General features: G+C 70.2%; 42 protein-coding genes and 4 pseudogenes (1 of these 46 running past the window's edge). 16 read left to right on the top strand and 30 right to left on the bottom strand.

The features are described 5' to 3' along the window. The 7 genes from A5700_RS20925 to pncA all read right to left on the bottom strand — a co-directional run. Window positions 1-486, bottom strand: partial view of a patatin-like phospholipase family protein gene (locus tag A5700_RS20925; protein ID WP_068068032.1) — the 5' portion only. 462 nt of this gene lie to the left of the window's left edge; only the first 486 of its 948 coding nucleotides appear in the window; its start codon is at window positions 484-486; the stop codon falls past the left edge of the window. A gap of 31 nt (window positions 487-517) precedes the next feature. Beyond that, window positions 518-1,597 carry an ABC transporter ATP-binding protein gene (locus A5700_RS20920; RefSeq protein WP_068068029.1) on the bottom strand — a complete coding sequence of 360 codons (1,080 nt, stop codon included), beginning with the start codon at window positions 1,595-1,597 and terminating at the stop codon, window positions 518-520. Between the two features lie 2 nt (window positions 1,598-1,599). Next, complete coding sequence (locus A5700_RS20915; RefSeq protein ID WP_231973742.1) at window positions 1,600-2,379, bottom strand: carbohydrate ABC transporter permease; 780 nt, start codon at window positions 2,377-2,379, stop codon at window positions 1,600-1,602. Between the two features lie 70 nt (window positions 2,380-2,449). Then, a complete protein-coding gene (locus A5700_RS20910; protein WP_231973741.1) occupies window positions 2,450-3,313 on the bottom strand; it encodes a carbohydrate ABC transporter permease in 864 nt (287 codons plus the stop codon). A 95-nt stretch (window positions 3,314-3,408) separates the two neighbouring features. Beyond that, window positions 3,409-4,734 (bottom strand): sugar ABC transporter substrate-binding protein, encoded by a 1,326-nt coding sequence (locus A5700_RS20905; protein ID WP_068068021.1) that lies wholly within the window; start codon window positions 4,732-4,734, stop codon window positions 3,409-3,411. Between the two features lie 224 nt (window positions 4,735-4,958). Further along, window positions 4,959-5,759, bottom strand: a complete 801-nt coding sequence (locus tag A5700_RS20900; RefSeq protein ID WP_068068124.1) for a ketosteroid isomerase family protein — start codon at window positions 5,757-5,759, stop codon at window positions 4,959-4,961. After that, window positions 5,759-6,319, bottom strand: a complete 561-nt coding sequence (gene pncA / locus A5700_RS20895; RefSeq protein WP_068068019.1) for a pyrazinamidase PncA — start codon at window positions 6,317-6,319, stop codon at window positions 5,759-5,761. The genes A5700_RS20900 and pncA overlap by 1 nt, the downstream gene beginning before the upstream one ends. 109 nt (window positions 6,320-6,428) lie before the next feature. On the opposite strand from pncA, the gene A5700_RS20890 reads away from it, so the two are divergent. Beyond that, a complete protein-coding gene (locus A5700_RS20890) occupies window positions 6,429-7,559 on the top strand; it encodes a DoxX family protein (protein WP_068068016.1) in 1,131 nt (376 codons plus the stop codon). Between the two features lies 1 nt (window position 7,560). Here A5700_RS20890 and A5700_RS20885 read toward each other — a convergent pair whose 3' ends face one another. From A5700_RS20885 to A5700_RS20865, 5 genes are all read right to left on the bottom strand, one after another. Beyond that, window positions 7,561-8,139 (bottom strand): AAA family ATPase, encoded by a 579-nt coding sequence (locus A5700_RS20885; protein ID WP_068068013.1) that lies wholly within the window; start codon window positions 8,137-8,139, stop codon window positions 7,561-7,563. Between the two features lie 26 nt (window positions 8,140-8,165). Continuing rightward, entirely contained in the window at window positions 8,166-8,591 is a 426-nt protein-coding gene (locus A5700_RS20880; protein WP_068068011.1) for a hypothetical protein, read from the bottom strand. Window positions 8,592-8,673: 82 nt separating this feature from the next. Then, entirely contained in the window at window positions 8,674-9,171 is a 498-nt protein-coding gene (locus A5700_RS20875) for a gluconokinase (protein WP_068068121.1), read from the bottom strand. Continuing rightward, complete coding sequence (locus tag A5700_RS20870) at window positions 9,168-11,180, bottom strand: phosphotransferase (protein WP_068068009.1); 2,013 nt, start codon at window positions 11,178-11,180, stop codon at window positions 9,168-9,170. Before A5700_RS20870 ends, A5700_RS20875 begins: the two co-directional genes overlap by 4 nt. An 18-nt stretch (window positions 11,181-11,198) precedes the next feature. Next, complete coding sequence (locus tag A5700_RS20865) at window positions 11,199-12,716, bottom strand: carboxylesterase/lipase family protein (protein WP_068068006.1); 1,518 nt, start codon at window positions 12,714-12,716, stop codon at window positions 11,199-11,201. A 78-nt stretch (window positions 12,717-12,794) separates the two neighbouring features. On the opposite strand from A5700_RS20865, the gene A5700_RS20860 reads away from it, so the two are divergent. Then, the gene (locus A5700_RS20860; RefSeq protein WP_068204983.1) at window positions 12,795-13,451 is read left to right on the top strand and encodes a hypothetical protein; all 657 of its coding nucleotides are present in this window, start codon (window positions 12,795-12,797) and stop codon (window positions 13,449-13,451) included. A 4-nt stretch (window positions 13,452-13,455) separates the two neighbouring features. Here the strand turns inward: A5700_RS20860 and A5700_RS20855 are convergent. From A5700_RS20855 to A5700_RS20845, 3 genes and pseudogenes are all read right to left on the bottom strand, one after another. Next, window positions 13,456-14,674, bottom strand: a pseudogene (locus A5700_RS20855) (cytochrome P450). A gap of 109 nt (window positions 14,675-14,783) precedes the next feature. Further along, a complete protein-coding gene (locus A5700_RS20850) occupies window positions 14,784-15,866 on the bottom strand; it encodes a dihydrodipicolinate reductase (RefSeq protein ID WP_068068002.1) in 1,083 nt (360 codons plus the stop codon). A 44-nt stretch (window positions 15,867-15,910) separates the two neighbouring features. Further along, entirely contained in the window at window positions 15,911-16,699 is a 789-nt protein-coding gene (locus A5700_RS20845) for an SDR family NAD(P)-dependent oxidoreductase (RefSeq protein ID WP_068068000.1), read from the bottom strand. Window positions 16,700-16,905: 206 nt separating this feature from the next. Between A5700_RS20845 and A5700_RS20840 the strand changes: the two genes are divergently transcribed. The 10 genes and pseudogenes from A5700_RS20840 (at window position 16,906) to A5700_RS26645 (ending at window position 23,254) form a co-directional block, all read left to right on the top strand. Further along, window positions 16,906-17,505, top strand: coding sequence for a TetR/AcrR family transcriptional regulator (locus A5700_RS20840; RefSeq protein WP_068067997.1), 600 nt, complete (start codon window positions 16,906-16,908; stop codon window positions 17,503-17,505). Window positions 17,506-17,566: 61 nt separating this feature from the next. Beyond that, window positions 17,567-17,780 (top strand): annotated as a pseudogene (locus tag A5700_RS26260) (dihydrodipicolinate reductase); the annotation flags it as partial. A gap of 390 nt (window positions 17,781-18,170) precedes the next feature. Continuing rightward, complete coding sequence (locus A5700_RS20835; RefSeq protein ID WP_068068119.1) at window positions 18,171-18,863, top strand: hypothetical protein; 693 nt, start codon at window positions 18,171-18,173, stop codon at window positions 18,861-18,863. 139 nt (window positions 18,864-19,002) lie between these two features. After that, the gene (locus A5700_RS20830; RefSeq protein WP_068067995.1) at window positions 19,003-20,532 is read left to right on the top strand and encodes a nitric oxide reductase activation protein NorD; all 1,530 of its coding nucleotides are present in this window, start codon (window positions 19,003-19,005) and stop codon (window positions 20,530-20,532) included. 34 nt (window positions 20,533-20,566) lie between these two features. Further along, window positions 20,567-21,355 (top strand): CbbQ/NirQ/NorQ/GpvN family protein, encoded by a 789-nt coding sequence (locus A5700_RS20825; protein WP_068067992.1) that lies wholly within the window; start codon window positions 20,567-20,569, stop codon window positions 21,353-21,355. A 15-nt stretch (window positions 21,356-21,370) separates the two neighbouring features. Continuing rightward, window positions 21,371-21,499, top strand: a complete 129-nt coding sequence (locus A5700_RS27235) for a hypothetical protein (RefSeq protein WP_255377969.1) — start codon at window positions 21,371-21,373, stop codon at window positions 21,497-21,499. A gap of 8 nt (window positions 21,500-21,507) precedes the next feature. After that, window positions 21,508-22,227 carry a hypothetical protein gene (locus tag A5700_RS20820; RefSeq protein WP_068068117.1) on the top strand — a complete coding sequence of 240 codons (720 nt, stop codon included), beginning with the start codon at window positions 21,508-21,510 and terminating at the stop codon, window positions 22,225-22,227. A 20-nt stretch (window positions 22,228-22,247) separates the two neighbouring features. After that, window positions 22,248-22,679, top strand: a complete 432-nt coding sequence (locus tag A5700_RS20815; protein ID WP_068067989.1) for a hypothetical protein — start codon at window positions 22,248-22,250, stop codon at window positions 22,677-22,679. Continuing rightward, window positions 22,676-22,867, top strand: a pseudogene (locus A5700_RS20810) (dihydrodipicolinate reductase); the annotation flags it as partial. The gene A5700_RS20815 and the pseudogene A5700_RS20810, both read left to right, overlap by 4 nt. A 60-nt stretch (window positions 22,868-22,927) precedes the next feature. Beyond that, window positions 22,928-23,254 (top strand): hypothetical protein, encoded by a 327-nt coding sequence (locus tag A5700_RS26645; protein ID WP_197502784.1) that lies wholly within the window; start codon window positions 22,928-22,930, stop codon window positions 23,252-23,254. 87 nt (window positions 23,255-23,341) lie between these two features. On the opposite strand, the gene A5700_RS20805 is transcribed toward A5700_RS26645, so the two are convergent. The 3 genes from A5700_RS20805 to A5700_RS20795 form a co-directional block, all read right to left on the bottom strand. Further along, on the bottom strand, window positions 23,342-25,966 hold the full coding sequence (locus A5700_RS20805; RefSeq protein WP_068204982.1) for a sugar epimerase family protein: 2,625 nt from the start codon (window positions 25,964-25,966) through the stop codon (window positions 23,342-23,344). Between the two features lie 12 nt (window positions 25,967-25,978). After that, entirely contained in the window at window positions 25,979-38,488 is a 12,510-nt protein-coding gene (locus tag A5700_RS20800; protein ID WP_068068114.1) for a type I polyketide synthase, read from the bottom strand. Window positions 38,489-38,844: 356 nt separating this feature from the next. Further along, window positions 38,845-39,195 (bottom strand): hypothetical protein, encoded by a 351-nt coding sequence (locus tag A5700_RS20795; protein WP_369828296.1) that lies wholly within the window; start codon window positions 39,193-39,195, stop codon window positions 38,845-38,847. Window positions 39,196-39,367: 172 nt separating this feature from the next. On the opposite strand from A5700_RS20795, the gene A5700_RS20790 reads away from it, so the two are divergent. Further along, complete coding sequence (locus A5700_RS20790) at window positions 39,368-39,703, top strand: RNA polymerase-binding protein RbpA (RefSeq protein ID WP_068067977.1); 336 nt, start codon at window positions 39,368-39,370, stop codon at window positions 39,701-39,703. 9 nt (window positions 39,704-39,712) lie between these two features. Here A5700_RS20790 and lnt read toward each other — a convergent pair. The 3 genes and pseudogenes from lnt to A5700_RS20770 form a co-directional block, all read right to left on the bottom strand. Next, a pseudogene (gene lnt, locus A5700_RS20780) lies at window positions 39,713-42,360 on the bottom strand (apolipoprotein N-acyltransferase). Between the two features lie 424 nt (window positions 42,361-42,784). Next, entirely contained in the window at window positions 42,785-44,398 is a 1,614-nt protein-coding gene (locus tag A5700_RS20775; protein WP_068204977.1) for an amidohydrolase, read from the bottom strand. A gap of 49 nt (window positions 44,399-44,447) precedes the next feature. Further along, window positions 44,448-44,987: an FxsA family protein gene (locus tag A5700_RS20770; protein WP_068067970.1), complete on the bottom strand. Its 540-nt coding sequence runs from the start codon at window positions 44,985-44,987 to the stop codon at window positions 44,448-44,450. 73 nt (window positions 44,988-45,060) lie between these two features. Between A5700_RS20770 and A5700_RS20765 the strand changes: the two genes are divergently transcribed. Further along, the gene (locus tag A5700_RS20765) at window positions 45,061-45,765 is read left to right on the top strand and encodes a dienelactone hydrolase family protein (RefSeq protein ID WP_068067967.1); all 705 of its coding nucleotides are present in this window, start codon (window positions 45,061-45,063) and stop codon (window positions 45,763-45,765) included. Between the two features lie 6 nt (window positions 45,766-45,771). On the opposite strand, the gene A5700_RS20760 is transcribed toward A5700_RS20765, so the two are convergent. The 9 genes from A5700_RS20760 to A5700_RS20720 all read right to left on the bottom strand — a co-directional run bounded on the left by A5700_RS20760 (window position 45,772) and on the right by A5700_RS20720 (window position 55,896). Further along, a complete protein-coding gene (locus A5700_RS20760) occupies window positions 45,772-46,755 on the bottom strand; it encodes an NADPH:quinone reductase (protein ID WP_068067964.1) in 984 nt (327 codons plus the stop codon). Between the two features lie 78 nt (window positions 46,756-46,833). Further along, window positions 46,834-47,268 carry a MarR family winged helix-turn-helix transcriptional regulator gene (locus tag A5700_RS20755; RefSeq protein ID WP_068068108.1) on the bottom strand — a complete coding sequence of 145 codons (435 nt, stop codon included), beginning with the start codon at window positions 47,266-47,268 and terminating at the stop codon, window positions 46,834-46,836. A 152-nt stretch (window positions 47,269-47,420) separates the two neighbouring features. Beyond that, window positions 47,421-47,801 carry a PPOX class F420-dependent oxidoreductase gene (locus tag A5700_RS20750; RefSeq protein ID WP_068067961.1) on the bottom strand — a complete coding sequence of 127 codons (381 nt, stop codon included), beginning with the start codon at window positions 47,799-47,801 and terminating at the stop codon, window positions 47,421-47,423. Between the two features lie 93 nt (window positions 47,802-47,894). After that, window positions 47,895-51,470, bottom strand: coding sequence for a cobaltochelatase subunit CobN (gene cobN / locus A5700_RS20745; protein WP_068204975.1), 3,576 nt, complete (start codon window positions 51,468-51,470; stop codon window positions 47,895-47,897). Between the two features lie 9 nt (window positions 51,471-51,479). Further along, the gene (locus tag A5700_RS20740) at window positions 51,480-52,148 is read right to left on the bottom strand and encodes an alpha/beta hydrolase (RefSeq protein WP_068067955.1); all 669 of its coding nucleotides are present in this window, start codon (window positions 52,146-52,148) and stop codon (window positions 51,480-51,482) included. A gap of 45 nt (window positions 52,149-52,193) precedes the next feature. Next, window positions 52,194-53,285 carry an LLM class flavin-dependent oxidoreductase gene (locus A5700_RS20735; protein WP_068067951.1) on the bottom strand — a complete coding sequence of 364 codons (1,092 nt, stop codon included), beginning with the start codon at window positions 53,283-53,285 and terminating at the stop codon, window positions 52,194-52,196. Window positions 53,286-53,297: 12 nt separating this feature from the next. Then, on the bottom strand, window positions 53,298-54,305 hold the full coding sequence (locus tag A5700_RS20730) for an ABC transporter substrate-binding protein (RefSeq protein ID WP_068067948.1): 1,008 nt from the start codon (window positions 54,303-54,305) through the stop codon (window positions 53,298-53,300). Then, complete coding sequence (locus A5700_RS20725) at window positions 54,302-55,057, bottom strand: ABC transporter ATP-binding protein (protein ID WP_068067946.1); 756 nt, start codon at window positions 55,055-55,057, stop codon at window positions 54,302-54,304. The genes A5700_RS20730 and A5700_RS20725 overlap by 4 nt, the downstream gene beginning before the upstream one ends. 11 nt (window positions 55,058-55,068) lie before the next feature. Continuing rightward, window positions 55,069-55,896 carry an ABC transporter permease gene (locus A5700_RS20720; protein ID WP_068067944.1) on the bottom strand — a complete coding sequence of 276 codons (828 nt, stop codon included), beginning with the start codon at window positions 55,894-55,896 and terminating at the stop codon, window positions 55,069-55,071. Window positions 55,897-55,988: 92 nt separating this feature from the next. Between A5700_RS20720 and cobG the strand changes: the two genes are divergently transcribed. Then, entirely contained in the window at window positions 55,989-57,083 is a 1,095-nt protein-coding gene (gene cobG / locus A5700_RS20715) for a precorrin-3B synthase (protein ID WP_068067941.1), read from the top strand. A gap of 17 nt (window positions 57,084-57,100) precedes the next feature. Continuing rightward, a partial coding sequence (locus A5700_RS20710) for a precorrin-8X methylmutase (RefSeq protein WP_068204973.1) occupies window positions 57,101-57,671 on the top strand: 571 nt, incomplete at its 3' end.

Below are 57,671 nucleotides of genomic sequence, written 5' to 3'. Positions count from 1 at the left end.
GATACCGTACGCGCCCAGGTCCCACGGGATGCGCACCAGCCGGCGTCGGGACAGATCGCTGGCCGTCACCACCAACGACCACGCGTACTGGTCGGTTTCCTCACCGGTGCGCAGGTCGCCGAAGGTGCGCACGCCGAGGTCGTCGAGGAGCCCGGCCAGGAGTCGTTCGATGTAGGCGCCGCGGTACACGCCGTCGGCCAGCAGCAGCGACAGTCCCCCGCCGACGAGCGGAAGCCGACCGATGAGGCTGCGGTCCAGAAACTTTCGGTAATCGATGCTGCGCATCACCTCGGCCAGCCGGCTCAGCGGCTCGCCGGCGACCTGCAGCGCCGCGACCAAGGCGGCAACGATAGCTCCCGCGCTGGTGCCCGCGGCCCGCGGGAAGCTGTAACCGCCCTCGGACAGCGCATCGACGGCGCCGACGAGACCGATGCCGCGGACGCCACCGCCCTCGCACACCAGGTCGGCGCGGGCCGGCGTGCTCACGGCCGCCGACCCGCGGGTGTCCGTGGAGCCCCTAACACAGTCGCTGTCCGTCCACGCCGAAGAAGTGCAGGTGCCCGGGTTCGGGATGCAGGCGCACGCGACTGCCTTTCTCCGGCGGATGGCGCCCGTCCGCCCGGGCGACGATCGGCCGGTCGATCACCTTGCCCGAACCGGTGATTCGCCCGTAAAGGTAGGCGTCGGCCCCCAGTTCTTCCACCACGTCGACTTCCATTTCGACGCCCAGGGTACCCAGCTCGAAGTGCTCGGGCCGGACCCCCACGACCACCTCGCCCGCGGCCGCCGTTGACGAGACGATGTCGCGCGACAGCGGGATCAGCCAATCCCCCAGCGCCACCGCCGAATCCACCACGGGCAGGGTGAACAAGTTCATCGCCGGGGATCCGATGAACCCCGCGACGAAAACGTTGCACGGATTTCGGTAGAGCTCCCGGGGCGGAGCGAACTGCTGCAGCAGACCGTCGCGCAGCACCGCGACCCGGTCGCCCATGGTCATGGCCTCGACTTGATCGTGGGTGACATAGACCGTGGTGGTCCCCAGCCTGCGCTGCAGCGCCGCGATCTGATTGCGCGTTTGCACCCGCAGCTTGGCATCCAGGTTGGACAGCGGCTCGTCCATCAGGAACACCTGCGGGCGGCGCACGATCGCGCGGCCCATGGCCACCCGCTGGCGCTGCCCCCCGGACAGATCCTTCGGTTTGCGCTCGAGATAAGGCTCCAGGTCGAGCAGCCTGGCGGCGGCCAACACCCGTTCGGCGATTTCGGCCTTCGGCGTCTTGGCGATCTTCATCGCGAAGCCCATGTTCTGCGCGACCGTCATGTGGGGATACAGCGCATAGTTCTGGAACACCATCGCGACGTCACGCGCCTTCGGGTCGACGTGGGTGACGTCGCGGTCGCCGATCCGGATGCTGCCGGAGTCGACGGTCTCCAGCCCCGCCACCATCCGCAGCGAGGTGGTCTTGCCGCAGCCGGACGGCCCGACCAGCACGACGAATTCCCCGTCGGCGACGACGAGGTTGAGGTTGTCCAGCGCCGGGCGCTCCGCGCCGTGGTAGCGCCGCGTCGCCTGGTCGAAAGTCACCGACGCCACGATTACCCGTTCAACCCGGTCACGGCGATGCCGCGCACGAACGAGCGTTGCGCGACCGCGTAGACGAGCACCAAGGGCAGCATGATCAGCATCGAGGTTGCCATCAGCACCGGCCACCGGGCAACGTACTCGCCCCGCATCCGGACCAGCCCGAGGGTCAGCGTCGCCAGGCTGTTGCGCTGAATCATCAGCAGCGGCCACAGGAAGTCATTCCAGACGTTGACCCAGGTGAGCACCGCCAGCACCATCACCGCCGGGCGGGCGTGCGGCAGCAGGATCCGCCAGTACACTTGCCACGGCGAACAGCCGTCGAGAATCGCCGCCTCCTCCAGATCCGTTGGTAGCGTGCGGAAGAATTGCCGCATCAGGTAGGTGCCGAACGCGCTGCCGAAGAATCCGGGCGCGATCATCGCCCACGGCGTGTCCACCCACCCCAGGGTCCGCATCACCAGAAACTGCGGGATCACCGTGACGGTCAGCGGCACCATCAACGTGGCCAGGTATAAGACGAACAACACGTCGCGGCCCCGGAAGTCCAGGCGCGCGAAGGCATATCCCGCCAACGAGCAGAAGAACACGTGCCCCGCGGTGACGCAGCCGGCGTAGACGACGGTGTTGAAGAACATTCGGCCGAACGGCATCAGCGCGAATACCTCGGAGTAGTTCGACCACCGGGGATGCGCCGGCAGCAGTTTGGGTTCGCTGATCTCGCCCTCGGTCTTGAGCGAACCCGACACCGCCCAGGCGATAGGAAACAGCGCGCACCAGGCGATGACGGTCAACGAGGCGTAGACGACGCCGGCGCGGACGACCGCGCGCGAAACGAGGCCCCGCCGCTGGGCTTGCGCGCTCCTAGGTGAGCCCACGCGAGTTCTCCCAGGATCGTCGGTGGCTCAGGCGCAACTGCAGCACGGTGAGGACCAGCAGCACGGCGAACATCACCCATGCCAGGGCCGAAGCGTAGCCGAATTCTAGGAACCCGAAGGCGTGCTGGAACAACATGATTCCGAGGACGTAGGTGCCTGATTCCGGCCCGCCGCTGGGACCGGTGAGGACGTACACCAGGTCGAAGGCCTGGAATGCGTGGATGATCGAGATGACGACGACGAACGAGATCGACCCGCGGATGAGCGGCATGGTGATGGAGACGAATTGGCGTATTTCGCCGGCCCCGTCGATCTTGGCCGCCTCGTACACGGTCTCCGGGACGCCCTGCATGGCGGCCAGCAAGATGACGGTGGTGAACGGCACGCTCCGCCAGATGCTGACCAGGCACAGCGACGCCATGGCCCACCGGGGTTCGACCAACCAGGGGATCGGCCCGATGCCCACCCAGCCGAGCATGATGTTGAGCAGCCCGTTGTCGGTGTTGAACACGAATTGCCACACCACCGCCATCACGACCGACGAGATGGCCAGCGGCAGAAAGACGATGGTGCGGAAGAACCCCATGCCCCTGACCTTTTGGTTCAGCACGGCGGCGACGACCAGGCTGATCGCGACCGTGGGAACCACGGTGCCCACGGTGAAGATCACCGTGTTGCGGATGGCGATCAGGAACAACGGGTCGGAGGTGAACAGGTCATGGAAGTTCTTCAAGCCCACGAACTTCGGGGGCCGGAACACGTCCCAGTTCTGCACGCTCATGTACAGCGAGAAGCCGAGGGGAAACACCATGAACACGGCCACCGCGAACAGGTTGGGCGCGACGAACATCCGTCCCGCCCGTGCGCGGCGCCGGGCGGCGACGGAGTCGTTGCGGCGCTGGGGGTGCGCCGCGTCGTGGGCCGGGTCGACCGCGTTGACCACACTCATGGGCTGCGCAACACCTCGTCGATGGGGCCGGGCAGTGCGGCCAGCGACGACGCGGGCCGGCTGCCCCGCAACACCGGCCCGAAGTTGCGGTCCATCAGGGCGTTGACCTTCTCCCAGGCCGGGGTGATGGGCAGGCCCTGCGAGACGGCCGGTCCCTGGGTGAGCACGCTGAGGTTACCCACCCGTTGGTGGGCCTTGGCGAACCCCGCCGAGTTCAGGGCGGACCGCAACACTGGCACGAACAGGCAGGTCTCACCGATCAACTCCTGCCCGACCGGACCGGTCGCGAACTTGACGAATTCCCAGGCTTGTTCGATGTGCCGGCTGCTCGACGCGATGGCCAAGCCGGTCGCGCCGATGTCCGAACACGCGGCGTGCCCGGCCGGCAGGGCCGGCCCCACCGGCAGCGGGGCAACGTCGAAGTCCAGCCCCTCGGCCCGGATGTAGGTCTGGTAACGCCAGTGACCGCCCAGCGCGATCGCGGCCCGGCCGAACGCGAACAGGTTGGGCGTGGACATCGACTGGGTTTCGGAGGCGTTGGGGGCCACTCGGTACCGGTTCGCCAGATCGGCGTAGAACTGCACCGCCTCGATGAACGCGTCGTTGTCGAAGTTGAAGTGCGTCGGGTTCAGGCGTGGCGTCGACCACGGCACACCGTTGTTGATGGCGAACAGCCCGGCGGAGTAGTACGAGCCCCAGGTGTTCACGAATCCGTATTGGGCGGCGCGCCCCGAGGCGTCCCGCTTGGTGAGCGCTCGGGTGGCGTCGAGGAATTCGCCGAACGTCCAGGGGCGTTCCCACGTCGTGGGCGGCGGCGCGACACCCGCCTCGGCGAAGAGGCGTTTGTTGTAGAACAGGTAGTTCCCCGACCACTGCTCGGGCAGCGCGTACTGCGCCCCGTTGAACGTGAAGGTTTCGTAGAGCGGCCCGATGCTGTCCGCCTTGAGTTGTTGAGCGAACGCCCGGTCGCGGGCCAGCAGCGTGTTGAGGTCCAGCAACACCCCGCGGGCGGCAAGTTCGGCGTACGACAGTTCCCAGGTCATCAGCACGTCGGGGCATTTGCCACCCGCGCAGAAGGTCGAAAGTTGTTGCATAACCCCGGGTCCGGAGAGGATCGCCCGAACCTTGATGTCGGGATGCTGGCGCTGGAAAGCCTCGACGACGCGCATCCTGGCGTCGCGCTCGTCGGGATTGGCCGCGAAGAAAAAGGTCAGCGCGTCGTCGTCGGGGGCGCAGCCCGCGGCCCACGGCGCCAGCGCGCTGACACCGAGCGCCCCGGCGCCGCGCAGCAAATCCCGCCGGCCCAACGGCTTATCGAGCATTGCACTCCCGACGGTGTTTCGGCGCCGTCCGGGCGGCCGGCGCCGTCTGCCCTCCTTGGTACCGCAAGACGTTGCGAAGGTCACGGCCGCGCGTCCGATCTCGAAGGGCGTGCCGCGACAGCGGCGTCTGACGGTGTCGATTGTGCGCCGACCCGCACCCGGGACGGGGATGACGCGCCGCCACAAAGCCGCTGCGCGACAGCGCAATGCCGGAGGCCACCACGTCAGGCGGGAAAATAGCGGATGCGGTCGATGGCGTTACCCCGCCATGCCGCCTCGGCGAACAGGATTCCGCGGCCGTGACTCGAGTTGACCGCGACGGCGACGGTGGGGCCGGCGCTGTTGATCTTGGTCGGACTGGCGTTGTCCAATTGCGTGGTCAGTTCGGGGAGGTCAAGGGGTTCGCGATCCCCCAAAGTGATTGCGGCGGAGGGCGACAACGCGCGCGCCGCGGCGGCCGTGTCGCCGCGGGCCGCGGCGCCCAGAAAAGCCCGGACCAGCGCCTTGTGCCGCGAGCCCGCCCGCCGGAACCCCGCCAGGAAACCAGCGGTGCCGCGCGGTCCCTGGTTAGCCCACAACGTCGCGGACAGGCGCAGCGCGGGCGCCGCCGCGCGCGTCCCGCTGCGCAGGAATTGCGCCATCATCGCCGGCAGCTCCCAGTAGGCCCGCAGTTCGCCAATGTGCCACTGGCCCTGCTCTTCTCGCAGGTCGTAGCGCAGGAACGCGGGGATGTACATCGTGACGCCCCGGCCCATCGCCACTTCCAGCTCGAGGTCACGCAGCACCACGGCCCCGAAGACGATGTCGAGGTCCCGATGGAAGGTGATGTCCCGGGGACCGATGAAGGTGTCGTAGAAGCGGCCGATCTGTTGGTGCCCGACATGCGGGCGCGAACCGACCGGATCCTCGATGCGACCGTCGGCGGTGAACAGCGACACCCACCCGGCCCGATCGTGCGCGGCCGCCGCCTGCGGGGAGCGCTCCACTGCGGCGAGCAGTTGTTCGCGGTCGGACGCTGTCGGCATCACATTCTCCCTACCAGCTCGATGCCTTCGGCATGCATCATTGCCAGCGCCTCGGCCGCCGACGCCGCCGCCACGGCGGCGGTCAGGTCCACCAACACCCGCGTGCGCAGGCCGGCCCGTGCCGCGTCCTGGGCGGTGCGGCGCACACAATGGTCGGTGGCGATGCCCGCGACGTCGACCTCGTCGATGCCGCGTCGGCGCAGCCAGTCCAGCAGCGGCGTGCCACGCTCGTCGGCACCCTCGAATCCGCTGTAGGCCGCACCGTAGGCGCCTTTGCGGAACACCGCGTCGATCCGCGCGGTGTCGAGGTCGGGCCGAAAGTCCGCACCGGGCGTCCCGGCGATGCAATGCGGCGGCCACGACGACGAAAAATCCGGTCGATCCGAGAAGTGATCTCCCGGATCGACGTGGAAGTCCTGGGTGGCCACTACACACCTGTATCCCGGCGCCGCGGCCAGGTGGGTGTTGATCGCGGGAGCCACGGCGGCTCCCCCTGGCACGGGCACCGAGCCGCCCTCGCAGAAATCGTTTTGCACGTCGACGATGATCAACGCTCGCACGGCTCCACCCTATCCGGTCCGGACCGCCCGATTGCGTTCGATACAGCGGTTAAGCTGCGCATATGGCCGGGGCGGTTTGCTCGTCAGACAGTCGGGTAATACAGCCGCCATGGTGATCCGGAGAATCGCGCGACCCCTGTTATCAGCAGCATTCATCGGCCAAGGCATCAACTCACTGCTCAACCCGAAGACGGCGGCGGCCGCGGCCGCGCCGGCGGTGGACGGTTTGCAGGCGTTGCCCGATTCGGTGAGCAGCAGCATCCCCAGCGACCCCGAAACCTTCGCGCAGATCAACGCGGCGGTGCAGATCGGCGGCGGCCTGCTGCTCGCCACCGGCAAGCTGCCCCGCGTCGCGTCGGCCGCGTTGGCCGTCACCGTGCTTCCGGCCAACCTCGGCGCGCACTCGTTCTGGAACGAGATCGACCCCCAGGCGAAGGCGCACAAGCGTCAGCAGTTCCTCACCGATCTGAGCCTGCTCGGCGGCCTGTTGATCGCGTCGGCGGACACGGCGGGTAAGCCCTCGCTCGGGTGGCGCGGCCGTCAGGCCGCCGAGCGGCTCTCGGAGCGGGTGTCGTCGGCGCTGCCGGGATCCGATGACTCGTTCGATCCCGACTTGTCCGAGCTCGGCGAGAAGATCGTGCACGGGCTGCAGATCGGCGCCGAGCGGGGCCGCGAGCTGGCCGCCACCGCCGCGGAACGCGGCGCGCCGTACGCCGAGGCCGCGCTGGAACGCGGGCGGGGGCTCGCCAACACCGCCGCGGAGCGCAGCGCCCCCTACGCCGAGGCCGCGCTCGAGCGTGGCCGCGACTTCGCCAGCACCGCCGCGGAACGCGGTAAGCCGCTGGCCAAAAAGGCCCGCAAGCGTGGCGAGGAGTGGGCCGACGACGCCGCCGACCAAGCCGCGTACCTGGCCAAGAAGGCGCGGCAGCGCAGCGAGGAGCTGGCCGACGAGGCGGCCGACTGGGCCGCGCCGTTGGCGAAGAAGGCGCGCAAGCGCAGCGAGAAGTTGGCCAAGAAGGCGCGCAAGCGCAGCGAAAAGCTCACCGAGCAGGCGCGCAAGCGCAGCGAAAAGCTCGCCGAGCAGGCGCGCAAGCGCAGCGAAAAGCTGGCCGAACAGGCGCGTGACCGCGGTGAGGAACTGGCCGAGACGGCCCGCCAACGGGGTAGTTACCTCGCCGACACTGCGCGCGAGCGGGTGGGGGCGCCGGCCAAGACCGGGCGCGCCAAGCTGCCTTGGTGAACTAGTCCGGCCAGCGGGACCGCAGTTCCTCGGGTGCCCAGGACGGCCAGTCCGGGGCGCCGACCGTGACGCCGCCGCTGAATTGGGCGACGATCCGGGGTCCGCGAAGGCGGCTGTTGTCGTAGGCCGTGACGCTGTCGCACCGGGTGATGGCGTCGGCCACCTGAGCCCAGAGGCGGCGGTGCCGTTGCCGGATTTTCACCTCCGGCACGTCGTGGCCGCCCGCCTGCACGCGGTGCCGGACCCGCTCGACCGCGAGGTCTTCCGGGATGAGCAGCGCGTGCAGGACGACGGTGAAGCCCGCGCGGCGCGCGGCGTCGACCAGGTCCAGCTTCGACGGGTGGGAGAACACCGTCTCGGCGATGAACGACCGACCCAGCTCGATCAGCTTCGCCCTGGTGTCGGCGGCGATCCGCGCCGCCTCGTAGGAGTGTCCGGCCGGGTCGGCCGGCCAACGCTGCCTGGCGATTTCGTCGGCGTTGACCACGAAGCTGCGCGGCAGCAGCGGCGCCAGGGTGAGCGCGATGAAGGTGGATTTGCCGGCGCCGTTGGGCCCGACGACCACGTCCAGCCGATCCATCGGGCCGCCGGGCTATCGCCGCGGGATCAGCGACGCCCCGCGAGCACCACCGCGGCACCGTCGGGGCGGTGCTCGACGATCTCCCCGGCGTCGTTGAGGGCCACGGTGGTGACGCCCTGCGCGGCCAACGTCGCCCCGTAGTGCGTGCGGGCCAGGCTTTCCTCGATGGCCGCGGAGATTTCGGCGTTGAACACGACGCCCTCCTCGACGGTCAGCTCGCCGGTGCCCAGCCGACCGGCCAGCGCGGATTCCACGCGGCGCCGCGACGCGGTCTGCTGGCTGGAGACGGCCCGGCCCACGCGGGCCCAGTGGTCGAGTTGCTGTTTGGCAGAGCGGCTTTGGCGGGCACCCTCGGCGGCCGCGCTGTCCATCAGGTCCGAGGCCACCCGCGTGACCCGGTCGAGGGACTTCTCACTCGACGTCGGGGCGGATTTGTTGGCGGATCTGGCCATGACAGACTCCCGAGGCGATGTGCAGCATTCCGTTACGGCTTGTAGCACAATGCTACACCGTGCACCGCCGCGCTGCGCTTTCCTAGCCAGTGTGCAGCGCCGCGACGGCGGCGTCGACGATGGCGTCGACGCCGGGGCCGACGTCGACGGTCGCGCCGGCCTCGTCGGCGCCCAGCGGCTCCAAGGTGTCGAGTTGCGAGCGGAGCAGGGCGGCGGGCATGAAGTGGTCGACGCGCGTCGACAGCCGGCGTGCCAGCAGCTCCGGAGAACCGGTCAGGTGCAAGAACGCGGCGCCCGGGCAGTGCGCACGCAGCTGGTCGCGGTAGCTGCGCTTGAGCGCCGAACAACTCGCGACGCCCCCCGGATGGCTCGCCAGCCACTCGCCGACCCGGGCCAGCCAGGGATACCTGTCGTGGTCGTCGAGCGGCTGACCGGCGGCCATCTTGGCGATGTTGGCCGCGGGGTGCAGGGCGTCGGCGTCCACGAACGGCGCCCCCAGGCGGTGCGCGAGCGCCGCCCCGACGGTCGACTTGCCGGAACCCGAGACGCCCATCACCACGATGGGTGCTGACCGGCTCACCCGGGCGGGCCGGCGAGGTTGCGGTTCCATTCGAGCCACCCGACGCCGCCGCGGCCGTCGGCCGTGCGGACGGTGGCCCACACCCGGGGGAACTGGCTGACCCGCCCGTCGGCCGCGGTGAGCAGCACGGGCGCCTGACCGCGCACCTCCGTTTCGGCGGTGACATTCACCGGCCGCAGAGTCAACGCCGCCTCCAGCGGTAACCCGTTGTCGCCGAATGACTCTCGGGACGTGACGGCCTGCAGCTCGGTGACGCGGGCACCGGGGCCCTGGTCATAACCGATGGTCAAGGCCGGCGCGCCGGGGATCCGAATGTTCACCGCGTGCAGATGGCTGCCGTCGTCGAGGTGCAGGGCGCTCCACATCCAATCCATGCCCCACCAGTCGCGCACCCCCCAGGAGTGGTCGCGCTGGCCCGCCACGGCGTCCAAGCGGTAGGTGGCGTCGTCGACGGTGACGGTGCCGGACACCGTGCACGGGATCTCGTAGCGCGTCGTCACCCGGTAGGCGTAGGGCGTGCCGTCGGTCGTCCACTCCAGGTTCATCGAGACCTTGACGGGCGTGCCCGCCTCCCCGCGCAGCAGCGCCGACGGGTCGGTGTAGGCCTGACCGCGACCGCGGACCTCGACCCGGTAGGTGTGCAGCGGCTCGACGACGCAGTGCCCGATCTCGACCGCGCCGGTGCGCACCGTCCACGGGTCCTCCGGCAGCGCGACGTTCGTGTCGACGAGGGCCACTGTCGGCAGATCGGGGCCGCACACCAACGCGTGTACCCATGCGGTGCGCTGGTTGGCTACCAGGCCGAGGCGGAACCAGCCGCCCAAACCCTGTGCGGGGTCCGCGAAGTCGGCGTACCAGCTCTCGCTCCATAGCGGTTCGGCGGTGGGCGGATGGGCCCGTTCGTCCTCGGGTGCCGGTTGCAACGGTTCGGGCGCGGCCGCGTCCGGCAGCGTGGCCAGCGCGTCGGTGTCGAGCACGTGATCGCAGTGTCGTCGCAGCAGGGTCATGAACATCAGGTCGCCGCGATCGGTGCGCTCGACCAGCATCGAGGACACGATCGCCATCATGACGCCGAAGAAGCTCTGCCGGCGCACCCCCTCGGCAATGTCGACCAGCGTGAGGGGCGCCTCGGGACCCAGCGCCTCGTGGTAGGCGCGCAGCAGCGCGTCATAGTGCTGCCGCCGCTGTGCAGTGGGCAGCGCGCAGCCCACGAAGTAGGCCAGGTCGGTCAGCGCCGGCCCCCACGACACGGTCTGCCAATCGACCACGGTCAGCGCGCGTTCGGCGCCGGCGCCGCCGAACAGCATGTTGTCGAGCCGGTAGTCGCCGTGCACCAGGCCGTGCATCCGCCGCGCCGCGTCGCCCTCTTGGGCCAGGTAGCCGTCGAACGCTCCGACCAGGCGCTCACACACCGCGCGGTGCTCGGGCGCGATCTGCGCGCCGTACCGGTCGAGGAAGGCCGCGTAGAGCGGGGCGATCATGGCCTGGTTCAGCGGGGATTCGCGGTTGAGCCACGGCGCGTCGGCCAACGACGGATCGCCGAGCAGTGGACCGTGCAGTCGTCCCAACTCGACCGCGCCCAGACGCGCCTGCTGCAGGGTCGCGCCGGCGATCTCGTCCCCGACGACGGCCGGGCCGGCGTCGCCGAGCAACAGGTCGAACGCGCCCGTCGAGGAGTCGACCGCGGCGTGGTAGCACGGCGCGATGGGGCCGCCCAGGCGTGGCGCGATGTCGCGGTAGAACCGGACCTCGCGCTCGTAGAGCCCCAGGGCCTGCCCGGTCTGCCGGCTGATCGGGTCGCTGGCCGCGACCTTGAGGACCACCGACGGGGGGCCGGCGGCCGTGCCGTCGGCGTAGCCCAGCGTGACGCGGTAACACTCGCTCATCTGGCCGGTGCCGATGCGCTCGACGGCGAAGTCCGCGACCGGTCCGGTGCCCAGCATCGCCGCCAGCCAGGAGGCGGTCAGGTCACTGGGTCGCTCGAGGACGGACTCGGGGTCGGCGCGCATGGGGCTCAGCGTGCCAGGTCACTGGGCCAGTGAGAAGCCGTCCCACGCCATGCGCCGCTCCGGGTGCGGGTCGAACTCGACCCGCGTCTTGTTGTCGAAGACCATGACGGCCCGCTCGTCAGCGGTGTAGGCGGGCCAGTCGTCGCCGGGAACGCCGGTGCGGCTGAACCACCGCCAGCGCCGTTGCACCTGATTGCTCACCCGCAGCGCGGCGCGCCGGTCCGCCGCGGCGGTGAGCAGCTGGCCGAACCGGCTCCGATAGACGTCGAACACCGCGAACAGCTCGGTCGCGTGCGTGGCCCCCAGCCCGGACCAGCGCAGGGTGCGCGGGGCGAAGTCGTACCGGTAGAGATAGGTGGGCGCGTGGGCGCCGTGCGCCTCGGCGATCTGCCAGGCCGCGGAGCTGAACGCGAAGTCGCCGCCGAGCTGGATGCACGCCGACGAGCCCGGGTAGCCCGGGTACGCCGCCGTAATGCGTTCCCGCGCCGCGGGTTCGGTGTCGGCCAGCAGCTCCTCGATCATCGAGCGATTGGTCGGCAGCAGTCTGAGGAACCGGGTGAACAGGCGGCCCTCCTCGGCGTTGGTGCCCACGATCAGCGGAACGCGATGCGCCCGGCCTCGTCGCATGGCGTCGACGGGATCGAGCGGCAGGACGTCGTCGCCGCAGACCGGCCCGATCGGAAAGGCGCCCAGCCTGCTCTCCATGCCCTGCTCGATGAGCCGGTGCTGCGCATCCACCAATTCCGCGGAGGGCACCCGCAACAGCGCCTCGGCGGCGTCGCGGGGCCGGACACCGAGCAGATCGGCGTAGCGGGTGGCGAATTGCGCCGCGGTCGCCTGCGAACGGACCATTCCCGACGCCGGGCTTTCCGCGATCGCCCGGGCGAACAACCCCTCGGCCTCCGGCACCGCCAGCAACGTGGCGGTCAGGTGCGCGCCCGCGCTTTCGCCGAAGATGGTGACGTTGTCGGGGTCTCCCCCGAACGCCGCGATGTTGTCGCGCACCCACCGCAGCGCCAGCACGCAGTCGCGCAGGAACAGGTTGCCGTCGATGGGAAATTCCGGCGTCGACAGCGACGACAGGTCCAGGCAGCCCAGCGCGCCGAGCCGATAGTTCACCGACACGTACACGCAGCCGCGGCGGGCCAGCGCCGCACCGTCGTAGAGCGGCGTGGCCGAGCTGCCCAGGATGTAGCCGCCGCCGTGGAAGAAGACCATGACCGGCAGCGGCTCGGCCGCCACGGTCTCGGGGGCGACGACGTTGAGCGTCAGGCAGTCCTCGCTCATCGGCTGGTAACGCCCCGCGAAACCGGAGACGCCGAGCAGGGTGTAACGCCGTTGCTGCGGGGCGCAGTTGGCGAAGCCGTGGCAGTGCCGCACTCCCGACCACGGCGCCGCGGGCCGTGGCGCCCGGAAGCGCAACCGTCCCACGGGCGGTTGGGCGTACGGGATGGACCGCCAGCGGTTGACCCCGTCGCGGGTGAAGCCTTCGACGATGCCGATGGTGGTGCGTGCGCGAATACTGCGCTGGTGCATGACCCGACGTTAGCCGACATAACCGCCACGACGCGCGCGCAGCGCCTCAAAGCACCCGCCTGCGGCTAGCCTGACGGGATGCGGATCGCCGCGTTACTCGCCGTGCCCTTGCTGGTCGGCGCGTGTTCGCACACGGTCAGCGGTCGGTCCGCGCAGCTGCCGCCCGGCCCGCCGACGAGCTCGACGCCGTCGGCGAGCACGGGCGCCGCGCCGGCCCCGGGTGCCCCGATCGCCCAGGTGATCGCCTGGATCGAGGCGGGGAAACCCGCCGATCCCGCGCGATATCACAGCGCCACCCGCGACGGCACCAGCACCGCTCTGGGTGCCGACACCGCCCTTTCGGCCGAGGCGGGCAAGGTGTCCTGCCTGACCGATGCCGCGCACACCGGCGGCGCCCTGCTCTGCCTGGTCAGCCTCACCGCTCCCCCGCCGCCGCCCACCACTGCCTACGGCGACTGGCAGGGCGGCTGGGTTGACTTCGACGGCAACACGCTGCAGGTGGGGGCGGCGCGCGCCGATCCAGGCCCCTTTCTCAACGGCAACGGCGCCGACCTGGCGGACGGCGCCTCGTTGTCCTTCGGTGACTACCGCTGCCGCGCCGACCAAGCCGGGCTGTTCTGCGTGAACTACGCGCACCAATCGGCGGCGCGGTTCAGCCCCGCCGGCGTCGAGCCGTTCGGTTGCCTGCGCCCGGCGCCGGCGCCCGACGGCGTAGGCGTGGCGTTCAGCTGCTGACGCCTCACCAGCTGACGGGAAGTTCTGTCATGCCGTAGATGTTGGCGTCCTTGAACCGCAACTCCTGCTGCGGCACCGCCAATCTCAGGCCCGGCAGCCGTCGCGCCAGCGTCGCGAACGCCACCTGCATCTCAACACGAGCCAGGTTGGCTCCGATGCACTGATGCACGCCATAGCCAAAACCCAGGTGACCGCGGGTGTTTCGGTCACCGTCGAATGATTCGGGATTGTCGACGAATTCGGCATCCCAGTTGCCCGACATCAGGCTCATCATGACAAACTCGCCCGCCCGAATCAGCTGACCACCGATCATCACATCTTCGGTTGCCACCCGGTCGACTTGACTGTGCACGATACTCAGGTAACGCATCAGCTCTTCGACGACGTTCGCGATGACCGCGAGGTCGTCGGTCTGACCGAGTCGCGCAAAGATTTCGGGATGTTCCAGCAGCGCAACAGTTCCCAGTGAGATCATGTTGGCGGTGGTTTCATGGCCGGCCTGCATCATGATGACACCGTTCATGGCGGTTGTGGCCCGGTCGAGCTCGCCCGTCGCCACGTATTTGGTGAGCAGGTGGCTGATCAGGTCATCGCCGGGTTCACGTGCTTTGCGCTTCACCAACTCCTGAATGTAGGCGTACATCGCACCGAACGCCTGACCCCTTTCTGCGTCTGTGGACTTCTGGTCGAGGCCCTTGGTGGTGTTGTGTTGGAAGATTTCGAGGTCTTCAGGTGGCACCCCCAATAACAGTGCGATCACCACAGACGGCACTGCAAGCGCGAAATCGCGCACCAGATCGGCCGGCGCGCAGTTGGTGATCATTCGGTCGAGATAATGGTCGACCGTCTCGGCGGATTTGCGGCCGCATTGCCTCGCAACGGCGGAAAGTGAAGTTGCTGGTCATCATTCGCCGCAGCCGGTGATGCTCGGGGTCATCGGTTCGCGCAAACATCACCACCACCTTGTTGTCGGCATCCGTCGGCATGATGGAATCCGGAATGGTTTTGGCGGACAGAAGCGGATTTACCAGCGCCGCCCTGATGTCTTGGTAGCGGCTGACAACCCAGACCGGGTTGCCTTGAAATATCGCCTTCGGCAACCCGGGAGCGGACCGCCAGGTCGCAAACTCAGGCGGTGGTGCCAGCGGGCAACCCTGTGGCCGCGGCAACGGCAAAACGGGAAGTTCCGTGTCGGAGCGGGATTCCTCGGAAGGGGTTGCCATGAAGCGCCTTCCCATTATTGTCGTTCTCCGCCAGTAAAAGGGCGTAGAGCCAGGCTGATTGGCGGCCACATCAGAACACGTTTGCCGAACGCGTTGCGTCCCGTGGGATTCAACGCTCGCTCCACATGACGCCGCGCATCGTCGCCGACAGCGGTATATCCTCCACTGTGATTAGTCCCTGAGGAGCGCGACAGACCCAGTCGATCGCATTGACGGCCCGGCCCGCTGTCGAGATGCAGCCCGCTTCGGTGGAATCCAACTTTGGGTGGGAGACGTGGGTGTTGATCTCGACGCGCGGGTCACCCTCCACGACGACGCGGTGCACGCCGGTGTGCCCATCGGGGGGGAACTCCCAGTCGGGCGCCGCGGCGCTGGTGAGTCTGGTGACGTGCTCGAGCGTGATCACCGGGCGCTCGTCGCGCACCCCCTCGGTGGCAAAGCGCACCGCGGCCATCTGTCCGGGCTCCACCGTCATCATCGTGCAGTCGATGCGTTCCGCGGTGTACCAAGGTTCGACCCGCTGGCGCACGTCATCGAGTTTGATGTCGAGATTGTCGGCCAGGCTGCGGACCTGACCACCCCACATCGACACGATGACCCCAGGCAGAAACATCATCGGTGGCGTTTCGTCCTCGGCCGACCCGAAACCCATTGCAGCGCCCGTGAACTCCGCATCGTCATAATTTCCGTAGTCGAAGATTTCCTGCACGGTAATTGAATCCACCCTGGTGGTCAGGCTCACCGCCGAATGCACGAGCGTATCGCCGGAGAAGCCGGGGTCGATGCCGTTGACGTAGAGCGACGTATCGCCGGCTTTGCACGCGGCTTCGAGGGGTGCTCGCAACCAGTCTTCCGCGTGACGAGGCGTGACCAACCACACCAGCGACGTGCCGACGACGTTCACACCGGCTGCCAGGAACCTCACCATCTGGTCGATGGCCTCCATAGGCCGCGTCTCACCCTGCGAGGTGTACACCACACAGTCGGCGCCGAGGTGGACGAGGGCGTCAACGTCGTCGGTGGCGACGATGCCGGTCGCCACGTCGAGTCCGCACAGCTGCGCCGCGTCCTTGCCCACCTTGTCGGCGCTGGCGGCGTGCACCCCGACCAGTTCGAGGTCTGGCCGGCCGATGATGGCTCGCAGCGAATGCCGGCCCACGTTCCCGGTCGAGAATTGAATGACCCTGCGCAACGTTACCTCGCTATTCCCATGACCATTCGATGTCGCATTCAGTCTCAGTAGTCGGGTATCGGCAGCGGCGAATTATTCGAGTCGATGCCGCCGTCGACGTGGAACGTTGCGTTGGTTGCGTAACAGTCGCGCGTGGACAGATACACCGCCAGGCGTCCGAGGTCCTCGACATCGCCCAGACGATGTAGTGGCGTGGCCTCTTGCATCTTTTCCAGCGATCCCGGCATCAAGTCCAGGCTCCCCTTCAACCCGTCGGTGGCGAATGATCCGAGTGCGATGGCGTTGACGCGAATCTTCGGCGCCAATTCCTGGGCCATGGCACGCGTGAGAGCCTCCAGACCGCCCTTGGCGACGCAATAGGCGGTCAAGGCGCGAATGCCGAACCGGGCCGAACCTGACGAAATGTTGATGATGGAACCGTGTCCGGCACTGAGCATGTGCGGGGCCGCGAGCTGGCTCATGATGAAAGCCGAAGTCACACACCAGTCGAACGTGTGCCGAAAGTCTTCGTCGGTGATATCCAAGAAGCGCGCGTAGGTGGAGCCACCGACATTGTTGACGAGAATGTCGATGCGACCGAATCGCTCCATCGCCGTATTCACGACGCGCTCCCCGTCGGGACGCCTCATCGCGTCAGCGACCAGCGCGAGTCCCTTGCCGCCGCTCTTCTCGATACCCGCAACCGTGCGAACGATATCCGCCTCGGTGCGCGCGGTTCCAACGATCGTGGCGCCGGCTTCCGCCAAGACCCGGGCGATGCCGGCGCCGACACCCTTCCCGGCGCCGGTGACGATGGCGACCTGTCCGTCCAGCCGGAACTGTTCCAACGCCATGCTTGGAGCTCCTTCGATGGTGTCTGACGCATTCAATCTACGAAATTTTTCTGACTTAAGTCAATGACTCTTGCTGACCCGAGTTTGGTCGCGCCGTGCAGCGATGATATCGACTAATCCGCGCAGGCCTTTCTGACGAAAATCCGTCATAATGTACGAGCTACTGGCTGAATCTTGGGTGAGTCAGGTCAACTGTGAGGAACAAAATGGCTGTGACTGAGAGGCCGTCTGCGCGAGAAACCAAGCGCTTGCAGACCCGTGAGCGATTGATGGGCGCCGCGATCGCGGAGTTCGCCAGAGCCGGGATGGCCGAGGCCGACGTTGGTGCCATCGTGGGCGCGGCAGGAGTCGCCCACGGTACTTTCTTCTTCCACTTCCCCACCAAGGAACACGTTCTCCTGGAACTCGAAAGGCGCGAAGAGGAGCGCATTGCCAAGCAGTTCGCACAGTTCTTGAAGTCGAAACACGATCTCGCTGCCGCGCTGGACGAGGCGGTCCGCCTGGTCGTCGGATTGGAGCGCCGGCTGGGTGATGTGCTCTTCAACGACTTTCTTGCGCTTCACTTTTCGCAGACACGCCCGCCCACCGAAGGCGGCCGGGATCACCCGCTGATCGTCTTGGTCGCCCAGGAGATCTCGCTGGCCCAAGAACGCGGCGAGACTGATCCCGACGTCAATGCGATGAACAGCGCGGTGTTTTTCCTGCTGGGCCTGTATGCCCTGTTGATCACCACGAACCACTGGCCGACCGGCCGCGATCTGCTCGACGACTATGTCGCGAGGACACTGCGCAGCATGCGGCCGTGAGCCGTAACGCTAAGGACGTGTGACGCCGCGCAGCGGCATCAACCCAAGCTCGTTGTGGGACATGGATCCCGGGTCCTCTAATCGTTCGGAGAAGATTGGCAAGGGCGCCGGCGAGTTTGTGCGGTATACCACAGATCGGTGTGCTGGCGACCAACGAGAAAGACGTCATCGAGGCGCTGGACGCCGACTGCGTGTTCTATGCGCCGCTGTGGTCCGACCCCGACGAGGTACGTCGACTGCTGCGCGCCGGCAAGAATGTCACCCCGAGAACTGGCCGCAGCACTATCACTGCCGGATTCTGATCGGGGGCCATTCACCCACCGAGCTTTCCCAAGGGGCGCGGGATCCGAACGGCGGATACGCGCTGCCAGCGCTACACCTGGGCGGCGATGGGTCCTGCGAACGCGACGACGTGCCAACGACCGTCAGCTGCCTTCAGTCAGCTAATGCCAGCTGATGTCGCTGTAGATGATCGAACCGGTGCTCAACCGCGGCGTCGTCAGCGGCAAGTCCAGCGATGTCCGGCTGGCTGCGCTTAATCAGAAGTGTTATCACTGACTGAAGTCAGTGCTATAGTCCTCCATGTCAACGGCCTCGACAACGCGGAGGAGCTCGTGAACCTGCCGAAGCTGCGCCAGCGTGAGGTGAACGCCACCACGGCCGCCATCGAAACGAGCTCTGTCCGAACAGGTCTGAATTTCGACGAGCATCTCGAGCAGTCGGAGCTGGCGCAGCGTGGAGCCGACAAATGGCTGATCTCCGGCAGCCTGCTGATCGGCACCGCGGCCTTGGGTGTCTTCGGCCTGCCGCTTTTCCTGCGGGGCGTGCAATTGCTGCGCCGCGCCCAGCGTGACGGACTCTCGGTGCGACCGATGCTGGTTACGTTGCTTGGCTACCTGGTCATCATCGACGCCGCGATCAACACCGTGGGATGGGCGCTCGACCTGGCAGCGAACCACACGATATGGGCCCGCGTGCTGCTCAACGGCTGGGGCAACATGTTCGACGCGGGCTACTTCTGGCACTACAACGAACTTTGGGTCGGCGGCGCGGCGGGCCCGGGCGAAAAGGCCATGGAGGTCGGGCTCATCCTGACCGTCTTCACGATGCGCATTGCCGCCGCGATCGGCTTTCTCCAGATGAAGAGGTGGGGCCATCAGTGGATGGTCGTCACGTGCTGGATGGGCGTGGTCATCTGGATCACCTACGTGTTCAACATGACAATGTTCGCCGACGTGCGCTTCGCCGGTGTCGTCCTGCCGGTGGTCGGTTGGTGGCTCTACGACATCTTCTACATCACGCCGTTCCTCGCCATCCCGTATCTGCACACCGTCAACCGCGAGCTCTTCTCCGACTGAAAGCTGGAGGTCAGGTCATGGGCTATCTCTGGGAGATCCTTCGCTATGTGGCCGCGTGGGGCGGCACCGGCCTGGTCATCTGGTTCTGGTACTGGCTCTTCTCCAACATCGGCACATTTTGAGCACTGATACGACACCGATGACTGACAGCCGCGACGCCCACGCCATGGCGCTGGAACGAAGTTGCGCCGTGACCGCCGTCGCGCTCAGTGAGCAACGCCGCGACGGAGTCCGGCTCGTGACGGGCAGCCGTCGCGGATTCGGGCTGAACACGGCGCTCACCTTCGTTCACATCCCCTATCCCGTGCCAACCGAATGGACCCGGCGATCACTGACATGCGGCGTCGCCCTGCAATGTTCGCCGTCAAAGGAGCGCGTCACCGAATATCGGCTGAACGAGCTGACCGCTCGGGAACTGCGGGCACTCACCCTGGTCGAGGCGGGCGTCGCACTCGGGTGGATCGCGGACCGGTGGCCGGGGCTGCTACCCGAACTGCGGCGGCTGCTCCCGGAACTGGCCGCCGAGGCCGCCGACATGGCGGCCGTCGAGATGCTCAATCGGGCGGTGGCATTGGCGGCCACGGGACAAGCATTGACCGTGGCTCCGTTGCTGGGCGAATTACCGCTGGCCTACACAGTGCCGCAGGGCGTGACGGACAAGTTGAGGCGCAGCTTCGGCCGGATGCCTTGGACTACAACGCAGAAGCGTCTGCCGCGGCCGTACTCGGTTGCGGTCGGCGGCGACGGCGGCGTCCGCAATCCGAACTTGCCGTCGCCGAGCCGTCCACAGGACAACGACCTCGACATCACGCCCGAGCACCGGCCGGGGATTCCGTACCCCGAGTGGAACGCGTGGACGAAGAGTTTTCTGCGAGATCACGTTGCGGTCCTGGAGCGCGCAGACGCCACCCGCGACCGCCAGCCCGTGGCCGTCTCCGCCGACCTTCGGAAATGGTTCGAGGAACGGACGCATCGCGCCATGAAGAATCGTCTCGAAGACGGCTCCGATCTGGATGTTGAGCAATACGTCAGGCACTACATCGACACCGCGACCGGCCAGGCGAGTCAGCCACGCATCTTCCGCGAACTGCTACCCAGCAGCCGAGACGTGACCACCGCGCTGCTCTTAGACGGTAGTTCATCATTGGGCGTGCACGGCGGCCGGATCTTTCAGCTGGAATTGGCTTGCGCCGACGCGCTTTCACGCGCCATGAACCGGGCCCGCGAACGTCACGGCATCTTCGTCTTCACCGGAAACACTCGACACCGAGTCGAGGTCCATTGTCTGAAAAATTTCGAGGACCCCCGGTTTGTGCCACCCAGCGCTCTCGGGCTGCAGACCGGTGGATACACCAGGCTCGGTGCCCCGCTGCGCCATTTGACCAACCGGCTGCTGACCCAACCGTCCGAGCGACGCCTGTTGATCGTCATCGGGGACGGGCTGATCTCCGATGAAGGGTATGAGGGTCGCTACGCCTGGGCGGACGCCGCGCATGCCGTTGAGGAGGCCAATGACGCGGGTGTGTCGATGTATTACGTCGGCGTCGGGCCCACCCGGGTGGATCCCCTTCCGGAGGTGTTCGGACCTCGCCGATCCCAGCGCATCCGGCGCATCGAGGAACTCCCGCGCGTGCTGGCCCACGTTCATCGTGAGCTGGTCGCCGCATGATCCGACGCAAGCCTCGCCAACCAAGGGGGCACCGATGAGCACCGACACGTATTTCGCGAACGGCAACGAAGTCCGGCTGTTTGAATTGGCTTATCAACGCCGCCTGCCGGTGATGCTGACCGGCCCGACGGGATGCGGCAAGACCCGGTTCGTCGAGCACATGGGGGTGCTGTTGCGACGGCCCGTCGTCACCATCAGTTGCCACGACGACCTCACCAGCTCGGATCTGGTCGGCCGCTTCATGGTGACGGGCGGCGACGTCGTCTGGACGGACGGGCCCCTCACCAGAGCGGTGAAGGTCGGCGCCATCTGTTACCTGGACGAGGTCGTGGAGGCCCGGCACGATTCGCTGGCGATCCTGCATTCGCTCACCGATCACCGCCGCGCCCTTTACCTCGACCGCGCCGACGAAGTGGTCAGCGCGCCAGAGACGTTCATGCTCGTATGCTCCTACAACCCGGCCTATCGCAGCTCACTTAAGGAACTCAAACCATCCTTCCGGCAGCGGTTCGTCACGTTGGGAATGAATTATCTGCCCTCGGACCGCGAGGCCGAGGTGATCGTCGCCGAGGCCGGGGTGGAGCCGGCCGCGGCGAAACGTCTCGTGCAGTGTGCGACCGCCATCCGCACCGCGGACAAGGCGTTTCACTTCGAACCGCCGTCCACCCGGGTGCTGGTGACCGCCGCACAGTTGATTGCCGCGGGCGCAAGCGAATTGGAAGCCGCACAAGCCTGCATCCTGGCCCCGCTCAGCAGCGACGGCGCGATCAACGACGGGCTGCGTGAAGTTGCGGCAGCACGGCTAGCCACCTCAAACACCTGAGAAGGGAATCCGCCAGTGAACCAGCAGGAGCAGAAGCGCAAGCGGGCGCTGATCGTCTTCCAGATTGTCATCTATGGCTACCTCCTGGCGATGTTCGGAATCCAGCTGTACATGTCCTTCGCGCGAGGATGGTGGGACCTGTGAACCTCCCGATGCGAAGCCATCTTTCGGGTAACGGCACCACGACCGCTGAGGCTGGCGGCTCGATCACCCTCGACGATCACCACGACACATCCCGCCTGGCTCAGCGCCGGGCTGACAAATGGATGATTGCTGGCGCCGCCTTGATGGGCATGTGGGCCCCCGGTCTGATCGGGTTCCCCATCTTTATGCGCGGCGTCTGGCTGCAGCGCCAAGCGCTGCGCGCCGGCCTCTCGGTCCGTCCGATGATTGTGACCCTGATCGGCTATCTGACCCTGATCGACGGGATGCTCAACAGCCTGGGGTGGGCCCTGGACCTGGTGGCCAACCACACGTTGATCAACCGGGTCTTGATGGTCGGGTGGGGCAACATGTTCGATGCCGGTTACTTCTGGCATTACAACGAGCTCTGGGTCGGCGGCGCGGCGGGGCCGGGCGAAAAGGCCTACGTGGCCGGGCTGATCCTCACCGTGTTCTCGATGCGGGTGGCCGCCGCGATCGGTTTCCTGCAGATGAAGCGGTGGGGCCATCAGTGGATGGTCGTCACGTGCTGGATGGGCGTGGTGATCTGGTCGGCCTACGTGTTCAACATGACCATGTTCGCCGACGTGCGCTACGCCGGTGTCGTGTTCCCGGTCATCGGCTGGTGGCTCTACGACATCTTCTACATCACTCCGTTCCTCGCCATCCCCTATCTGCACACCGTCAACCGCGAAATCTTCTCCGACTGAACAGGTTCAAGGAGCATGTCATGACCGTAGAGTCACCTACAGAGGAAATAGATCCGGGCGCCGGTCTCGAGCCGGGCACCACTGCCTACTACGCACGCATGCACAGATGGATCAAGCGGGCCGTCCTGGTGTGCTTGGTGGCACTCGTGGTCGAGGGCGCGTTCACGTTGCCGTTCATGGCGGTGTATTACGGCTACCCCACCCTGAGCCTGACCGAAATCTGCAGTGAGCTGCTGAAGATCCGCTATTCCAACGACACCCTGGAGTGCAAGTATCCCTATCCACCGCTCGGACCGCCCGAAGGCGCCGAGGGTAAGGCCACCGCCCAGGACGTCTGGGGTATCCAGCCAATACCCAAGTACCACCGGCTCGGGTTCCGCGAACTCGTCAGGATTCACAACGATCGGCTGGCTCACCAAGCGGCCCAACAGCACGCGGGGCCGCACCCTTGACGTATCGCGTCGTTCAATGGACGACGGGCAACCTGGGCAAGAAATCGGTGCACGCGATCGCCGAGAATTCGTTGCTCGAACTCGTCGGCTGCTACGCATGGTCGCCCCACAAGGTCGGCCGCGACGTGGGCGAGCTGTGCGGCATCGAACCCACGGGCGTGCGCGCGAGCGACGATGTCGACGCGCTGCGAACCCGACCCCTATTGCTCCCGCGCGGAGTGCTGGCGCGCGACTGAAAGGAACCGCATATGACGGCCACCACCGATGCACCCAGCATCTTCGAGGCCAGACCGCCGACGCTCGGGTATGACGTCACCGAATCGCCACACGCGGTCAGCACACGGCTTCGGGCTGCGCAGCAGCGGGCACCGATCGCTATCGGACCGTTCGGCCCCGAAGTACTCCCCTACGACTTGGCCCGAAGTGTCGTGCGCGCCAGCAGATTCGTAATTCCCCCGGGACTCCACTTGAGTGTCGCCCAGCGCTACGGCTCGACCACCCGTTTCCGGCAAGGCTTCTCCGGTGACGGCAACTATCTGGAGAGGTTGACCTGTCGGTGTTGGGATTGCCGCTGACGTTCCTGTCCACCAACCTGCCGTGACTTGGAGTAGACCGGTTGACGATCCACCCTGACTCGCCGCTGTGACGACGTTCGGCCCGGGTCAGCGGGTTTGGCCGTTGGCCGACAGCGGCGGGCTGTCATCGGACGCCCGCTCCACCAGGGTGATCTCGCCCGTGCTGCCGTCGACCTCGACGAGCGCGCCGGGCGGCAGGGATCGCGTCGCCCCCTGCGCGTCCACCACGCAGGGGAAGCCGAACTCGCGGGCCACCACCGCCGCGTGCGACATCGGGCCGCCGAGTTCGGTGACGACGGCCGCGGCGTAGCAGAACGCCGCGGTGTAGCCGACATCGGTGACCTCGGCGACGAGGATCTCGCCGGGCTGCAGGTCGTCGATGGTGTCGGGCCGCACGATGCGCACGCGGCCGCGCACCCGGCCGCCGCACACCCCGACCCCGCGCAGCGTCTCCCCGCTGGTCAACTCGGGCGTCGCGGCGACGGCCGGCTGCCAGCTCCCGCTGAACACCGTCGGCGGGGCAACGGCGACCAGCCTGCTCCGCTCGGCGCGGCGGCGGGCGACGAGCTCGGCGACCTCGGCGGGCAGCGCGTCGACCTCGTCGACCAGCAGGTAAAAGACGTCGTCCACGCGGTCGAAAACCCCCGCCTCGACCATCCGGCGGCCGTATTCGCGCAGCAGCGCGCGCAGCACCCAGTTCGCCCGCACCATCTTGTCGCGGCGCACCTCGCGGTCGCGCAGCTGCCGCACCGCCAGCGCGGCGATCGGCTTGGCGTGCAACGGGATTGAACTGTGTTCGGGTTCGGGCGCGGCGGGCCCGTTGACCGCGCGGGCCACCATGCGGACCAGCAGTTCCGGGTCGTCGGCGTAGCTGGTCGAGAGCATCTCGAGTTCGGCGGGGCCGCGGTGCCCGATCAACGCCAGCTCGGCGAGCACCGCGGCGTGAAACTTCGGCGCCTCGGCGGCCAACGCGTCCAGGCGCTGGCCCGGCTCGGCCAACAGGCGAAGGACGTTCGGGTCGCGGCGGGCCGCCGACACCAGCCGCTGCATCGCCTCGACCGAGCGGGCGCTGGCCAGCTCCGGCCCGGCCGACGGGGCGGCCGGGCGCCCGGTCAGGCCGCGCAATAGCACGTTGAACGCCGCGCACAGCATGAACGATCCCGACGCCAACACCCACGCGTGCACGACCTCGTCGCGCGCCAACAGGATCAGGCTGCGCAGCCGGGCGTCACCGAGCCGGGTGAGGTCACCGGCCGTCAGGCGCTCCAGGCGGTCGACGTCACCGACGAAGTCCTCGGTGTCCCGCGGTGAGCCGGCGCTGAGCCCGACCAGGTTCACCCCAAACACCCCGATGTTGCGGATGGTGCGCAACCGCCTTCGGGCCCAACCGGTTTGCGAGGGCGGGCGCTGTGCGCCGAAGATGGGAAGGGAGCCCATGCTGGGTCCGAAGTATCCGCTGTTGCTGACGATGGTCGAGGGCTTGGCGAAGGGCACGGTCTCGGCCATGAAGTGCGCCGAGGTGATACCCCCGTAGAGCCGGTGGGCGAATACCGCGACGGTGCGCATGGCGATCTCGCGCTGGATGATTCCGCCGGGCCGCAGCCGTTCGGCGATGCCCACCCCACCGGCGCGCACGCCGCGCACCGTCACCGACGCCGACGACGGCGAGAACGGGCCGGGCAGGGCCTCGGACAGATTGGTGGCCAAGTACGTCGGGAAGCGCGGGTCGATCGGCGTGTCGAACTCTCCGTTGACGCCCGCGGGGCCGGCCAACTCGGGCACCACCCCGTCGTCGGCGGGAGCGTCGACCGCGGGCAGGTCGCCGATGAGCGCGAGCCGCCAGGGCAGGGAGAGCACCCGCCCGCCCAACGTCACGCGGCCGCGCACGGACAACGCCGCGTCCTGCACGCATTCGTCGGCGTCCCACGCGGGCGCGAACCCCCAGTCGTCCCGCAGCGTCGAGGTGTCCATGTGGGGCGCGTCGCGAATGAGCTCGAGGTCGGCCAGGGCGGCCGAGGCGCTGACGCGCGGCAGCGTCACGAGCGGGCGCCCGAGCGCGGCGGCCAGCCGCCGAAAGCTCGGCGCCCCGTCGGCGGCCACATTGACCGTGCGCGCGGCGAGGTGGGCATCCAGGGTGGCGCGCACCAGCAGACGCAGTGCGTCGTCGAGGTGGACCAGCTGCAGCGGCCGGTCCGGTGCGCCGGCCGGGAATGCCGGCAACGCCAACGCGCGGCGCACCCAATTGTCCACGGCGCGACCGACGATGGGCGCGCAGCGCAGCACCACCGGCTCGACGGCCGAAGCGGCAAGCAGCTCCTCGACGCGGGCCTTCAGCGCGCCGTACGCCGTGCGTGGAGCCGGAAGGTCCGCTTCGGTGTGCGCCGAGCCGTCGTGGGCGTATACGTGCGCGGACGACGGGAACACGATGCGCCCGACGCCGCCCCGTTCCATGGCGTCGAGGACGTTGCGGGCGCCCTCGACGTCGACCCGGGGGTCGGCGGCCCACGCGCAGTGCACGACGACGGCCGAGCCGGTGACACAGCTCCGCACCGCGGCCGCGTCGCGGATGTCGGCGGTCACGAACGAGGCTGCGCTGGGCCAACTCTCGGGCCGGTGCCGGGCGAGCCCGACGACGTCGTGGCCCTGGCTGAGCAGCCGTGCGGCGAGGCCGCGGCCCAGGACGCCGCCGGCCCCGGTAACCGCGATCCTCACCGGCCGACCCCGTTAGTCGTCATCGTCCAACAGCGCCGCGTTGACCAGGTCGTCGAGGTCCATGTCGGCGATGTCCTTCTCGGTGGACGCCGCCGGTCCCGCCTGGCCGTTGCCGTCGCCGTTGGACTCGTTGGCCAGCGCGAGCAGCAGCTCGAGGATGCCGGCCTGCCGCAACCGCTTGACGGGAATGGACCCGACGACGCGCTGAATGTCGGCCTCGCCCGGCGCTGCGGCCACGGCGGGCCGCTCCGACGCCCCGACGAGCTCCCGGTGGATGTAGCCCGCGAGCGCGGCCGAGTTCGGGTAGTCGAAGATCAGGGTCGGCGAAAGGGCAAGGCCGGTGGCGGCTTTGAGGCGGTTGCGCATCTCGACCGCGGTGAGCGAGTCGAAGCCCAATTCCTGGAACGCGCGGTCCGGGTCGACCGACTCCGGGCTGGCGCTGCCGAGCACGGTCGCGATGTGCGAACGGACCAGGTCCAGCAGGATAGCCTGCTGATCCTCCTCCGACAGCCCCTCGAGTCGTTGCAGCAGAGCCGATTTCGACTTCGCGGCGGCCAGCGAGTCGTCGACCTGGCGCCGGGTCGGCGCGTTGATCAGGTCCACGAACATCGGTGGCAGCGTCCCGCCGTCGAGCTTGACGCGCAGCGCCGCGAAGTCGATGTGGGCGGGCAGCAGGAAGGGCTCGTTGACGATCATCGCCGTGTCGAGCAACTGGAGCGCCTCGTCCGAGGACATCGCGACGATGCCGTCACGGGCGAACCGCGCGAAGTCGACGGTCGCCAACGCGCCGGTCATGGCGCTGGCCTGGTTCCACAGGCCCCACCCCAGCGAGACCGCCGGCAGGCCCCGGGCCTGCCGATAGACGGCGAGCCCGTCGAGGAACGAGTTGGCGGCCGCGTAGTTGGCCTGCCCCGAGGAGCCGACCAGGCCGGCCATCGACGAGAACATCACGAACGCCGACAGGTCCAGATCGCGGGTCAGCTCGTGCAGGTTCCACGCCGCGTCGACCTTGGCCCGCAGCGCCACGTCGACGCGCTCGGGCGTCAGCGACGTCACGACCGCGTCGTCCAGCGCGCCGGCGGTGTGGATCACCGCCGACAGCGGCCGCTGCACCGGGATGTCGGCGATCACCTTGGCCAGCGCCGCCCGGTCGGCGGCGTCACAGGCGACGATCTGCACCTGCGCGCCGGCCGCGGCCAGTTCGGCCGAAAGTTCCGCCGCGCCAGGAGCATCCGGGCCGCGGCGACTCACCAGCACCAGGTTGCGCACCCCATGGCGGGTCACCACGTGGCGCGCCAGCGCCGACCCCGCCATGCCGGTGCCGCCGGTGATCAGCACCGTGCCGGCCGCCCATGCGTCGGGCATGGTCATAACGACCTTGCCGACGTGGCGGGCCTGACCCAGGTAGCGCAGCGCCGCCGGGGCGCGCCGCACGTCGAACACCGTCACCGGCAAGGGCCGCAGCGCTTCGTCACCGAATAGGGCGGCCAGCTCGGCGAGGATTTCCTGGATGCGGTCGGGCCCCGCCTCGAACAGATCGAAGGCGCGGTACCGCACGCCCGGGTGCTCCGCCGCCACCGCGTCCGCGTCGCGGATGTCGGTCTTGCCCATCTCCAGGAAGACCCCGCCCGGCGCCACCAGGCGCAGCGACGCGTCGACGAACTCACCGGCCAGCGAATCGAGCACCACGTCGAAACCGCGGCCCCCCGTCGCCGCACGGAACTTGTCCTCAAACTCCAAGGACCGCGAATCCGAGATGTGCTCGTCATCGAAACCCATGCCGCGCAACGTGTCCCACTTGCCCTTGCTCGCGGTGGCGAAAACCTCCAGACCGAGATGCCGGGCCAACTGCACCGCGGCCATCCCCACCCCACCCGCGCCCGCGTGCACCAGGACGCGCTGGCCGGGCTTCGCGGCGGCCAGGTCGACCAGCGCGTAATAGGCGGTGGCGAACACGACCGACGCGGTGGCCGCCGACGTGTGCGACCACCCGCTGGGCACCTTCACCAGCAGCCGCTCGTCGGTGGTGGCGACGGTACCGGTGCCGTCGGGGAACAGGCCCATCACCCGGTCGCCCACGGCGAACGGTCCGTCGCCCGAGCCGGTTTCGAGGACCACCCCCGAAGCCTCGACCCCCATCACGGCGTCCGGGTCGGGGTACAGGCCGAGGGCGATCATGACGTCGCGGAAGTTGGCGGCGATCGCCGACAGACCCACCCGCACGTGGCGCGGTTCCAGCGGCGCGTCGGCGTCGGGAATGCGCTCCAGCCGCAGGTTTTCGAAGGTCCCGTGGCTGCTCATGCCGACCCGCCACGGACCGTCACCGGGCGGCACCAGCACCCCGCCGGCCGCCCGGCTGCCGTGCACCCGCGCGATGTGAATCGTGCCGCCGCGCAGCGCGACTTGCGGCTCGCCGACACTCAGCGCCGCGGCGACCGCGTCCTCATCCAGGGGTCCATCGGCGTCGACCAGCACGACCCGGCCGGGGTGCTCGGTCTGCGCCGAGCGCACCAACCCCCACACCGCCGCGCCCGCCAGATCGGCGACGTCCTCCCCCGGCAACGCCACGGCGCCGCGCGTCGCGACCACCAGGGTCCCGGCGCGGTCGACGGACAGCCACTCCTGCAGCACGGTGAGGACCGCCCGGGTGGCCGCGTACACCCCGGTGACCACGTCACCAGCCACCGGGACGGAGTTGAACACGTACGCCACCGGCTCAGCGTCGCCGGGTTCGGAATCGATTGCACCCCAGGCGCGGACGGCGACGGGTGACACCGCGTCGGGCTGCTGTGCCGACCAGACCACCTCGAAGAGCCGGTCCGGGCCGGAGTTGTTGACCGCAGCCAGCAGCTGCTGGTCGCTGACCGGCCGCGCCACCATGGACGACACCGACAGCACCGGCAGGCCCAGCCCGTCGGCGAGCTCGATCGACACCGAGGACGGACCCGTGGGCGCGATGCGCGCCCGCACCGCCGACGCGCCCGCGGCGTGCAGCGACACCCCCTGCCAGGAGAACGGCACCAGGACCGAGCCCTCGTCGACGGCCATGGCGTGCAAGGCGCCCTGGCCGGACGCGCCGTCCGACGCCAAGATCACGGCGTGCAACGCCGCGTCCAGCATGACCGGGTGCACCCCGAAACCGGCGACCGACACGCCGGCGTCGGCGGGCAGCGCTACCTCGGCGAACACCTCGTCGCCGCGGCGCCACATCGCGGTCAACCCGCGGAACGCGGGCCCGTAGCCGTAGCCGCGCTCGGCCAGCCGGTCGTAGCCGTCCCCGACGTCCACCGCGACGGCCCCCACCGGGGGCCACGCGGACAGGTCCGTGCCGGGCGCGACCGAGCCGGAGCTCAGCAGGCCCTCGGCGTGCAGCAACCAGTCCGACCCGGTCTCGGCCCGGGAGAACACCGACACGGCCCGCACGCCGGCCTCGTCGGCAGCGCCGACGACCACCTGCACGGCGACCGATCCGGCGGCGGGAAGCACCAGCGGCGCAGCCAAATTCAGCTCGTCGACGACCCCGCACCCCACCTCGTCGCCGGCCCTGATCGCCAGCTCGACGAAACCCGCGCCGGGGAACAACACGACGCCGCCCACGGCGTGATCCGCCAGCCAGCCCTGCAGGCTGGGTGACAGCCGACCCGTGAGGACCACCCCGCCCGTGGCGGGCAGCTCCACCACCGCGCCCAGCAGCGCGTGCTCACCGGCTTCCAGCCCCAGCCCTGCGGCGTCGGCGGCGGCGCCGTCGCTGGACAGCCAGAACCGGCGGCGCTCGAAGGCGTACGTGGGCAGCTCGACGAAGTTGGCCGCGCCGATCACCGCGCGCCAATCGACGGCCATTCCGGTGACGAACCCTTGCGCAATGGCGGTGGTCAGGGTTTCCGGCTCGGGCCGGTCCTTGCGCAGGGCGGACATGGTGCCCACCGGCGCATCCGGCAGCGACTCCTCGATCGAGGCGGTCAGGCCGCCACTGGGCCCGACCTCGAGGAAGCGGGTGGCGCCGGCGGCGTGCGCGAACCGCACGCTGTCGCTGAACCGCACCGCCTCGCGGATGTGCCGCTTCCAGTAGGCCGCGGAGGCGAAGTCGTCGCCCGCGAGCTGCCCGGTGAGGTTGGACACGATCGGGATGGTGGGCCGCCCGACGGGCAATCCTGCTGCGACGGCGGCGAACTCGTCCACCATGGGATCCATCAGCGGTGAATGGAAGGCGTGCGAGACGGCCAGGCGGTGCACACGGCGGCCGTCGGCACGCAACCGGTCGGCGATCGCCAGCACCGCGTCCTCGGAGCCCGAGATGACCACCGACGCGGGGCCGTTGACCGCGGCGATGCCGACCTCGTCGGTCAGCAGCGGGCGCACGTCGCCCTCGGTGGCCGCGACGGCCACCATGGCGCCGCCGGACGGCAGTGCCTGCATGAAACGCCCGCGGGCGGCCACCAGCACCGCCGCGTTCTGCAACGACAGCACGCCCGCGACGTGCGCGGCCGACAGTTCACCCACCGAATGCCCCATCACGAAATCCGGTGTGATGCCCCATGATCCGAGCAGGCGGAACAGTGCAACCTCTACCGCGAAGAGCGCCGGCTGGGCGAATTCCGTGGTGTTCAGCAGGTCCTCGTCGTGGCCCCACATGACTTCGCGCAGCGGGCGCAGCAGGTGCCGGTCCAGTTCGGCAACGACGGTGTTGAACGCCTCGGCGAAGACCGGGTATCCGGCGTGCAGCCCCATCGCCATCCCCAGGAGCTGCGAGCCCTGGCCCGGGAAGACGAAGACGGTCTTGCCCGAGGGCGTCACCGTGCCCTGAATCACCGAAAGCGGTTCGCCGCCGGCCAATTCGTCCAGCCCGGCCAGGAGCCGATCCCGGTCCGAACCCACCACCACGGCCCGGTGTTCGAACGGCGACCGACCCGCCAGGGTCCACGCCACGTCGGCGGGGTCGAGGTCGTCGCGGGCGCGCAGGTGCGCCGCCAGCCGGGCGGCCTGGGCCGGCACGGCCGTCGGCGACTTCGCCGCGACCACCCACGGCACCACGGGCAGCTTCGGGCCCTCCGCGACGCGGGTCGGGGCGGCCGGCGGGGCCTCCACGATCACGTGCGCGTTGGTGCCGCTGATGCCGAACGAGGAGACCCCGGCCCGGCGCGCATGACCGTTGGCCGGCCACTGGCGCGGCTCGGTCAGCAACGACACGGAGCCGGCCGACCAGTCGACGTGCGGGCTGGGCTCGTCGACGTGCAGGGTGGCGGGCAACAGCTCGTGGCGCATCGCCAGCACCATCTTGATCACCCCGGCGACGCCGGCGGCGGCCTGGGTGTGACCCATGTTCGACTTGATCGACCCGAGCCACAACGGCTCGGTCCGGTCGCGGCCGTAGGTGGCCAGCAAGGCCTGGGCCTCGATGGGATCGCCCAGCGTCGTCCCGGTGCCGTGGCCCTCGACCACGTCCACCTCGGTGCCGACCAGGCCGGCGTTAGCCAGGGCGGCCCGCACGACGCGTTGCTGCGACGGGCCGTTGGGTGCGGTCAGCCCGTTGGAGGCGCCATCCTGGTTGATGGCCGACCCGCGCACCACCGCGAGCACCGGGTGCCCCAGCCGCTGCGCGTCGGACAGCCGCTCCACCACGAGCATGCCGCCGCCCTCGGAGAAGCCGGTGCCGTCGGCGGCCCCGGCGAAGGCCTTGCACCGGCCGTCCGGCGACAGGCCGCGCCAGCGGCTGAATTCGACGAAGATGTCCGGGGTGGCGTTGATGGTCACGCCGCCGGCCAGCGCCAGATCGCTCTCGCCCGAGCGCAGCGACTGCACCGCCATGTGCAGCGCCACCAGCGACGACGAGCACGCGGTGTCAACCGACACCGCGGGGCCCTCCAGCCCCAGCACGTAAGACACCCGGCCCGAGGCGACGCTGGACAGCTGGCCGGTGAGCCGGAAGCCTTCGACGGGCTCCGCGGCGAACATGCCGTAGCCCTGCGTCATCACCCCGGCGAACACCCCGGTGGCGCTGCCGCGCAGCCCGGCGGGATCGATCCCGGCCCGCTCCAACGCTTCCCAGGACAGCTCCAGGAACATGCGCTGCTGCGGATCCATGGCCAGCGCCTCGCTGGGACCCACGCCGAAGAACGCGGGGTCGAAGTCCGCGACACCGTCGACGAAACCGCCGGTGCGGGTGTAGCAGGCGCCCGGCACGTCCGGGTCGGGGTTGAACAGGTTGGCCAGGTCCCAGCCGCGGTCGTGCGGGAAGTCCGTGACGACGTCGCGGCCCTCGACCAACATGTCCCACAGGTCGTCGGGGGAATTGATGCCGCCCGGGTAGCGGCACGCCATGCCGACGATGGCGATCGGGTCGTCCCCGGCGGCCCTGACCACTCCGGCGGTCGGGACCGCCAATTCCTGTGGCACGCCTGCCAATTCGGACCGCATGTAGCGGGCCAGCCCGCTGGGCGTCGGGTAGTCGAAGATGAGTGTCGGCGACAACGCCAGGCCGGTGGCGGCTTTGAGCCGGTTGCGCATCTCGACTGCGGTCAGCGAGTCGAACCCGAGTTCGGAGAACGCCTTGTCGGGGTCGACGGCCTCGGGGCTGATGTTGCCGAGCACCGTGGCGATGTGCGAGCGCACCAGGTCGAGCAGGACGGTGTGCTGTTCGGCCTCGGGCAGCCCGTGCAGGCGATGCGCCAGCGCGGACTTGGACTTGGCGGCGGCCAGCGAGTCGTCGACGCGGCGCCGGCTGGGCGCGTTGACCAACTCGGCGAACATCGGGGGCACCGCGACGCCGTGAGCGCGCAACGCGGCCAGGTCGATGCGGGCCGGCGCGAGGTACGGCTCGTCGACGACCAGTGCGGTATCGAACAATTCGAGTGCCTCGTCGGACGACAGGCCGAGCACACCGTCGCGGCCCAGGCGCGCCCGGTCGGCGGCGTCCAGGCCTCCGGTCATGGCGCTCGCCTGGTCCCACAGGCCCCAGCCCAGCGACACGGCCGCCAGGCCGTGGGCCCGCCGGTGCGCGGCCAGGCCGTCGAGGAAGGTGTTGGCCGCCGCGTAGTTGGCCTGACCGGACGAGCCGACCAGCCCGGCCATCGACGAGAACATGACGAACGCCGACACGTCGAGGTCGCGGGTCAGCTCGTGCAGGTGCCACGCCGCGTCCACCTTGGCGCGCATCACCGCATCGACGCGCTCGGGCGTCAGCGAGGTGATCACCGCGTCGTCGAGCACGCCGGCGGTGTGGATGACCGCGGTCAGCGGCTGGTCCGCGGGAATGCCCGCGATCACGTCGGCCAACGCGGTCCGGTCGGCGGCGTCGCAGGCCACCACGCGCACCTGCGCGCCGGCCGCGGCCAGTTCGGCGGTCAGCTCCGCCGCACCGGGCGCCTCGGGGCCGCGACGGCTGAGCAGCAACAGGTTTCGCGCCCCGTGGCGGGTCACCACGTGGCGCGCCAGGGCCGACCCCGCCATGCCGGTGCCGCCGGTGATCAGCACCGTGCCGGCCGCCCATGCGTCCGGCATGGTCATGACGACCTTGCCGATGTGGCGGGCCTGGCTCAGGTAGCGCAGCGCCGCCGGGGCGCGCCGCACGTCGAAGGTGGTGACGGGCAGCGGGCGCAGGATGCCCGCGTCGAACAGCTCGGCCAGCTCGAGCATGTACTCGTGCATGCGGGCGCGGCCGGGCTCGAACAGGTCGAAGGCGCGGTACCGCACACCCGGGTACTCCTGGGCGACCGCGCCCGGGTCGCGGATGTCGGTCTTGCCCATCTCCAGGAAGACCCCGCCCGGCGCCACCAGGCGCAGCGACGCGTCGACGAACTCACCGGCCAGCGAATCGAGCACCACGTCGAAACCGCGGCCCCCCGTCGCCGCACGGAACTTCTCCTCAAACTCCAAGGACCGCGAATCCGAGATGTGCTCGTCATCGAAACCCATGCCGCGCAACGTGTCCCACTTGCCCTTGCCCGCGGTGGCGAACACCTCCAGACCGAGATGCCGGGCCAACTGCACCGCGGCCATCCCCACCCCGCCGGTGCCGGCGTGGATCAGCACCCGCTGGCCGGGCTGCACGGCGGCTAGGTACACGAACGCGTAGTACGCGGTGGTGAAGACCGCCGAGATCGCGGCGGCCTCCGGGTAGCTCCACTCGGCGGGCATGGGCAGCAGCAGCCGCACGTCGCCGGCGACGAGCGTGCCGCTGCCGTCCGGGAAGAATCCGAAAACCGAGTCGCCGACCGCGAATTCGCTGACGCCGGGACCCACCTCCACCACCACGCCGGCACCCTCGCCGCCGATCAGCGCGTCGTGGGTGAACATGCCCAGGGTGATCATGATGTCGCGGAAGTTGGCGGCGATCGCGCGGATCGCGACGCGCACCTGGCCGGGCTCCAGCGGCGCGCCGGCGTTCGGCACGGGCTCGAGCTGCAAGTTCTCGAAGGTGCCGGCGGTGCCAATGCCCAGGCGCCACGGCCCGTCGGCCGGGGGCTTGAGCAGCCCGCCCAGCGCCCTGCTGCCCCGGACCCGCGGCGTGTGGACGGTGCCACCGCGCAGCACGGCTTGCGGCTCGCCGACGGCGAGCACCGCGGCCACCGCCGCCTCGTCCAGCGGCGCGTCGCCGTCGACCAGCACCAAGCGGCCGGGGTGCTCGGTCTGCGCCGAGCGCACCAACCCCCACACCGCCGCGCCCGCCAGATCGGCGACGTCCTCCCCCGGCAACGCCACCGCGCCGCGCGTCGCCACCACCAGCACGCCCGCGTCGCGCTCGGTGAGCCAGGACTGCACCGCGGTCAGCGCCCGCTGTGTCCGCGCGTGCGCACCCGCCACCGGATCGTCTTCGGCAGCAACGGATTCGAACACCTCGTAGTGCGGTGTGTCGCCGCCCACAACCTCGGGGACGGATGCCTGCGACCAGGCCACCTCGAACAGCCGCTCCGGGCCGGACCCGGCGACGGCCGCCCGCAGCTGCTGCTCGCTGACCGGGCGCGCGACCATCGCGTCGACCGACAGCACCGGCAGCCCAAGGCCGTCGGCAAGCTCGATCGACACCGAGCCACCGCCGGCCGCGCCCGTCGGCGCGATCCGCGCCCGCACCGACGACGCTCCGGCCGCGTGCAGCGACACTCCTTGCCAGGAGAACGGCAGCAGCACCTCGGCGGCCGGCGTGGCCATCACCACGGCGTGCAGCGCGGCGTCCAGCAGCGCCGGGTGCAAGCCGAAACCGCCGACGCCACCGGCCGCCTCGGGCAGCGTCGCCTCGGCGAACACCTCGTCGCCCCGCACCCACGCCGCCGTGAGGCCGCGGAACGCCGGGCCATAGCCGTAGCCGGCGGCGGCCAGCCGCTCGTAGCCGTCGGTCAAGTCCACCGCGACCGCCCCGGCCGGCGGCCAAGCGGCGAGGTCGGCGGCCGGCCCGCCCGACCCGGCGCCCAGCGCCCCCTCGGCGTGGCACACCCAATCCGCGTCGCCGTCAGGCCGGGAGAAGATCGACACCGCGCGTCGCCCCGCGTCGTCGGCGACGCCCACAACCACCTGCAGCGCAACGGAATTGCCGGGCGGCAGGATCAGCGGCGCCTGCAACGTCAGTTCGTCGACCACCGGGCAACCGACCTCGTCGCCGGCGCGGATCGCGAGTTCCACGAATCCCGTACCGGGGAACACCACCGTCTGGGAGACGGCGTGGTCGGCCAGCCACGCCTGCGCGCCGGGGGCCAACCGGCCGGTCAGGACCACCCCGCCCGAGGCGGGCAGGTCCACCACCGCGCCCAGCAGCGCGTGCTGCCCGGCCGCCAGCCCCAGGCCGGCCGCGTCGGCGCCCGCCCCGTCGCCGGACAGCCAGAACCGGCGCCGGTCGAAGGCGTAGGTGGGCAGCTCGACATAGGCGCCGCCGTGCAGGGCGCCCCGCCACTCGACGCCGATACCGGCGACGAAGGCCGCCGCGGTGGAGGTGAGGAACCGGTCCAGGCCGCCGTCGTCGCGGCCCAGAGTGGGCACCACGATCGCTTCGCCGTCACCGCAGTCGTTGGCGGTGTCCTCGATGCCGGCGATCAGGGCCGGATGCGGGCTGGACTCGATGAACGCCCGATACCCCTGGGCGCAGGCGCTGCGGACCGCCTGGTCGAACTCCACCGGCTGCCGGATGTTGCGGTACCAGTAGTCGGCGTCCAAAGTGGCGGTGTCCGTTCGGTTTCCGGTCACCGTGGAGAAAAAGGCGGTGCGCGAGGCCCGCGGCTCGATGTCGGCCAGCACCTCAGCGAGCCGGCCGCGGATCGCCTCGACCTCCGGGGAGTGCGACGCGTAGTCGACGTCGATGCGCCGGGTGCGCACGTCCTGCTCGGCGCAGACCCGGATCAGGTCCTCGAGCGCTCCCACCTCGCCGGACACCACGACGGTCGCCCGGCCGTTGACCGCGGCGATGCCGGCCCGAGTGCCGTACGCCGACAACAACTCTCGGGCGCGCTCGGCGCCACACGCGAGGGACACCATGCCGCCGGGGCCCGAGAGGGCGGTCAGCAGTTGGCTGCGCAGGGTGACCACCTTGGCCGCGTCGCGCAACGACAGCGCGCCCGCCACGTAGGCGGCGGCGATCTCGCCCTGCGAGTGCCCGATGACGGCGTCGGGCTGCACCCCCACCGACTTCCACAGCTCCGCCAAGGAGACCATCACGGCAAACAGTGCGGGCTGCACCACGTCGACCCGGTCCAGGCCGGGAGCGCCGGGGGCGCCGCGCAGCACGTCGATCAGCGACCAGTCGACGAATTCCGCGAAAGCCTCGTCGCACGCCTCGATGTGACGCGCGAAAACGGGTGCCGAGTCCAGCAATTCGCGGCCCATGCCGAGCCACTGCGAGCCCTGGCCGGGGAACACGAACACCGTCTTCCCGGCGGGGGTGGCAACGCCGCGCAGCACCGAGCCCACCGCGTCGGAGGCCAGCTCGTCGAGCCCCGCCAGCAAACGCTGCCGGTCGGCGCCGACGACGACGGCGCGGTGCTCGAAGGTGGAACGGCCGGCCAGCGACCACCCGATGTCGACGGTGTCGAGGTCGCCCTCGGCGCGCACGTAGGCCGCCAACCGCGCGGCCTGTGCGCGCAGCGCCGCCTCCGATTTCGCTGACACGACCCACGGCAGCACCGCGGGTTTGGGGGTGTCCGCCACGGGCGTGGGTTGCGCGGGCACGGCCTCGACGATGACGTGCGCGTTGGTGCCGCTGATCCCGAACGACGACACCGCCGCCCGCCTGACGCGGGGGTCGTCGGCCGGCCACGGGCGCGGCTGGGTCAGCAGCGAGACCGAACCCGCCGACCAGTCGACATGCGGGCTGGGCTCGTCGACGTGCAGCGTCGACGGCAGCAGTTCGTGCTGCATGGCCAGCACCATCTTGATCACCCCGGCGACACCGGCGGCCGCCTGCGTGTGACCCATGTTCGACTTGATCGACCCCAGCCACAGCGGGTCCGCGGCCTCACCGCGGTCCTGCCCGTAGGTCGCCAGCAACGCTTGCGCCTCGATCGGATCGCCCAGGGTGGTGCCGGTGCCGTGCCCTTCGACCACCGCGACGTCGGCCGTGGTCAGGCCGGCGTTGGCCAGCGCCGCGCGGACCACCCGCTGCTGGGACGGGCCGTTGGGCGCCGTCAAGCCGTTGGAGGCGCCGTCCTGGTTGACCGCCGTGCCGCGCACCACCGCGAGCACCGGGTGCCCGAGTCGCTGCGCGTCCGAGAGGCGCTCGACCACCAGCATGGCGCCGCCCTCCGACCAACCGACGCCGTCGGCCGCGCCCGCGTAAGCCTTGCACCGGCCGTCCGGCGCCAACCCGCGGTGCCGGCTGAATTCGACGAAGACCGTGGGGGTGGCGTTGACGGTCGCGCCGCCGGCCAGGGCCAGGTCGCATTCGCCGGAGCGCAGCGACTGCACCGCCATGTGCAGCGCCACCAGCGACGACGAGCAGGCGGTGTCGACCGACACCGCGGGGCCTTCCAGGCCCAGCACATAGGACACCCGGCCCGAGGCGACGCTGGAGGTCATGCCGGTGAGGCGGTAACCCTCGATCTCCTCGGCGAGCATGCCGTAGCCCTGCACGATCAGGCCGGCAAACACGCCGGTGGCGCTGCCGCGCAGGCCGCCGGGGTCAATTCCGGCCCGCTCCAACGCTTCCCACGACAGCTCCAGCAGCATCCGGTGCTGGGGGTCCATCGCGAGCGCCTCGCTGGGAGCGATGCCGAAGAAGCCGGCGTCGAAGTCGGCGACGCCGTCGACGAAGCCGCCCGTGCGGGCGTAGGACTTGTGGCGCGCGTCGGGGTCCGGATCGAAGAGACCGGCCAGGTCCCAGCCGCGGTCGGTGGGGAAATCCGACATCACGTCGCGGCCGTCGGCCACCATCTGCCACAGGCCCTCGGGCGTCTCGATGCCGCCGGGGAATCGGCACGACATCCCGACGATCGCGATGGGTTCGTTGGACCGCTCCAGCAGCGCGCGGTTGGTGCGCTTCAGGCGCTCAACCTGGACCAGCGCTTTGCGCAGCGCTTCGGTCGCATGCTGGAGTTGATCAACCATCACAAACCTCGCCTAACCCTCACCTGACGTGGGCAGTCGTTCATCACGGGATGCGGCTGTCGGCCGATCACGGGATGGGCTGCATGAAGCGGCGCCGCTTCCGGTTCGAGCAGCGTCGCGCTGCTTTCGAACCCACGAATGTTGCTGGTGAGTATGTCCAACTCCGACAGGATTTCAAAACGTCCGCTCCCCGAGTGCTACAGGGAATTCGGCTTCGGCGACCGCGGCGCCCCGTCGAGGACAGGCGTGACGCGGGGCGCCCGGTTCGCTCGTGGGACGACGGTCCGCTGCATCCGTGGGCCGTGGTCCATGGCGCGACTGTACCCGGCTAGCCATTGGCGATGGTCACGCCCACGTCATACACCGGCGCGGCGCCAACCGTCGGCGGCCCTGGCGGCCTGCACCAACACGTCACACAGCTCCCGTAGCTCGGCCGGTGGGGCGCCCTCGTCGAGGGCGGTGGCGATATCCTCCGCCGCGCAGCGCACCTGGTACACCCGGTCCGACAGGTCGGCGGCGTCCTCAGCCGACAGCACCACCGCGTCGGCGGGCACGGCCGCCGCGCCGTCGCGGGTCAACGACGCCCGCTGCTCGTAGGCCCGCTGGCGGCACGACTGACGGCAGTACTGGCGGCGCCGGCCCACGCTCGCGTCGGGCACGTCGCGGCCGCACCAGCGGCACGGTTGCGGGCGGGCACGGCGGGTCACGCCTGACGACATTAGTCGCCGATGCCCGGCGCGCCCCGGATCGCCGGTATCATGGAAGGTCGCGTCGCGGATACCGGTGCACCGCCGGGGAACTGCGCACAGCGCCGCAGCGTTTGCTATACGGAACAAAACCGGGCCTGCAGGCCCGAAGGACTGGTAAGGAGTAGCAGCCATGGCTGATCGCGTCCTACGGGGCAGTCGTCTCGGAGCCGTGAGCTACGAGACCGACCGCAACCACGACCTGGCGCCACGCCAGCTCGCGAAGTACCGCACCGAGAACGGCGAGGAGTTCGAAGTACCGTTCGCCGACGACGCCGAGATCCCCGGCACCTGGCTGTGCCGCAACGGCATGGAAGGCACCCTGATCGAGGGCGACCTGCCCGAGCCGAAGAAGGTCAAGCCGCCGCGGACCCACTGGGACATGCTGCTGGAGCGCCGCTCGGTGGAGGAGCTCGAAGAGCTGCTCAAGGAGCGCCTCGAGATCATCAAGACCCGCCGGCGCGGCTGACCCGCCGGGTTACGACGAGTTCTTGGCGCGCGCCGCCGGGGTGCGCGTCCGCCGGCCCTCGATGCCCCACCGGGTGACCTTGACCAGCGCCTCGCGGATGTTCGATCCGCTCATTTTGGAGACGCCGAGTTCGCGCTCCGTGAAGGTGATCGGCACCTCGGCGATGGTGAACCCGTTGGAGACTGTCCGCCACGTCAGGTCGATCTGGAAGCAGTAGCCCTTCGAGTCGACGGCGTCCAGGCCGATCTTCTCGAGGACCTCGCGGCGGTAGGCCCGGTAGCCGGCGGTGATGTCGTGCACCCCGATGCCCAGCGCCAACCGCGCGTAGGTGTTGGCCGTCCAGGACAGCGCCCAGCGCCGCCACGGCCAGTTACGCACCGCTCCCCCGTCGACGTAGCGTGAGCCGATCGCCAGGTCCGCCCCGGCGTCCACGGCGTCCAGCAGGCGGTGCAGTTGTTCGGGCGCGTGGCTGCCATCGGCGTCCATCTCCACGAGCACCGAATAGTCGCGGCTCAGCCCCCAGGCGAAGCCGGCAAGGTACGCCGCGCCCAGGCCGTCCTTGGCGGTGCGGTGCAGCACGTGGGTGCGCCCGGCGTCGGTGGCGGCGAAGTCGTCGGCGAGCTGCCCGGTGCCGTCGGGGCTGCTGTCGTCGACGATGAGCAGGTGCACGTGCGGGCAGGCGTCCTTGAGCCGCCGGTGGATCACCGGCAGGTTCTCGCGCTCGTTGTAGGTCGGGATGATCACGAGGACGCGCTGGCTGGGACGGTTGCCCTGGGCTTGGGGCGCCGGCTGGCCGGTGGTCATGTAGCTCCTCTGTGTCGCCCGGAATGACGCGACGGTCGTCGGCCGCCCTCGGGGAGCGGACTGTCCTCGCCGCCGCCAGGTGGCGGCGTGCGGTCACCGCCCTCGGCGGGCGGCGGATCCGAGGGTCCCTGCCCGGGCGGGGGGTCCCTCGGCGGCGTACCGGCGCTCGAGGCTTCGTCGCCGGCGGTGGACCTGAGACGAACGGGACGCGCGAACCAACCATTGTGCCGCATCCCGACCAAAACCACCGCCCCGGCCACCACCAGCAACACCCACTGCAGGACGGGCGCCCATCGCGTCGCCGGCGTCAATCTGGTCTTCAGGCGCACCGCGATGTCGAGGTAGGCGGGTTGGAAGAAGTCGGTGCTGACCAGCTCGGCGCCGTCGGGGGCGATCACGGCGCTGATTCCGGTGGTGCCGGCCACCACCACGTACCGGTCGTGTTCGACGGCGCGCAGCCTGGCGAACGCCAGCTGCTGCTCGCTCATCGTCTGGTTGAAGGTGGCGTTGTTGGCCGGCACGGCGAGCAGCTGGGCGCCGTCCAGGACGGCCTTGCGGGGGGCGCGGTCGAAGATCACTTCCCAGCAGGTGGCCACTCCCAGCGGCACCCCGGCGATGTGCACCACGCCGTTGCCGGCGCCGGGCACCATGTTGCCGGCGCGGTCGGCGTACCCCGACAGGTGTCGGAAGAAGGAGCGCATCGGCAGGTATTCGCCGAAGGGCTGCACGATCTGTTTGTCGTGGCGGTCGGCGGGGCCGGTGGACGGATTCCACACGATCATGGTGTTGGTGAAGCGGGGATCGTCGGGCGGGCTCCCGGGGACCGCCAGGACGCTGCCGATCAGGATGGGCGCGCCGACGGTCACCGCGGCCTGAGAGATCTCGAGTGCGGCGTCGGTGTTGACCAGCGGATCGATGTCCGACGAGTCCTCGGGCCAGATGACGAATTGCGGCTGCGGGGCGGTGCCGGCGCGGACGTCTTCGGCCAGCCGCAGCGTCTCACGAACGTGGTTGTCCAGCACCGCGCGGCGCTGATCGTTGAAGCCAAGACCCAGGCGCGGCACGTTGCCCTGCACCACCGCGATCGTCACGGGCGGCTCGCCGCCGGACCCCGTGCCGGCGTGCCGTACCTGCGGCCAGACGATGACGGAGGCGAGCAGAACCAGGCAGATGCAGATGCCGGGCAGCACCACGGCGGGCGGGGCGGAGTCGGTGTGTCCCGGCGGGTCGACGGCGGCGTCAGGCTCGGCGGTCCGCTGGCCGCCGGGGCCGTGCCACCACGCCGCGATCTCCAGCGCGATGGCGGTGCCGCTGAAGCCGATCAGCATGACGGCCACCGAGAGCAGGGTCGAGCCGCCGAGCTGGGCAAGCGGCAGGAAGGGGCCGTGGGTCTGGCCGTAGGCCACCACGCCCCACGGGAAGCCGCCGAACGGGAACGTCGACTTCGCCCACTCCTGGGCGGCCCACAGCACCGCGAACCACAGCGGCCATCCCGGCAGCCCGCGCACCACCACCGCGAACAGGCTGAAGGCGGCGGGGAACGCCGCGCACAGCATGGCCAGCACCACCCAGGGCACCGGTCCGACCAGGCTGCCCACCCACGGCAGCAACGGCAGGTAGAACACCAGGCCGAACACGAAGCCGTAGCCCAGGCCGCCGATCGCGGTCGTGGCGGCGCGCGTGAGCACCCAGCCCAGCAGTGCGGCCGCCGGGACGGCGGCCCACCACCAGTTCCGGGTCGGGAAGCTCGCGTAGAGCAACAGCCCGCCGGCCACGACGCACGCGAGCCGGGCCAGACGCGGCAGCAGCGCGGCGCCGAGGCGGGGCAGCCGCGCGACCACCGCCGCGCCCACCGCCGTCGCGACGCGCAGTGCGGCGGAGCCGGAGCGCCGCGCGGATTCCGGCCCGGCTTGCGGGTCGGTCTCGCGTTGCGCGTCGGGTTCTGGCTCCGGCCCGGGTGGCAGGTCGGGCTCGGGTTGCGGGGCGGCCTCGGGCTCGGCTGGTGGGCCGAGCTCGGCTTGCGGGTCGGGCTCGGCTTGCGGGTCCAGCCCTGGTTGCGGGTCGGGCTTGGCGTGCGCCGCGGCCCCCCTGTGCACTGCCGCGGGGTCGTCGTCGCGGTCGGCCTCGGCCTCGTCAGCGCTGGCGTCGGTGGCCGGGCCGACCGCCGTGATCTCGCGGATGCGATCGGCCGGTTCGGGCTGGTCGGCATGGGCCGGGTCGGGGCCTTCGGAGCGCTGGTCACCGCCCTCACCCTGGTTCCGGCGTCTCGACCAGCGCCTAGCCATAGATCACCGCGCCGCGGTGCACCGTTCGCCGGCATCGCGGCAGGGGATCCGTCGGGCCCAGCCGGGGCAGGGCCGGCACCCGAGAGCGGGGATCGGTCGACCAGCGCTGGACGGCGTCGCGCGGCGCCTCGACGTCGAGCGTCCCGGCGTCCCACACCGCGTAGGAGGCGGGGGCGCCCGGGGTCAGGGTGCCGGCCGCGCCGTCACGCGCGCCCGCTGCGCGCCAGCCGCCGCGGGTCGCGGCCGCGAACGCCGCGCGCGCGGAGACGGCGCTGCCCGGGGTGCGGTGGTTGACGGCAGCGCGGACGCTCATCCACGGGTCCAGCCCCGTGACGGGGGCGTCGGAACCAAGCGCGAGGGGCACGCCTTGGGATGCTAACAGCGCCAGCGGATTGAGTTGACTGCCTCGCTGCGGGCCCAGACGGCGCGCGTACATGCCGGCTTCGCCGCCCCACTCGGCGTCGAAATTGGGCTGCACGCTGGCGATGACGCCCCACTGGCCGAGCTTCGCCGCCTGCTCGGCGGTGACCATCTCGACGTGCTCCAGCCGGTGGCCACAGCGCGCCACCGCCACCGCGCCGAGCGCGTCGACGACCCGCTCGAAGGCGAGCACCGCGGCGGCCACGGCCGCGTCACCGATGACGTGGAAACCGGCCGTCACCCGCGCCTCGGTGCAGGCCCGGACGTGGGCCTCGATGAGGTCGGGTTCCAGGTAGCAGGTGCCGTGACGGTCCGGGGCGTCGGCGTAGGGCTCGCATAGCCACGCGGTGCGCGACCCGAGCGCCCCGTCAACGAAGAGATCACCGGCCAGGCCGCGGGCACCGGTGGCCCCGACGAGCTCACGCGCCTGCGCGGCGGTGCTCACCGCCTCGCCCCAGTACCCGATCACCTCGACGCCGTGGGCGAGGGCGCGCAGCGCCAGCCAGTCGTCGAGCCCGCCGATCTCCGGTCCCGCACACTCGTGCACGGCGACGATGCCGGCCGCGGCGGCCGCGCCCAGGGCCGCGGCCCGCGCGTCGGCCAGCTGCTGAGCGGTCAGCAGGTCCCGCGCGACGGCACGGACGAGGTGGTGCGCGTCGCCGGCCAGCGGGCTCGCGGCGGCGTACCCGGGCGCCGCCGCGAGCCCGCTGACCCGCTGGCGCAGCCCCGTCGAGGCCAGCGCGGAATGCACGTCGACGCGCGTCAGGTAGGCCGGTCGGTCGCCGAGCACGGCGTCGAGGTCGCCAGTGCTCGGCGGGGCGTTCTCCGGCCACGCCGTCTCGTCCCAGCCGTGGCCCCACACCGGCAGCCCCGGATGCGCGGCCGCGTATTCGGCGATCATGCGCAGGCAGTGCGCGCGCGACTCGGCGGCCCGCAGGTCCAGCCCGCTGAGGGTGAGGCCCGTGGCGGTCACGTGCACGTGGCTGTCCACGAACCCTGGCGCCACGAACCCGCCGGCCAGGTCCTCCACGCGGGCATCGGGAAACAGGCGGCGGCCGACGTCGTCGCTGCCCAGCCACGCGATGACGTCGCCGCGCACGGCCAAGGCCGTCGCGTCCGGCTGAGCGGGACTGTGCACGTGACCGTTGACTAGCAGCGTGGTGGGCGGTCCATCAGTCCGCGTCATAGGGCAAAACTACGTTCGGGCACCGACCTGACGAGCAGGGCGGCGCGGTTCAGCGGCGCGTGGAGCGCGGCGACGCCGAGGGGTGCAGGTCGCGGGCCATTTCGCCGTCGATGACTTCACCGTCGATGACTTCACCGTCGATAATCTCGCCGTCGATGATCTCGCCGTCGATGTAGTCGCGCTCGGCGGCCGGGCGGCGCCGCGCCGCCGCGGCCGGGTATCCCGGAATCCGCTGCAGCCGGCGCATCGCGACCGCGGTCAGCGCCGGGCGGGCGACCGAACGCACCGGCGGCAGCAGCAACAACAGCCCCAGCGCGGTGCTCACCAGACCGGGGATGAGCACGAGGACGGCGCCGAGCCCGATCAGCGCGCCGTCACCGGCCGCGCCGCGTGACGCGCCGAGGCCCCGGCGCAGCTGCCCAACCTGGCGCACCAGGCGCGAACCCGCCATGGGAGCCACGACGCCCCACCCGAGCAGGAACGTGCCCAACAACACCAGCAGGGTCCAGCCCCACCCGACCGTCGACACCAGAGCAAAGATCACCGCGATTTCGACAACCGCGTAGATCAGCAACAACCGCGACACCATGATCGGACAACGCGGGGCAAACGTCTGGAAGTTCCCGTGGTGCCGCGCGGCACGGCTGCGATTAGATGACGGTATGACGACGATTCAGATCGATACGCCCACCGGACAGATCGACGCGCTGCTGGACCTGCCCGGAGGTCAGGGCCCCTGGCCCGGCGTCGTGGTGGTTCACGACCTCTTCGGATACAGCCGCGACAAGGAGTCGATCAACAAGCGCATCGCCGGGGCCGGGTACCTCGCGATCACCCCCAACCTGTACGCCCGCGGTGGCCGGATCCGCTGCATCACGCGGGTCATGAAGGACCTGCAGACGCAGCGCGGCCCCGCGCTCGACGACATCCTTGCCGCCCGGGATCACTTGCAGGCCCTGCCCGAATGCACGGGCCAGGTGGGCATCGCGGGGTTCTGCATGGGTGGCCAGTTCGCTCTGGTCATGTCGCCCAAGGGATTTGGCGCCTCAGCCCCGTTCTACAGCACTCCGCTGCCGCGCAACCTCGACAGGACGCTCGACGGCGCGTGCCCGGTCGTGGCCAGCTTCGGCGGTCGCGACCCGCTCGGCCGTGGCGCGCCGGAGAAGCTGAACAAAACCATTGCCGCCAAGAACATTACGGCCGACGTGAAGGTGTATCCGGGCGCGGGCCACAGCTTCGCCAACGAGCTGCCCGCCCAACCGCTGCTGCGGATCTCGGGTTTCGGCTACGACCACGATGCCACCGAGGACGCGTGGCGGCGGGTGTTCGCCTTCTTCGGCGAACACCTTGCGGCAAAGCCGGCCTAGCCCGGTTCAGCGCCCTACGGCCAGCACGACCCGGCCGTCGCGCGCCCCGCGGTCCACGTCATCGTGCGCCCCGGCTATCTCCGCAAGCGCGCGCGGTGGTCCCACCGCGATGGTCAACGCGCCGCTTCGCGCGGCGGTCGTCAGGTCGGCCGCCGCCTGCCGTTTGGCCGCGGCCGGGAAATCGTCGCTGCCCAGGAAACGCACCGTCGTGTTGGCGAAAACCAGTGGCCAGAAGGGCAACTCGGGCCTGTCCCTGCGGGTCGCGTACGCGGCGATCACCGCGTCGTTGGCCACCACCGCCGCGTCCAACTCGGCATTGTCCGACAAAGCCACCTCGACGATGCGGTCCACCCCGGCCGGGCTGAAGTCACGCACCGCGGCCGAGGCGTCGCCGTCGCTCAACGCGACGGCGTGCGCGATCACCGAGCCGTCCACCCGGCCCAGGTCGCTTTCGCGAACGACGGTGCCGATGACGGTGGCCCCGCCCCAGCTCGCCAGTTGAGCCGCCAGCGAGCCGACGGACCCGAGCACGCCGTGCACCAGGAGCGTCTTGCCTTCGACCGGCCCGTCGCTGAATACGGCCCGATGAGCGGTGATGCCCGGGATTCCCAGGCAGGCACCCATCCCGTCGGACACTTCGTCGGGCAACGGGACGGCCTGCGCGGCGGGAACGCAGCTGAACTGGGCGGCGGTGCCGAATGGCCGATAGGACTGGGCGCCGTAAATCCACACCCGTTGCCCCACCCGGTCGCGATCGACGCCGTCGCCGACGGCCTCGACCACTCCGGCGCCATCGCTGTGCAGAACGATTCGCGGAAAGCTCATCGCCCCGCCCTGCCACCCCGAACGCTTCTTCGTATCACCGGGATTGACGCCGGAGAAAGAGATCCGCACGCGAACCTCACCCGGTCCGGGTGAGGGGTCGGGAAGTTCACCGATCTCAAGAACGCTCGCCGCGTCGCCCTGCCGGTCGTACCAGGCCGCCCTCATGCGTGATCTCCTCGCCTCGCGGCGAACGCCGCGTACCGATCACTAATATACATTCCGTGGAATGTAAACGCGCTGCGGTTACTTGTCGACGGCGGCGTTGGCCGCTCGCAGCGCGACAAGCGTCGAATGGAACTGCCGCAGCGATCGCTGAGCGACCGCCGACCCGATGCGGAGCTGCAGCTCCTCGTCGAAAGCCGTGACCGCCTTCGCCAAGACTCGGCGGCCTTGCGCCGTCAGTTCGATGATCGTCGACCGGCCGTCCGCCGGATTCGCGCGGCGAATGCAGTAACCCGCCGCTTCGATACGGTCGACCAACTTGCTGGTGCCGCCGATGGTGATGGCCAGCTCCTCGGCAATGTCGTTCACCCGGCACGATGATCGCCGCGCGATCACCTGCATGGGCTCCAGCCGGCTCAGCGGAAGGTCGAGATCTCTACGCAAGCGGGCGTCCACCGCGTTCCACAGCTCCGTCTCGAACCGGACCAACTGGTGAAAAAGGTCGAGCATCTCCATCGGCGAACCTATCTCGATCACCCTGCGGGAAGGCCTATCCTGCCATCGCGCCGGGATCAACGACCAGGCTTGGGCGACAACGCCCTTGCGAACGTGTGCCGTCGAGGCCGGCCTGCGCCCAGGTGCGGGGTCGTCGACATTCGTTGCGGGCGTCAGCCCACGCGCAACTCGAGGCCCACGTTGTTCTCCATGCCGCCGCGCAGCTTGCTGAAGAGGTTGAACACCTTGCCCAGCAGGCCGTAACGCTTGCCGATCGCGTCGTAGACGGCGGCCGTGTGCGACTTGTCCAGGACCGCCGCGGTGCCCTGCACCGCCTCGCTGGTCGGCTTGCCGTTCATGGTGCAGGTGGCCAGCGTGACGCGGGGCGTGTTGCGGATCCGCTTGACCTTCCAGGACTTCGCCTGCGTGATGACCAGCAGCCGGTCCCCTTGAGCCGCGGCCCAGATCGGCGTGGGCTTGGGCCGGCCGTCCTTGGTGAAGGTGGTGAGCAGAATGTATTGCGCCTTGGCGAGGTCGGCGAAGGTGGGCGTCACAGCGTTCAACCTACCGCGGCGGTGTGTGCCAGGCGTGCGGCCGGCCGCACGGTCGCCACCGACAGGGCGGCCCGCCACAGACCCGCGCCGGCGTCAGCCCTCCAGGCTCCCCTCGGTCTCCAGGAGCGTCTGGCGCAAGCCGTCCAGGGTCTCCGGCTGGGGTTGTGCCCACATGCCGCGGCCCGCGGCCTCCAGCAACCGTTCGGCCATGCCGTGCAGCGCCCACGGGTTGGACTCCTCCATGAACTTGCGGTTCTCCGGGTCCAACACGTAGCGCTCGGTCAGCTGCTCGTACATCCAGTCCGCCATGACCCCGGCGGTGGCGTCGTAGCCGAACAGATAGTCGACGGTCGCGGCCATCTCGAACGCGCCTTTGTAGCCGTGCCTGCGCATCGCCGACATCCAGCGCGGGTTGACGACGCGGGAGCGGAACACCCGCGTCGTCTCCTCCGACAGCGTGCGGGTGCGGATTGCGTCGGGCCGGGTGTTGTCGCCGATGTAGGCGGCGGGGGCCTGGCCGGTCAGCGCCCGCACGGTGGCCACCATGCCGCCGTGGTACTGGAAGTAGTCGTCGGAATCGGCGATGTCGTGTTCGCGGGTGTCGGTGTTCTTGGCGGCCACCGCGATGCGCCGGTACTGGCGGTTCATGTCGTCGACCGCCTCGCGGCCGTCCAGGTCGCGGCCGTAGGCGAAGCCACCCCAGGCGGTGTACACGGCGGCGAGGTCGCCGTCGTCGCGCCAGTTGCGACTGTCGATCAGCTGGAGCAGCCCGGCGCCGTAGGTGCCGGGCTTGGATCCGAAAATCCTTGTGGTGGCGCGTCGTTGGTCGCCGTGTTGGGTGAGGTCGGCCTGGGCGTGCGCGCGCACGTAGTTGTCCTCGGCGGGCTCGTCGAGGTCGGCGACCAGCCGGACCGCGTCGTCGAGCATCGTGACCACGTGCGGGAAGGCGTCGCGGAAGAACCCGGAGATCCGCACCGTCACGTCGATGCGCGGCCGGCCCAGTTCGGTCAGCGGGATGGCGGTCAGGTCGACGACGCGGCGCGACGCGTCGTCCCAGACCGGCCGGACACCCAGCAGCGCGAGGACTTCGGCGATGTCGTCGCCGGCCGTGCGCATGGCCGAGGTGCCCCACACCGACAGGCCCACCGACTCGGGCCACCGCCCGTGGTCCTCGCGGTACCGGTTCAGCAGCGAATCCGCCAGCGCCACACCGGCTTCCCACGCCAACCGGGACGGCACCGCCTTGGGGTCGACGGAGTAGAAGTTGCGTCCGGTCGGCAGCACGTTGACCAGCCCGCGCAACGGCGACCCGGAGGGGCCCGCCGGGATGAACCGGCCGTCGAGCGCGTTGAGCACCTGATCGATTTCCGATGAGGTGCCGGCGAGCCGCGGCACCACCTCGGTCGCCGCGAACCGCAGCACCGCCGCGACGGTCGCGTCGTCGGTGAGGCGGTCGGCGGCGGCGGGATCCCAGCCGGTGGCTTGCAGGGCGGCGACGAGTTCGCGCGCGGCGGCCTCGGTGTGGTCGACGGAGCCGCGGGCGTCGGTGCCGTCCTCGGCGAGGCCGAGCGCCTGGCGCAAGCCGGGCAGCGCCTGCTCGCCGCCGAACAACTGCCGGGCTCGCAGGATCGCCAGAACCAGGTCGAGTTCGCCGTCGCCGGAAGGCTTTTGACCGAGGATGTGCAGGCCGTCGCGGATCTGGACGTCCTTGATCTCGCAGAGCCAGCCGTCGACGTGCAGCAGCATGTCGTCGAACGAATCCTCCGCCGGGCGTTCGGCCAGCCCCAGGTCGTGGTCCATCTTGGCGGCCCGGATCAGCGTCCAGATCTGCTGGCGGATCGCCGGCAGCTTGCCCGGATCCAGCGCGGCCACGTTCGCGTGCTCGTCGAGCAACTGCTCCAAACGTGCGATGTCACCGTAGGTTTCGGCGCGCGCCATCGGTGGGATCAGGTGGTCGACCAGCACGGCGTGCGCCCGCCGCTTGGCCTGGGTGCCCTCGCCGGGGTCGTTGACCAGAAATGGGTAAATCAGGGGCAGGTCGCCCAGGGCGGCGTCCGGGCCGCAGGCCGCCGACATGCCCAGCGTCTTGCCGGGCAGCCATTCCAGGTTGCCGTGCTTGCCCAGGTGCACCACCGCGTGGGCGCCGAACCCGGTGTCCAGCCAGCGATACGCGGCCAGGTAGTGGTGGCTCGGCGGCAGGTCGGGGTCGTGGTAGATGGCGACGGGGTTCTCCCCGAAACCGCGCGGTGGCTGCACCATCAGCACCAGGTTGCCGGATTGGATTGCCGCGATGACGATTTCGCCGTCGGGATCGTTGCTCCGGTCCACGAACAGCTCGCCGGGCGGCGGACCCCAGTGCTCGGTCACCGCGTCAGCGAGTTCGGCCGGCAACGTGGCGAACCAGTCGCGGTAGTCCTTGGCGGAGACCCGGATCGGGTTGCCGGCCAACTGTTCGGCGGTCAACCAGTCGGGGTCCTGGCCGCCTCGCTCGATGAGCGCGTGGATCAACGCGTCCCCGTCGCCGGCCTCGACTCCGGGAAGGTCTCCCACCCGATAGCCGCGGTCGGCCATGGCGCGCAGCAGCGCCACCGCGCTGGCCGGCGTGTCGAGGCCGACCGCGTTGCCGATGCGCGCGTGTTTGGTCGGATACGCCGAGAACACGAGGGCCACCCGTTTGTCGGGCGGCGCGACCTGGCACAGCCGCGCGTGCCGCACGGCCAGCCCGGCGACGCGGGCGCAGCGTTCGGCGTCGGCCACATAGGAGATCAACCCGTCGTCGTCGATCTCCTTGAACGAGAACGGGACCGTGATGATGCGGCCGTCGAACTCGGGCACCGCGACCTGGGTGGCGACATCGAGCGGGCTCAGGCCGTCGTCGTTGGCCGACCACTGGGCGCGCGGGCTGGTCAGGCACAGCCCCTGCAGGATCGGAACATCAAGCGCGGCAAGGTGTTCCACGTTCCAGCTGTCATCGTCACCGCCGGCTGACGCGGCGGCGGGCTTGAGCCCTCCGGCCGCCAGGACCGTGACCACCATGGCGTCGGCGTCGCCGAGCCGCCGCAGCAGCGCGGGCTCGGCGGTGCGCAGCGACGCGCAGTAGACGGGCAGCGGCCGCGCCCCGGCGTCCTCGATGGCCCGGCACAACGCGTCGACGTAGCCGGTGTTGCCGGCCAGGTGCTGCGCGCGGTAGTACAGCACGGCGATCGTCGGGCCGGCGGTGTCGCGGGCGCCGGCCCGCGGCAATTCACCCCACGTCGGGGTGACCACGGGTGGGCCGAAGCCGAACCCGGTCATCAGCACGGTGTCGGACAGGAAGGCGTGCAGCTGGCGCAGGTTATGCACGCCACCATGCGCCAGATAGATGTGGGCCTGCACCGCGATCCCCGCCGCCAACGTGGACAGGCCGGTCAGCTCGGCGTCGGCGGCCTGCTCGCCGCTGACCAGCACCGTCGGCACGCCGCTGGCGGTGACCGCGTCGATGCCGCTCTGCCAGGCGCGGTATCCGCCGAGGATGCGGACAACCGCGACGTCGGCGCCGTCCAGCAGCGCGGGCAACTCGTCGTCGGACAGCCGCGCCGGGTTGGCCCACCGATAGTTCTTGCCGCTGGAGCGGGCGCTGATTAGGTCCGTGTCGGACGTCGACAGCAGCAGGATGGTCGGCTCAGCCACCCACCATTCTTACCGCACCAGCGTCGCGGCGATCCGGTCGGCAACCTCGCGGGCGACGCCGAGCGCGGGCCCGCCCGCCGCCGGCCGGTAGCAGTCGGCGGCGGCGTCGTAGTCCGCCCCCGCGATCGACCCGTGATCGGCGTCCAGCTCGGCGAACTCCACCGGCCAGCCCGCCCGCCGCAGCCGCCCGGCAAAGTCCCGGCTGGCGTCCACCGGGACCACGTCGTCGGAGATGCCGTGCAGCAGGGTGAACGGGGAGCCGGGGCGCCCCTCGGGCAGCGCGCCGGTCAGCGGGCGCCCAAAGACGGGGTCGGCGACGATGAACGCGCCGGCCAGGCAGACGGTGTGGTGGACCGTCAGGTCCAACCGCCCCGCCTCGAGCGTCACACCCGCTGCGGCGGCACCGCCCATCGACCACCCGACCAGGATCACACCGTCGGTGCCGAGGCCGCGGGCGAACTGCAGCGACCGCAGCAGGTCCGCACGGCCGCCGTCGGCGGCGTGGGAGTTCCAGTCCGCGGCCACCACCGCCGCGCCGCGCTCGGCGAGCAGGCCGGCCAGCGGCCCGACCGCCGCGCGGGCGTCGGTCTGCGCGCCGTGCCACAGCAGGATCGTGGGCGCCGCCGAGTCACCGTAAACGTCGGCGAACCGGCCGGGCGCGTACTCGTGGGTGCGCATGGCCACGAGGGTGCCCGCGGCGCCGAGCCTTCAATCGCACGCGCGTCAGGCAATGCCCTTGCGCCGCAGGATGGGCAGCACACCCTCGGCGAACCAGTACGACTCCTCCAGGTGCGGGTAGCCGGACAGGATGAACTCGTCGAAGCCCAGCGAGTGGTACTCGGCGATCAGGTTGGCGACCTCCTCGTGGCTGCCCACCAGCGCGGTGCCGGCGCCACCGCGGACCAGTCCCACTCCCGCCCACAGGTTCGGGTAGATCTCGAGCTTGTCCAGGCGCCCGCCGTGCAGGGCGGTCATCCGCCGCTGCCCCTCTGATTCCGAACGGGAGTGCTGCGCAGTGGCATTGGCGATCTGCTCGGGGCTCAATTCGCTCAGCAGCTCGTCGGCCACCGCCCACGCCGCGGCGGAGCTGTCGCGGGTGATGGTGTGCAACCGGATGCCGAAGCGCAGGGAGCGGCCGTGCTCCTGGGCGCGGGCGCGCACCTTCGCGATCTTTTCCGCCGCCGCCTGCGGCGGCTCACCCCAGGTCAGGTACACGTCGACGTACTCGGCGGCGATGTCCAACGCGGGCGCCGACGAACCGCCGAAGTAGATCTGCGGCAACGGGTCTGGCGGCGCCGACACCCGAGCGTCTTCGACGTGGTAGTACTTGCCGTTGAAGTCGACGGACTCCTGGCGCCACACCGAGCTGACGATGTGCAGGAATTCACCGGTGCGCGCGTAGCGCTCGTCGTGGTCGAGCCAGTCCCCGAAGCGCCGCTGCTCGAGGTCGTCGCTGCCGCTCACCACGTTCAGCAGCACCCGTCCTCCCGAAAAACGTTGTAGCGTCGCGGTTTGCTGCGCGGCCAACGTCGGCGGCACCAGGCCAGGCCGGAAGGCGACCAGGAACTTCAGTCGTTCCGTCTCGGCCAACAGCGCGGCGGCCGTCAGCCACGCGTCCTCGCACCACGTGCCCGTGGGCGTCAACACACCCTCGTAACCCAGCCGGTCCGCCGCCCGCGCGACCTCGGCCAGGTAGCGGCGGCTCGGCTCGCGATGACTCGCGGGGACTGCGTGGTGCGACGACGCGTGCGACCCGCCCACGATGGACCTGCTGTCGCCGGTGGTCGGCAGGAACCAGAAGAACTTCGCCGGCATACCCTCCCCTATTCAGCTGACGAGGCCTTGGCGCAACACCTCGTTGAATCGACGGTCGACTGAGTTAGTAAACCGTGGCGCCGACTCGAGCTGACCGGAGGCCGCGAACAGGTCGGCCAACTTCTGCTCCGAGGCCACCACGTCGTCGCCGAGCTCGATCGGCAACCGCAGGCTACGGCCTTGCGACACCGCGGCCACCTGCGGGTCTAGGCCAACCGCCGCGGCGTAGCTCTGCGCCCACCGCTGGGGGTTGGCCCGCGCCCATTGCACCGCCTTCTCGAAGCGCACCAACAGGTCTGACAGCGCGGTGTTGCGTTTGGCGTCGGCCAACGCCTGATCGGACGCGACGCCCAGCCAGTCGCCGTTGGTGACGCCCTGCGCCTCGGCGATGCTGCGCACCGGGATCTGCTGTTCGGCCTGCGCCGTGTAGGGATCCCAGATCGCCCAGGCGTCGGCCTGGTGCTGGCTGAACGCCGACAGCGCATCGGCAGGCTGCAGGTATACGAATTTGATGTCGGAGGCTTTCAGTCCCGCCTTGTCCAGCTGCGCCAACAGGTTGGCATGCGACGAGCTGCCCTTGCCGACCGCGACCGCCTTGCCGCGCAGGCCGGCCACCGAGGTGATGGGCGAATCCGCATGCACCAGAATGCGATTGCCCGCTCCCCCGCCGCCGTACGCCGAGACCACCTTGATCTTCGCGTTGCTGGCCGCCCCGAAGATCGGCGGGGTGTTGCCGGTGATCGCGAAGTCGATCTTGCCGGCGGTGGCGGCTTCCACCTGCGGCGGCCCGGAGGTGAACGTCGAGAACGCCACCTGGTAGGGCAGGTTGTCCAGCTGCCCGGCGGCGCGCAGCAGGGCCTCGGTGCCGCCCTTCTGGTCACCGACTTGCAGCGTCAGCCCGGCCAACGCCGTCAGCGGCACCGCGGCCGGCGGTGCCGCTGGACCGGAAGTGCTTGTCCGAGAGACGCATCCGGCCGACACCAGCGCGACGGCCGCGATCGTCGCGAGCCAACCCCTCAAAGCCGCACACCCAACCGGTCGAGCAGCTCGGCGCGGCGCTGCTCGGTGTGCGCCCCGGCTGCGCCGGTCGCGCGGCGCGGCTCGTCGATGTCGGTCGCGTGGACGACGCGGCCGTCGTCGAGGACCAGCACCCGGTCGGCCAGCGCCACCGCTTCGTCGACGTCGTGGGTGATCAACAGCACGCCGAACCGATGTTGGCGCCACAGCTCGAGCAGTAGCGCGTGCATGGTCCGTCGGGTCAACGCGTCCAGCGCTCCGAACGGTTCGTCGAGCAGCAACAGCCGCGGTTCGGCGACCAGCGCCCGGGCCAGCGAAACCCGTTGGGCCTGACCGCCGGACAGCGTCAGCGGCCAGGCGGTGGCGCGGTCGGCCAGGCCGACGTCGGCCAGTGCCCGCTCCGCGCGTTGCCGGACCTGCGATTTGGACAGGCGGCTGCGGGTCAGTCCATAGCCGACGTTGGTGACCACGTCGCGCCAGGGGAACAGACGCGGCTCCTGGAACGCCAGCGCCGGGGCGCCGGTCACCACCCGGTCCCCGGTGTGGTCGGGCGACAGGCCGGCCAGTACCCGCAACACCGTCGATTTGCCCGAGCCGCTGCGTCCGATGAGCGCGACGATCTCGCCGCTGCGCACTTGCAGCGACACGTCTTTGAGGACATGACGGTCCCCGTACCACTTGTCGACGTGGCGCAGTTCACCGGCGATGTCGGTGCGCGCCCTGGTGGCGGCGCCGGAGTCAGCGATGAGTGTCACACCGAACCTTTCTAGAGTCGGTAGCGCAGGGCGCGCCGCTCGATGAGACGCACGCCCGCGTCGGTCAGGATGCCGAGCAGCGCGTACACGATGAGGCCGAAGATGATGATGTCGATACGCAGAAAGTCGCGGGCGTTGTTGATCAGGAAGCCAATTCCCTTGTCGGCGTTGATCTGTTCGGCGACGATGAGGGTCATCCAGGCTATCGCCAGTGACTGTCGGAACCCGACCAGCACCTGCGGCGCCGCGCTGGGCACGATGATGCGGGTGAGCCGCTGTGGGAACGAAAACCCCAGCACCTGAGCCGTTTCGAACAGTTTCGCGTCGACCTGTCGGATCGCCGAGAACGTGTTGAGGTAGAGCGGGAACGCCACCCCCAACGCCACCAGCAACACCTTGGGCAACTCGCCGATGCCGAACCACAGGATGAACAGCGGGATCAAACCCAGATGCGGCAGCGCGCGGATCATCTGCATCGGCGGGTCGACGGTCGACTCGAGCCAGCGCGACAGCCCGACCGCCGCGCCCGCGGCCACCCCGACGGCCCCGCCCAGCGCCAGCCCCTCGACCACGCGCATGGTGGACACGTGCAGGGCGGCCGCCAGCTGACCGTTGCGGATCAGCTCCAGGCCGGCGTCCAGGATCAGCGACGGCGCCGGCAGCACATCCTGCGGGATCACCCCGATGGCGCTGCCCAGCTGCCATAAGGCCAGCAGCGCCACCGGCGAGACCACCCGGATGACGTCCCACTTGCGGCGCGCCCAGTACCCGGCCGGCGCGGTGGCCGGGGCGCCGCCCGCGGTGGTGGAGGCAGCGTCGAGCGCGGTGGCAATGCTCACCGTGTCGACGCTAAGGCGAGCCCCGCTGACCAGGTAAGGGTTAGGTTCTGGCTGAAGCCAAGTCCCGCCGGTTGGCCCCGTACCGTGGACTGGTGGCCAGGACGCGCCGAACCGACGCTTGCCCGGGTGCGCTGCAGGTGCACCGGGCGGCCGACGGGGCGCTGGCCCGGGTGCGGCTGCCCGGCGGGATGCTCACCGCGGCCCAGCTCGGCGCTCTGAGCGCCGCCGCGAGCCACTGGGGCTCGGGGACCCTGGAATTGACGGCCCGGGGCAACGTGCAGGTCCGCGGGATCACCGACGTCGCGGCGGTGGCTGACGCGATCGCCGGCGCCGGCCTGTTGCCGTCGGCCACGCACGAGCGGGTCCGCAGCATCGTCGCGTCGCCGCTGTCGGGGCGCGCCGGCGGGAACGTCGACGTCCGGGAATGGGTGGCAGACCTGGACGCGGCGATCTGCGCCGAGCCGCGCCTGGCCGAGCTGGGCGGCCGGTTCTGGTTCAGCCTCGACGACGGGCGCGCCGACGTGTCCGGGTTGCGGGCCGACGTCGGCGTGCACGCGCTGCCGGACGGCTGCGCGGCGCTGCTCGCCGGGCGCGACACCGGCGTCCGGGTGCCCCACAGCGAGGCGGTGACGACGCTGATCGCCGTCGCGCTGCGGTTCGTCGAGGCCCGGGGAACCGCCTGGCGCGTCCAGGAATTGGCCGACCCCGCAGGCCTGCTGCCCGGCGCCGACGCCGCGGGCGTTGTGTTGCCGGCGGTGACCAGGCCTCCGGTGGGCTGGCTCGAACAGGACGACGGCCGGGTCGCGCTGGGGGCCGCGGTGCCGCTGGGCGTGCTGCCGGCCCGGGTGGCCGACTACCTCGCCGCCATCGAGGCGCCCCTGGTGATCACGCCGTGGCGCTCGGTGCTGGTGTGCGACCTCGACGAGGCCGTGGCCGACGTCGCGCTGCGGGTGCTGGCGCCGCTCGGGCTGGTGTTCGACGCGAACTCGCCGTGGTTGACGGTGAGCGCCTGCACCGGCAGCCCCGGCTGCGCGCACTCGGCCGCGGACGTGCGGGCGGACGTCGGGCGGTCACTGGTCGCCGGCGCCGCGGCGCACCGGCACTTCGTGGGTTGCGACCGCGCGTGCGGCAGCCCGCCCACCGGCGAAGTGTGGGTCGCCACCGGGGACGGATACCGGCTGCGCTGAAGTCATAAGGTGGGCGGGTGCTCGACTACATTCGCGACGCGGCGGAGATCTACCGACAGTCGTTCGCGGCCATCCGCGCCGAGGCCGACCTGACGCGGTTCCCGGCCGACGTCGCGCGCGTCGTCGTCCGCCTGATCCACACCTGCGGGCAAGTGGACGTCACCGAACACGTCGACTACACCGCCGACGTCGTCGAGCGGGTCGGCGCCGCCCTGCGGGCCGGCGCCCCGGTGCTCTGCGATTCGTCGATGGTGGCCGCCGGGATCACCGGCGCCCGGCTGCCCGCCGGCAACGAAGTGGTGTCGCTGGTGGCCGATCCGCGGGCCGCCGGCCTGGCCGCCGAGCGCGGCACCACCCGCTCGGCCGCCGGGGTGGAGCTGTGGGCCGATCGGCTGCCCGGCGCGGTGCTGGCGATCGGCAACGCCCCGACCGCGCTGTTCCGGCTGCTCGAACTCGTCGACGAGGGCGTGGCCCCGCCGGCCGGGGTGCTCGGCGGCCCGGTCGGCTTCGTCGGATCGGCGCAGTCCAAGCAGGAGCTCGTCGAGCGGCCCCGCGGCATGTCCTACCTGGTGGTGCGCGGCCGGCTAG

It is taken from the genome of Mycobacterium sp. E1214 (assembly GCF_001666755.1).
In the GTDB taxonomy this organism is placed as follows: domain Bacteria; phylum Actinomycetota; class Actinomycetes; order Mycobacteriales; family Mycobacteriaceae; genus Mycobacterium.
The sequence above is the reverse complement of the archived record's forward strand: the minus strand, read 5'-3'. Positions and strand labels throughout refer to the sequence as shown.

Excerpts from the sequence above, each read along its gene's own strand:
- A5700_RS20910 (WP_231973741.1), bottom strand. The coding sequence starts at position 3,313 with ATGTTCGTCGCGCCCAACCTGTTCGCGGTGGCCGTGTTCATGGTGTTT.
- A5700_RS20905 (WP_068068021.1), bottom strand. The coding sequence starts at position 4,734 with ATGCTCGATAAGCCGTTGGGCCGGCGGGATTTGCTGCGCGGCGCCGGG.
- A5700_RS20900 (WP_068068124.1), bottom strand. The coding sequence starts at position 5,759 with ATGCCGACAGCGTCCGACCGCGAACAACTGCTCGCCGCAGTGGAGCGC.
- A5700_RS20890 (WP_068068016.1), top strand. The coding sequence starts at position 6,429 with ATGGTGATCCGGAGAATCGCGCGACCCCTGTTATCAGCAGCATTCATC.
- A5700_RS20885 (WP_068068013.1), bottom strand. The coding sequence starts at position 8,139 with ATGGATCGGCTGGACGTGGTCGTCGGGCCCAACGGCGCCGGCAAATCC.
- A5700_RS20880 (WP_068068011.1), bottom strand. The coding sequence starts at position 8,591 with ATGGCCAGATCCGCCAACAAATCCGCCCCGACGTCGAGTGAGAAGTCC.
- A5700_RS20870 (WP_068068009.1), bottom strand. The coding sequence starts at position 11,180 with ATGCGCGCCGACCCCGAGTCCGTCCTCGAGCGACCCAGTGACCTGACC.
- A5700_RS20865 (WP_068068006.1), bottom strand. The coding sequence starts at position 12,716 with ATGCACCAGCGCAGTATTCGCGCACGCACCACCATCGGCATCGTCGAA.
- A5700_RS20860 (WP_068204983.1), top strand. The coding sequence starts at position 12,795 with ATGCGGATCGCCGCGTTACTCGCCGTGCCCTTGCTGGTCGGCGCGTGT.
- A5700_RS20845 (WP_068068000.1), bottom strand. The coding sequence starts at position 16,699 with ATGGCGTTGGAACAGTTCCGGCTGGACGGACAGGTCGCCATCGTCACC.
- A5700_RS20840 (WP_068067997.1), top strand. The coding sequence starts at position 16,906 with ATGGCTGTGACTGAGAGGCCGTCTGCGCGAGAAACCAAGCGCTTGCAG.
- A5700_RS20830 (WP_068067995.1), top strand. The coding sequence starts at position 19,003 with ATGACTGACAGCCGCGACGCCCACGCCATGGCGCTGGAACGAAGTTGC.
- A5700_RS20825 (WP_068067992.1), top strand. The coding sequence starts at position 20,567 with ATGAGCACCGACACGTATTTCGCGAACGGCAACGAAGTCCGGCTGTTT.
- A5700_RS20820 (WP_068068117.1), top strand. The coding sequence starts at position 21,508 with ATGCGAAGCCATCTTTCGGGTAACGGCACCACGACCGCTGAGGCTGGC.
- A5700_RS20815 (WP_068067989.1), top strand. The coding sequence starts at position 22,248 with ATGACCGTAGAGTCACCTACAGAGGAAATAGATCCGGGCGCCGGTCTC.
- A5700_RS26645 (WP_197502784.1), top strand. The coding sequence starts at position 22,928 with ATGACGGCCACCACCGATGCACCCAGCATCTTCGAGGCCAGACCGCCG.
- A5700_RS20800 (WP_068068114.1), bottom strand. The coding sequence starts at position 38,488 with ATGGTTGATCAACTCCAGCATGCGACCGAAGCGCTGCGCAAAGCGCTG.
- A5700_RS20790 (WP_068067977.1), top strand. The coding sequence starts at position 39,368 with ATGGCTGATCGCGTCCTACGGGGCAGTCGTCTCGGAGCCGTGAGCTAC.
- A5700_RS20775 (WP_068204977.1), bottom strand. The coding sequence starts at position 44,398 with ATGACGCGGACTGATGGACCGCCCACCACGCTGCTAGTCAACGGTCAC.
- A5700_RS20770 (WP_068067970.1), bottom strand. The coding sequence starts at position 44,987 with ATGGTGTCGCGGTTGTTGCTGATCTACGCGGTTGTCGAAATCGCGGTG.
- A5700_RS20765 (WP_068067967.1), top strand. The coding sequence starts at position 45,061 with ATGACGACGATTCAGATCGATACGCCCACCGGACAGATCGACGCGCTG.
- A5700_RS20760 (WP_068067964.1), bottom strand. The coding sequence starts at position 46,755 with ATGAGGGCGGCCTGGTACGACCGGCAGGGCGACGCGGCGAGCGTTCTT.
- A5700_RS20755 (WP_068068108.1), bottom strand. The coding sequence starts at position 47,268 with ATGGAGATGCTCGACCTTTTTCACCAGTTGGTCCGGTTCGAGACGGAG.
- A5700_RS20740 (WP_068067955.1), bottom strand. The coding sequence starts at position 52,148 with ATGCGCACCCACGAGTACGCGCCCGGCCGGTTCGCCGACGTTTACGGT.
- A5700_RS20735 (WP_068067951.1), bottom strand. The coding sequence starts at position 53,285 with ATGCCGGCGAAGTTCTTCTGGTTCCTGCCGACCACCGGCGACAGCAGG.